This is a genomic window from Heyndrickxia vini (assembly GCF_016772275.1).
Classification (GTDB): domain Bacteria; phylum Bacillota; class Bacilli; order Bacillales; family Bacillaceae_C; genus Heyndrickxia; species Heyndrickxia vini.
Window position 1 is genome coordinate 748977 of the sequence record NZ_CP065425.1, and the last position, 57671, is coordinate 806647.

Annotated in this window: 56 protein-coding genes, 1 pseudogene and 1 riboswitch (2 of these 58 cut by a window edge); of the genes and pseudogenes, 41 read left to right on the forward strand and 16 right to left on the reverse strand. The window is 37.8% G+C overall.

Annotated features, from left to right (window positions below; genetic code table 11):
- Window positions 1–1443, reverse strand: the 5' portion of a protein-coding gene (locus tag I5776_RS03840; protein ID WP_202779046.1) for an NEW3 domain-containing protein. 1068 nt of this gene lie to the left of the window's left edge; only the first 1443 of its 2511 coding nucleotides appear in the window; its start codon is at window positions 1441–1443; its stop codon lies off the left edge, out of view.
- Window positions 1444–1754: 311 nt separating this feature from the next.
- Here I5776_RS03840 and I5776_RS03845 point away from each other — a divergent pair, with 311 nt between their 5' ends.
- The 5 genes from I5776_RS03845 (at window position 1755) to argH (ending at window position 8452) form a co-directional block, all read left to right on the forward strand.
- Complete coding sequence (locus I5776_RS03845; RefSeq protein ID WP_246483911.1) at window positions 1755–2966, forward strand: ROK family transcriptional regulator; 1212 nt, start codon at window positions 1755–1757, stop codon at window positions 2964–2966.
- 14 nt (window positions 2967–2980) lie between these two features.
- On the forward strand, window positions 2981–4063 hold the full coding sequence (locus tag I5776_RS03850; protein ID WP_202779047.1) for an extracellular solute-binding protein: 1083 nt from the start codon (window positions 2981–2983) through the stop codon (window positions 4061–4063).
- Between the two features lie 14 nt (window positions 4064–4077).
- Entirely contained in the window at window positions 4078–5181 is a 1104-nt protein-coding gene (locus I5776_RS03855; protein WP_202779048.1) for an ABC transporter ATP-binding protein, read from the forward strand.
- Window positions 5178–6866 carry an ABC transporter permease gene (locus I5776_RS03860; RefSeq protein ID WP_202779049.1) on the forward strand — a complete coding sequence of 563 codons (1689 nt, stop codon included), beginning with the start codon at window positions 5178–5180 and terminating at the stop codon, window positions 6864–6866. Before I5776_RS03855 ends, I5776_RS03860 begins: the two co-directional genes overlap by 4 nt.
- Window positions 6867–6961: 95 nt before the next feature.
- Window positions 6962–8452, forward strand: coding sequence for an argininosuccinate lyase (gene argH / locus I5776_RS03865; protein ID WP_202779050.1), 1491 nt, complete (start codon window positions 6962–6964; stop codon window positions 8450–8452).
- 153 nt (window positions 8453–8605) lie between these two features.
- Here argH and I5776_RS03870 read toward each other — a convergent pair whose 3' ends face one another.
- Window positions 8606–9253, reverse strand: coding sequence for an HAD family hydrolase (locus tag I5776_RS03870; RefSeq protein WP_202780673.1), 648 nt, complete (start codon window positions 9251–9253; stop codon window positions 8606–8608).
- A 426-nt stretch (window positions 9254–9679) separates the two neighbouring features.
- Here I5776_RS03870 and I5776_RS03875 point away from each other — a divergent pair, with 426 nt between their 5' ends.
- The 3 genes from I5776_RS03875 to I5776_RS21780 all read left to right on the forward strand — a co-directional run bounded on the left by I5776_RS03875 (window position 9680) and on the right by I5776_RS21780 (window position 12955).
- On the forward strand, window positions 9680–11620 hold the full coding sequence (locus I5776_RS03875; protein ID WP_202779051.1) for a glycoside hydrolase family 84 protein: 1941 nt from the start codon (window positions 9680–9682) through the stop codon (window positions 11618–11620).
- 643 nt (window positions 11621–12263) lie between these two features.
- Window positions 12264–12626, forward strand: coding sequence for a hypothetical protein (locus tag I5776_RS03880; RefSeq protein WP_202779052.1), 363 nt, complete (start codon window positions 12264–12266; stop codon window positions 12624–12626).
- A gap of 182 nt (window positions 12627–12808) precedes the next feature.
- Window positions 12809–12955: a PRD domain-containing protein gene (locus tag I5776_RS21780; RefSeq protein ID WP_202779053.1), complete on the forward strand. Its 147-nt coding sequence runs from the start codon at window positions 12809–12811 to the stop codon at window positions 12953–12955.
- 198 nt (window positions 12956–13153) lie between these two features.
- On the opposite strand, the gene I5776_RS03890 is transcribed toward I5776_RS21780, so the two are convergent.
- The gene (locus I5776_RS03890) at window positions 13154–13357 is read right to left on the reverse strand and encodes a hypothetical protein (RefSeq protein ID WP_202779054.1); all 204 of its coding nucleotides are present in this window, start codon (window positions 13355–13357) and stop codon (window positions 13154–13156) included.
- A gap of 566 nt (window positions 13358–13923) precedes the next feature.
- Between I5776_RS03890 and I5776_RS03895 the strand changes: the two genes are divergently transcribed.
- Window positions 13924–15306: a VWA domain-containing protein gene (locus tag I5776_RS03895; protein WP_202779055.1), complete on the forward strand. Its 1383-nt coding sequence runs from the start codon at window positions 13924–13926 to the stop codon at window positions 15304–15306.
- A gap of 200 nt (window positions 15307–15506) precedes the next feature.
- On the opposite strand, the gene I5776_RS03900 is transcribed toward I5776_RS03895, so the two are convergent.
- Window positions 15507–16667, reverse strand: a complete 1161-nt coding sequence (locus tag I5776_RS03900) for a M20 metallopeptidase family protein (RefSeq protein ID WP_202779056.1) — start codon at window positions 16665–16667, stop codon at window positions 15507–15509.
- Between the two features lie 92 nt (window positions 16668–16759).
- Window positions 16760–18187, reverse strand: a complete 1428-nt coding sequence (locus I5776_RS03905) for a YfcC family protein (protein WP_202779057.1) — start codon at window positions 18185–18187, stop codon at window positions 16760–16762.
- A gap of 195 nt (window positions 18188–18382) precedes the next feature.
- Window positions 18383–18486: riboswitch (SAM riboswitch) on the forward strand.
- Between the two features lie 180 nt (window positions 18487–18666).
- On the opposite strand from I5776_RS03905, the gene I5776_RS03910 reads away from it, so the two are divergent.
- From I5776_RS03910 to I5776_RS03985, 16 genes are all read left to right on the forward strand, one after another.
- Complete coding sequence (locus I5776_RS03910; RefSeq protein ID WP_202779058.1) at window positions 18667–19701, forward strand: methionine ABC transporter ATP-binding protein; 1035 nt, start codon at window positions 18667–18669, stop codon at window positions 19699–19701.
- On the forward strand, window positions 19691–20353 hold the full coding sequence (locus tag I5776_RS03915) for a methionine ABC transporter permease (protein WP_202779059.1): 663 nt from the start codon (window positions 19691–19693) through the stop codon (window positions 20351–20353). Before I5776_RS03910 ends, I5776_RS03915 begins: the two co-directional genes overlap by 11 nt.
- Before the next feature lie 90 nt (window positions 20354–20443).
- Window positions 20444–21286, forward strand: a complete 843-nt coding sequence (locus tag I5776_RS03920; RefSeq protein ID WP_202779060.1) for a MetQ/NlpA family ABC transporter substrate-binding protein — start codon at window positions 20444–20446, stop codon at window positions 21284–21286.
- Between the two features lie 66 nt (window positions 21287–21352).
- Window positions 21353–22492 (forward strand): N-methyl-L-tryptophan oxidase, encoded by a 1140-nt coding sequence (solA, locus tag I5776_RS03925; protein WP_202779061.1) that lies wholly within the window; start codon window positions 21353–21355, stop codon window positions 22490–22492.
- 380 nt (window positions 22493–22872) lie between these two features.
- A complete protein-coding gene (locus I5776_RS03930; RefSeq protein ID WP_202779062.1) occupies window positions 22873–24174 on the forward strand; it encodes a PTS sugar transporter subunit IIC in 1302 nt (433 codons plus the stop codon).
- A gap of 28 nt (window positions 24175–24202) precedes the next feature.
- On the forward strand, window positions 24203–24472 hold the full coding sequence (locus I5776_RS03935) for a hypothetical protein (protein ID WP_202779063.1): 270 nt from the start codon (window positions 24203–24205) through the stop codon (window positions 24470–24472).
- A 47-nt stretch (window positions 24473–24519) separates the two neighbouring features.
- Window positions 24520–25617, forward strand: a complete 1098-nt coding sequence (locus I5776_RS03940; protein WP_202779064.1) for an amidohydrolase/deacetylase family metallohydrolase — start codon at window positions 24520–24522, stop codon at window positions 25615–25617.
- 37 nt (window positions 25618–25654) lie between these two features.
- Window positions 25655–26707 carry a DgaE family pyridoxal phosphate-dependent ammonia lyase gene (locus I5776_RS03945; RefSeq protein ID WP_246483984.1) on the forward strand — a complete coding sequence of 351 codons (1053 nt, stop codon included), beginning with the start codon at window positions 25655–25657 and terminating at the stop codon, window positions 26705–26707.
- Window positions 26704–27456: a 2-dehydro-3-deoxy-phosphogluconate aldolase gene (gene dagF, locus I5776_RS03950; RefSeq protein WP_202779066.1), complete on the forward strand. Its 753-nt coding sequence runs from the start codon at window positions 26704–26706 to the stop codon at window positions 27454–27456. The genes I5776_RS03945 and dagF overlap by 4 nt, the downstream gene beginning before the upstream one ends.
- Window positions 27446–28456: a sugar kinase gene (locus I5776_RS03955; protein WP_202779067.1), complete on the forward strand. Its 1011-nt coding sequence runs from the start codon at window positions 27446–27448 to the stop codon at window positions 28454–28456. The genes dagF and I5776_RS03955 overlap by 11 nt, the downstream gene beginning before the upstream one ends.
- A gap of 7 nt (window positions 28457–28463) precedes the next feature.
- Window positions 28464–29174: a GntR family transcriptional regulator gene (locus I5776_RS03960; protein ID WP_202779068.1), complete on the forward strand. Its 711-nt coding sequence runs from the start codon at window positions 28464–28466 to the stop codon at window positions 29172–29174.
- Between the two features lie 28 nt (window positions 29175–29202).
- Window positions 29203–29505, forward strand: a complete 303-nt coding sequence (locus I5776_RS03965; RefSeq protein ID WP_202779069.1) for a PTS sugar transporter subunit IIB — start codon at window positions 29203–29205, stop codon at window positions 29503–29505.
- A 34-nt stretch (window positions 29506–29539) separates the two neighbouring features.
- A complete protein-coding gene (locus I5776_RS03970) occupies window positions 29540–29854 on the forward strand; it encodes a PTS lactose/cellobiose transporter subunit IIA (protein ID WP_202779070.1) in 315 nt (104 codons plus the stop codon).
- Window positions 29855–29883: 29 nt separating this feature from the next.
- Entirely contained in the window at window positions 29884–31200 is a 1317-nt protein-coding gene (locus I5776_RS03975) for a 6-phospho-beta-glucosidase (RefSeq protein WP_202779071.1), read from the forward strand.
- 249 nt (window positions 31201–31449) lie between these two features.
- On the forward strand, window positions 31450–32367 hold the full coding sequence (locus I5776_RS03980; protein WP_202779072.1) for a nuclease-related domain-containing protein: 918 nt from the start codon (window positions 31450–31452) through the stop codon (window positions 32365–32367).
- A 146-nt stretch (window positions 32368–32513) separates the two neighbouring features.
- A complete protein-coding gene (locus I5776_RS03985) occupies window positions 32514–32840 on the forward strand; it encodes a hypothetical protein (RefSeq protein WP_202779073.1) in 327 nt (108 codons plus the stop codon).
- Here the strand turns inward: I5776_RS03985 and I5776_RS03990 are convergent.
- From I5776_RS03990 to I5776_RS04005, 4 genes are all read right to left on the reverse strand, one after another.
- On the reverse strand, window positions 32823–33836 hold the full coding sequence (locus I5776_RS03990; RefSeq protein ID WP_202779074.1) for a FecCD family ABC transporter permease: 1014 nt from the start codon (window positions 33834–33836) through the stop codon (window positions 32823–32825). The two genes, I5776_RS03985 and I5776_RS03990, sit on opposite strands and share 18 nt — an antisense overlap.
- A complete protein-coding gene (locus I5776_RS03995; protein WP_202779075.1) occupies window positions 33833–34843 on the reverse strand; it encodes a FecCD family ABC transporter permease in 1011 nt (336 codons plus the stop codon). The genes I5776_RS03990 and I5776_RS03995 overlap by 4 nt, the downstream gene beginning before the upstream one ends.
- A gap of 78 nt (window positions 34844–34921) precedes the next feature.
- Window positions 34922–35845, reverse strand: coding sequence for an iron-hydroxamate ABC transporter substrate-binding protein (locus I5776_RS04000; RefSeq protein ID WP_202779076.1), 924 nt, complete (start codon window positions 35843–35845; stop codon window positions 34922–34924).
- Window positions 35796–36641, reverse strand: coding sequence for an ABC transporter ATP-binding protein (locus I5776_RS04005; RefSeq protein ID WP_202779077.1), 846 nt, complete (start codon window positions 36639–36641; stop codon window positions 35796–35798). Before I5776_RS04005 ends, I5776_RS04000 begins: the two co-directional genes overlap by 50 nt.
- A 211-nt stretch (window positions 36642–36852) precedes the next feature.
- Here I5776_RS04005 and I5776_RS04010 point away from each other — a divergent pair, with 211 nt between their 5' ends.
- A complete protein-coding gene (locus tag I5776_RS04010) occupies window positions 36853–37902 on the forward strand; it encodes an NAD(P)/FAD-dependent oxidoreductase (RefSeq protein ID WP_202779078.1) in 1050 nt (349 codons plus the stop codon).
- 40 nt (window positions 37903–37942) lie between these two features.
- Here I5776_RS04010 and nhaC read toward each other — a convergent pair whose 3' ends face one another.
- On the reverse strand, window positions 37943–39361 hold the full coding sequence (gene nhaC, locus I5776_RS04015) for a Na+/H+ antiporter NhaC (RefSeq protein WP_202779079.1): 1419 nt from the start codon (window positions 39359–39361) through the stop codon (window positions 37943–37945).
- A gap of 45 nt (window positions 39362–39406) precedes the next feature.
- Window positions 39407–40591, reverse strand: coding sequence for a hypothetical protein (locus I5776_RS04020; protein ID WP_202779080.1), 1185 nt, complete (start codon window positions 40589–40591; stop codon window positions 39407–39409).
- Between the two features lie 459 nt (window positions 40592–41050).
- On the opposite strand from I5776_RS04020, the gene I5776_RS04025 reads away from it, so the two are divergent.
- Together I5776_RS04025 and I5776_RS04030 are read left to right on the forward strand one after the other, a co-directional pair.
- Window positions 41051–42334 (forward strand): GGDEF domain-containing protein, encoded by a 1284-nt coding sequence (locus tag I5776_RS04025; protein ID WP_202779081.1) that lies wholly within the window; start codon window positions 41051–41053, stop codon window positions 42332–42334.
- An 87-nt stretch (window positions 42335–42421) separates the two neighbouring features.
- Window positions 42422–43285: a proline iminopeptidase-family hydrolase gene (locus I5776_RS04030; protein ID WP_202779082.1), complete on the forward strand. Its 864-nt coding sequence runs from the start codon at window positions 42422–42424 to the stop codon at window positions 43283–43285.
- Window positions 43286–43322: 37 nt separating this feature from the next.
- On the opposite strand, the gene I5776_RS04035 is transcribed toward I5776_RS04030, so the two are convergent.
- The 3 genes from I5776_RS04035 to I5776_RS04045 all read right to left on the reverse strand — a co-directional run bounded on the left by I5776_RS04035 (window position 43323) and on the right by I5776_RS04045 (window position 44988).
- A complete protein-coding gene (locus tag I5776_RS04035; RefSeq protein WP_202779083.1) occupies window positions 43323–43625 on the reverse strand; it encodes an iron-sulfur cluster assembly accessory protein in 303 nt (100 codons plus the stop codon).
- 104 nt (window positions 43626–43729) lie between these two features.
- Window positions 43730–44719 carry a beta-N-acetylhexosaminidase gene (gene nagZ / locus I5776_RS04040; RefSeq protein WP_202779084.1) on the reverse strand — a complete coding sequence of 330 codons (990 nt, stop codon included), beginning with the start codon at window positions 44717–44719 and terminating at the stop codon, window positions 43730–43732.
- Between the two features lie 29 nt (window positions 44720–44748).
- Window positions 44749–44988, reverse strand: a complete 240-nt coding sequence (locus tag I5776_RS04045) for a hypothetical protein (RefSeq protein WP_202779085.1) — start codon at window positions 44986–44988, stop codon at window positions 44749–44751.
- A 40-nt stretch (window positions 44989–45028) separates the two neighbouring features.
- Here I5776_RS04045 and I5776_RS21350 point away from each other — a divergent pair.
- A pseudogene (locus I5776_RS21350) lies at window positions 45029–45242 on the forward strand (HAD hydrolase-like protein); the annotation flags it as partial.
- A 110-nt stretch (window positions 45243–45352) separates the two neighbouring features.
- Here the strand turns inward: I5776_RS21350 and guaC are convergent.
- Complete coding sequence (gene guaC / locus I5776_RS04050; protein ID WP_202779086.1) at window positions 45353–46336, reverse strand: GMP reductase; 984 nt, start codon at window positions 46334–46336, stop codon at window positions 45353–45355.
- A 369-nt stretch (window positions 46337–46705) separates the two neighbouring features.
- Here guaC and I5776_RS04055 point away from each other — a divergent pair, with 369 nt between their 5' ends.
- Window positions 46706–46858, forward strand: coding sequence for a YwzD family small protein (locus I5776_RS04055; protein WP_202779087.1), 153 nt, complete (start codon window positions 46706–46708; stop codon window positions 46856–46858).
- Between the two features lie 17 nt (window positions 46859–46875).
- Here the strand turns inward: I5776_RS04055 and I5776_RS04060 are convergent, their stop codons facing one another.
- A complete protein-coding gene (locus I5776_RS04060) occupies window positions 46876–47856 on the reverse strand; it encodes a bile acid:sodium symporter family protein (RefSeq protein WP_202779088.1) in 981 nt (326 codons plus the stop codon).
- Window positions 47857–48047: 191 nt separating this feature from the next.
- Here I5776_RS04060 and I5776_RS04065 point away from each other — a divergent pair, with 191 nt between their 5' ends.
- From I5776_RS04065 to I5776_RS04115, 11 genes are all read left to right on the forward strand, one after another.
- On the forward strand, window positions 48048–48821 hold the full coding sequence (locus I5776_RS04065) for an IclR family transcriptional regulator (protein ID WP_202779089.1): 774 nt from the start codon (window positions 48048–48050) through the stop codon (window positions 48819–48821).
- Window positions 48822–49835, forward strand: coding sequence for a DctP family TRAP transporter solute-binding subunit (locus I5776_RS04070; protein WP_202779090.1), 1014 nt, complete (start codon window positions 48822–48824; stop codon window positions 49833–49835).
- 14 nt (window positions 49836–49849) lie between these two features.
- The gene (locus tag I5776_RS04075; protein WP_202779091.1) at window positions 49850–50338 is read left to right on the forward strand and encodes a TRAP transporter small permease; all 489 of its coding nucleotides are present in this window, start codon (window positions 49850–49852) and stop codon (window positions 50336–50338) included.
- Entirely contained in the window at window positions 50335–51672 is a 1338-nt protein-coding gene (locus I5776_RS04080) for a TRAP transporter large permease (protein WP_202779092.1), read from the forward strand. Before I5776_RS04075 ends, I5776_RS04080 begins: the two co-directional genes overlap by 4 nt.
- 57 nt (window positions 51673–51729) lie before the next feature.
- Window positions 51730–52500: an SDR family NAD(P)-dependent oxidoreductase gene (locus I5776_RS04085; protein ID WP_202779093.1), complete on the forward strand. Its 771-nt coding sequence runs from the start codon at window positions 51730–51732 to the stop codon at window positions 52498–52500.
- Between the two features lie 35 nt (window positions 52501–52535).
- Window positions 52536–53009 carry a PPC domain-containing DNA-binding protein gene (locus tag I5776_RS04090; protein WP_202779094.1) on the forward strand — a complete coding sequence of 158 codons (474 nt, stop codon included), beginning with the start codon at window positions 52536–52538 and terminating at the stop codon, window positions 53007–53009.
- Window positions 53010–54491 carry a class I adenylate-forming enzyme family protein gene (locus I5776_RS04095; protein ID WP_202779095.1) on the forward strand — a complete coding sequence of 494 codons (1482 nt, stop codon included), beginning with the start codon at window positions 53010–53012 and terminating at the stop codon, window positions 54489–54491.
- Window positions 54488–55624: a thiolase C-terminal domain-containing protein gene (locus I5776_RS04100; protein WP_202779096.1), complete on the forward strand. Its 1137-nt coding sequence runs from the start codon at window positions 54488–54490 to the stop codon at window positions 55622–55624. The genes I5776_RS04095 and I5776_RS04100 overlap by 4 nt, the downstream gene beginning before the upstream one ends.
- A 5-nt stretch (window positions 55625–55629) precedes the next feature.
- Complete coding sequence (locus I5776_RS04105) at window positions 55630–55938, forward strand: Zn-ribbon domain-containing OB-fold protein (protein WP_202779097.1); 309 nt, start codon at window positions 55630–55632, stop codon at window positions 55936–55938.
- 384 nt (window positions 55939–56322) lie between these two features.
- Window positions 56323–56733 (forward strand): hypothetical protein, encoded by a 411-nt coding sequence (locus I5776_RS04110; protein WP_202779098.1) that lies wholly within the window; start codon window positions 56323–56325, stop codon window positions 56731–56733.
- A 273-nt stretch (window positions 56734–57006) separates the two neighbouring features.
- Window positions 57007–57671 carry the 5' portion of an MFS transporter gene (locus I5776_RS04115; protein WP_202779099.1) on the forward strand. 616 nt of this gene lie beyond the right edge of the window, so the window shows 665 of its 1281 coding nt (coding positions 1–665); the start codon lies at window positions 57007–57009; its stop codon lies beyond the right edge, outside the window.

Sequence of the window (57671 nt, forward strand, 5' to 3'; positions counted from 1 at the left end):
ATGCACCGTTTTTGTTCCTGATGATTCATATTGAATACTGGCTTGGATTGCAGGTTGTTTGTATGCATGATAGTACTCAGCGTCCTTTGGAACCTTCACATCAAATGAAAGATTTAATTTTTTTCCTGGTTTTAAATCCTTGCTACCGTCCTTACTTGTTACTTTCCAACCTTTTGGTACGTTTAATGAAACATTTACCTTTTTAAGTTTTTCTTTTCCATTGTTATTTAAGCTCACTTGAACTGTTGTTTGTTGCCCTTTCGTAAGTATGTTTGATTGCGCTTTTGCAGTTACTTTTAAATTTGAAGAGATGATGCTTGCAGTTTGGAGTTGTTCTTCTTTGAGTGAAAGCTTATGAAGCAAATCGGCTTTCATTTCTTTATTTAACTTTGCTTTCTTCGTTTTCTTTTCAAGATTTCTTACATCTTTCAGTGCTTTTTGCGTTTGTTTAAAGATACGGTCTCGTTTTGGATAGGAATGAATGATTTGGTTAAGTTCTTGTTGGAGTTTTGTGAATTGCTTTTTTAAACCGTCTTCTTTTGCTGGAAGGGTTTTTGCCCATTCAGAAAAATTATATGGAATACCAGCAAAAAGTTTATTGCTGTTTTTGGATTGAACAGCGGAGTACAGTAACTCTAATTTAAATTGTCTTGGTTCTGAGGGAATATCAGAGCCCATTCCTTGGCTTTTATGCATATAACGCGATTGTTCACCAAGCTGTGGATAAGTCATTCCATAAATAGGATCGTACATCCCAATTTCTAAAGTCGTTGTGACAGGATCGTTGGAACCAGATGGTAAATACAGTTTTTTAATTTGCCAAGTAGATAAACCTTCTTTTAATTGATCTGGAAACACAGTTGGATCAGCAGCATCCTTAAATGCGCGTTCACTGAGAATTTCCATTGTTCTGTGATGCCCATGTTGGGTATCATCATTACGGAAAGAAGGCATGACGATATCTGGCTGGTAAGTACGTATGAATCTAATTAAACGTTCGTAAGTTAAATTTTCTCCCCATTTGCTTAACGTTTCTTCCGGAGTTTTTGAGAACCCAAAGTCATAAATAGAATCAGAGGTAGTCTCGCTTAAATGATAGGCTTTTACACCGGTGATTTTAGCCGCTTCAATCATTTCGCGTGATCTAATAATGCCGAGTGCATTACCTAGTTCATCACCAATTTCATTTTGTCCCCCTTCTCCACGATTGGCAATAAGACTTGATGTTTTCACACCTAATCCGCGGGATAAATAAGCTAGAAAGTCGCTTCGCTCATCATCGGGATGGGCACCCGTATTTAAAAAGGTAACCGTTGTTTCAAGTGGCTTTACAGCATTCCATAAATCTACATCCACTTTTTGTGCTTCTTTTGCGTTCCCATTTAGAGGAATAATAGTAACCGCCAATAAAATGGATAGCAATGCATATACTAGTTTCTTCACTTGTGTAACCCCTTTCATTTTTAGTTAAGGTTTTAAATAGTAGCCACCCCTTTTGTCCTAGGTATTTAGTAGGTTAGTTAATATTCCTAACTAACAGGACCAAAAAAACCTTAAATAATAAATAACATATCGATTGAATAATGTAAATACTCTTTATTTTTAAAAAGTAATCAAAACCTAACTAACTAATCTGAATTGGAGTGTAAATGAAAATATTCAAAAAATATATTGTAAACGTTTTCGAAATAAGTTATATTATCTTTAGTTAATTAGTAAACTTTACTAACCAAAAAGATTAGGGCAGTGATGTTATGAGCTTAAAAGGAACACCTATGGAAATGAAATCCATCAATAAAAAAAGAGTGCTTCAATGTATTCAAGACTACGCTCCCATATCGAGAGCGGAGATTTCAGCAAAAATTAAAATTAGTAAACCGACCGTATCGATATTGGTGGATGAACTTATACAAGATAACTGGGTAATTGAAAAAGGAATTGGTGAAGCCTCCTCCCAAGGAGGAAGAAGGCCGATACAATTATTTTTTAATGATCAGGCGGCTTATGTTATCGGGATCGATATTGGTGGAACAAAAGTAAAAATAATCATCAGTGATTTAAGTGGCAATATTGTAGCTGAAAATAGTTTTAAAACAAATGAATATTTGGAAACGGGGTTGTTAAGTCAAATTTCCAATGAGGTGGAGTGGTTAATCAATAAGGAAAAGATTGCACAAGACACAATCCTAGGGATGGGAGTTGGGATACCGGGAATCACGGATACTGTAAGTGGCTTAGTAGTGGAGGCACCTAGTTTAAATTGGTTCAATTATTCTTTTATTAACGAAGCGAAAAAATATTTCTCATTTCCCATTTATGCTGACAATGATGTGAATGTTGCTGCCCTTGGTGAACAATGGCTTGGCAAGGCCAAAAATAAGAATAATGTTCTCTTTATTGCTATTGGGACAGGGATAGGATGCGGCATTATTATTAATAATCAACTGTATCGCGGTTCCTCCAGTGCCGCGGGAGAAATGGGTTATATGGTAACTGATAAAAAAGATGTGAAAAGCAATTTTAAACCTGTTTTTTATCGATATGGCTATTTAGAAAGTGTAGCCGGAGGAAAATCAATTGGGGAAAAACTAACTGAGAAGATTCGAAACCAAGGTGAGCATCCATTATTTGAAACAGTAAAAAACACTGAATTAAGTGCGGAAACTGCTTTTAAATTAGCACAAGCCGGTGACAAAATAGCCCAGCAAATTATAGATGACGCAACTGATCATTTAAGCTATGGAATTGTCAATGCTGCCAGTTTGTTAAATCCGGAGGTCATTATTTTAGGAGGTGGTGTTTCGAAATCAGCTGAACAAATTTTACCTAATGTACGTGAAATTGTGAATCAATATCTTCCGAGTTCAGTAGAAATCTACACATCACAGTTAGGAGACAACGCAGGGGTTTTAGGAGCTGTTTCACTATTTTTACGAGAACATGAAAGTATCATTAAACATTCATAAACGGGGGGAGAATTATGAAAAAGAAAAAATTAGTTTCTTTATTAGCTACATTATCATTATCTGCAACACTTATTCTTTCAGCATGTAGCTCTGGGGAAAAAAGCTCTGGAACGAATAAGGGAAAAGCAAAAGATTTAGAAGACAAAATTGTTGTTTATTCACCACATGGAAAAGATATTTTAGGTCAATTTGAGAAGCTGTTCGAGGATAAATATGGAATTGATGTAGAATGGCTCGACATGGGCTCCCAAGAAGTATTAGACCGGGTTCGATCGGAGAAAAACAATCCACAGGCAGATATTTGGTGGGGGGCTCCTTCGACAAGCTTTGACCAAGCAAAGGGAGAAAAGCTGTTAGAGCCTTACGAGCCATCCTATGCGAAAACACTTGAAGATGGATTCCATGATCCCGACTGGTATTGGACTGGTACTAGTCAAACACCTGAAGTCATTATGTATAACTCCAAGCTTGTGAAAAAAGAAGATGCACCGAAAGATTGGGATGAACTTCTTGATCCAAAATGGAAGGATAAAGTCATTATTCGCTATCCTCTTGCTTCCGGGACAATGAGAACCATTTTTTCAGCGATGATTTATCGTGATTTTAAAGATTCTCAAGATCCTGCTAAAGGCTACGAATGGTTGAAAAAACTGGATGCCAATACTAAAGAATACTCGGCTAATCCAGAAATGATGTACAACAAAGTGGCAAAAGGAGAAGGGACTGTCACTGTTTGGGATATGCCTGATGTTGTTATGTTAAAAGAACAAAAGAAATACCCATTTGAGTTTATTATTCCTGAAAGTGGTACACCTGTTCTAACAGAAGGAATTGCTATGGTAAAGGATGCTCCACATCCAAAGGCAGCTAAAGCGTTCTATGAATTTGTTAATACACCTGAGGCAGCAAAAATTTTAGCGGAAGAACATTATCGTATTCCAACGAGAAATGATGTAACCGATTTACCGGACTGGATTAAAAATACAGAAATAAAAGAGATGGATATTGATTGGAATGTATTCCAAAGTAAATCGGATGAATGGATGAAATATTGGGATGAAAACATTAAAAATGGCGATAAACAGATAAAAGAATAGGAAGTGAACTAGAAATGGCGTCTATTAATCTCGAAAACGTGCAAAAAGCCTTTGGAAAAGTCGTTGCTGTAGATCAGCTAAATTTAGAAATAAAAGAAGGGGAGTTTTTTACCTTTTTAGGACCAAGTGGCTGTGGGAAAACGACAACTCTACGAATGATTGCCGGTTTTTATTATCCGTCTAAAGGTGTTGTTCGTTTTGGAGAAAAGGACATGACGCGTGTTCCTCCCGAAAAAAGAAATACAGGCATGGTTTTTCAAAACTATGCCTTGTTTCCTCATATGACGGTTTTCGAAAATGTAGCATTCGGATTAAAAGTAAGAAAAGTCGCATCAAGTGAAATAAAAAAGAGAGTTAAAGATGTACTAGGGAAAGTTCGTTTAGAAAAATATAGTGATCGTCAAGTGAGTCAATTAAGTGGAGGACAGCAGCAACGTGTCGCACTGGCAAGGGCATTAGTAATTGAACCCGAAATTCTCCTATTGGATGAACCATTAAGTAATTTGGATGCAAAATTACGGGATGAAATGAGAACAGAAATTTTACGCTTACAAAGTGATTATCATATTACGACCATTTATGTTACACATGATCAGGCAGAAGCTTTATCCATGAGTGATCGAATAGCCGTCTTTAATTTTGGTGTTTGTCATCAAGTAGGGACTCCTTTAGAAATATATAACGAACCAGCTAATGATTTTGTTGCTAGCTTCATAGGGGAAATCAACTTTATCCCAATGAAAATAGAAAATACGGGTGAGAAAACGATTGAAATCAGCATCCTTGATGGGACAAAAAAATTACATGTTAATCATACTTCATTTAATTATCGAAAACCAAACGACAACGAGGATGTCATTCTTTCAATTAGACCCGAGTCTATTAAACTATCATCACAGCGTATGGAGGGTATGAATACACTAGAAGGAAAGATTGAACTGATTCAATTTTTCGGTTCGATGATAGAGGTTCTAGTTAATGTAAATGGTTTGATGCTGCGAGTAAATATGTTAAATTCAAATAATTTTTCGAATCTCCAAAATAGAACAAATGTTTGGCTCAATCTTCCGGAGGATCGTATCCGTATTATTCCAAAGATAAGCGGTGAAATGAAATGATAAAAAATAGGAATAATCGTCTAACGATTTTATTATTAATTCCAATCTTGCTGATTTTAATTGCTTATGTGTTATATCCGTCGATTAAGACTTTAATAGAAAGTTTGTATCAAGAGGGAACCTTTACATTTGCGAATTACTCTGACTTTTTTGTTCAAGAATCAAAAACGAATTTAGAAGCACTGTGGAATTCCCTTTATATTTCCTTATTAAGTGTTTTTGTTAGTGCGTTAATAGGGATTCCGTTAGCAATCATTTTTAATCGATATGACTTTCCGGGCAGGGGGTTCTTTTCGACTGCAGCCATCATGCCAATGGTATTACCTTCATTGGTAGGTGTCATGGCGTTTATGTTTTTGTATGGTGAAACAGGTTTAATTCCCAATGGTATTAAGGACTTGTTTGGCCTAGAGAAAGTTCCTTTTAAACTTGGCGGAGTATCGGGGATTTTGATTGTACATGCATATACGATGTACGTGTATTTTTATATGACCGTATCATCCGCTATTAATAAGATTGATCCAAGTTTAGAGGAGGCCGCTTATAACTTAGGAGCGAGTAAATTTAAAGTCTTTTGGAAAGTTACTTTTCCATTATTAACACCAGCCATCGTCGCCGCTTCACTTCTTGTATTTATGATATCAATGGCCTCATTTAGTGCCCCGTTTTTGCTTGCTGGAGGCTATCGCGTGTTGAGCTTACAAATCTATTTTTCCAAAATTAATGGAGATATGGAAATTGCAGCTACTCAATCGGTCATATTATCAGTTGTATCAATTAGTTTCTTAATCTTTATGAGATGGTACCAGAATCGTAAAGATTATCGGATGGCGACAAAGGGGATAGGTGCGCACCGAAGTGAAGTGAAAAATCCATTTGTTAAATGGACCCTTGTTGTATGTGGAGTCATTGCAGTTATTATATTATTGCTTCCACATTTGACTATTTTATTACTTTCCCTTGTTCCAGATGGTACATGGACATGGCAAACATATCCATCTGTATTTAACATTGAAAATTATCGTCTCTTGTTAGACGATCCAAATATATGGAAGCCAATCAAAAATAGTTTACTGCTTGCTATTCTTGCAACTGCCGGAAATTTAGTGTTTGGGGTTTTAGCTTCTTATCTATTAGTCAAACGAAAATTTGTAGGGAAGAGCCTTGTAGATATTCTAGTTATGATTCCATGGGCACTGCCAGCCACCGTTATTGGGATGAATTTAATCTTTGCTTTTAACGAACCAAATGTTTTTTCTTTCGGAAATATTTTAGTTGGGACCTTTTGGATTCTTCCATTAGCTTATTTTGTACGGCATATTCCATTGGTCGTCCGTTCCACAAACGCAGTATTAGAGCAGCTCGATGATTCATTAGAGGAAGCGTCCCGAAATTTAGGAGCTAAATGGTTTTATACGTTTAGAAAGGTCATTTTGCCGATTATTATGCCCGGAGTATTGTCTGGGACATTACTCGCATTCGTAGAATCGGTAGGGGAATTCCCAACATCGGTACTCTTGTACACACTATCGAATCGACCAATTTCAATTGAGATCATGAATCAATTGCGAATGTTTAACATGGGGCAAGCAGCGGCATATGGAATGTTTCAAATCATCCTTATCGCACTTGTACTCTTTATCTCCAATAAGTTTTTCGGAGTGAAAGCTGAGCAATCGTTGTAAAATAAGTGAACTGCTTTGACTGACGTCATGTTGATTGAAACGAAAAATCAACATGACAGAAATAACAACAACGTCTACTAAATTGGAGTGTTAATATGAATAATTTAGAAGAATTTATTAAAGAGGAAGGTACAGTTTTTCCTGGGAAAACCTATGTTGAAGAACTATTAAAGCCTGTTTTTAATGATCAAAAGGATTACTTATTTCATGTAATGTTTGATATTCATCGTGCTCACGTAATTATGTTGGCTGAAAAAAGCATTATTAGTGAAGAAGAAGCGAAAGTGATGCTAGAGGGAATCAATAAAGTGGCAGAAACGGATATTGATTCTTTACGTTATCAACCACAATTCGAAGATTTATTTTTTATGATGGAGGCTAAAATCGGGGATGAGATTGGCGATGAATTAGCAGGGAAGATTCATATTGCCCGCAGTCGGAATGACATGGGTGTTGCCATGTATCGCCTAGTATTGCGAGAGCATCTTCTCACGACGCTTAGAAATGCCTATCAATTAAGTGAAGCGATACTCGATCAATCGAAAAAGCATAAAGAGACCTATATGACTGGCTATACACATACACAACCGGCCCAACCTACTACACTCGGTCATTATTTATTGGCGATCTATGATGTGTTACAAAGAGATATTAAACGCTTATGGTCAGCTTATGAAACGGTGAATCAATCGCCGCTTGGTGCAGCTGCCTTAACTACTACGGGATTCCCAATTTGCCGTGATCGTACATGCGATTTATTAGGGTTTGATCGGGTGATCGAAAACTCTTACGATTCAATCGGTGGTGCCGATTATTTATTGGAAACCTCCACTGCTGTGATGACATTAATGGTCAATACTGGAAGATGGATTCAAGACTTTTTGCAGCATGTTACAAGAGAATTTAGCTCGTTTCTTGTCGCCGATCCATATGTACAAATAAGCAGTATTATGCCTCAGAAGAGAAATCCGGTTTCCATCGAGCATTCACGTTCAATCGCAAGTAGTGCCTATGGGGATGCACTCGCTGCCATGAATATGATTCATAATACACCTTTTGGTGATATTGTTGATACAGAGGATGATCTGCAACCCCATTTATATCGTGCCTTCAATAATGCAAACCGTGTATTGAAACTTATGTATGCGGTTATTAGCACAATGAAGGTAAATAAAGAACATATGACAAAGATGGCCAGAAAATCTAGTATTACCATTACGGAATTAGCAGATACATTAGCACGTGATTTCGATATACCATTCAGAAAAGCCCATTCCATCGCCAGTCATATTTCGAAAATCACAGTTAAAGAGAAAAAGGAACTCTACAATTGGGATAGTAAAGAAATTAATCAAATTATCAAGGAATATATCGATGTAGTTTTAACTGAAGAAGAATGGAAGAAAATCATTTCACCGGAATATTTTGTGGAAATAAGAAAAATCCAGGGTGGCCCTAGCCCGGATGAGGTTACAAGAATGATTTCTGACAGAGAAGAATTACTTTTAAACAAAGTAAAAGAATATGAGAAAATTAGTATTCGACTGAATGAAAAGCATAAGGAACTTGTTGAATATAGGTTATAAATCGAAGGTTACATTTCTGATTGTGGAAATCTATATTAATAGTTAAGGAAATACAAGAAGACCCACAGGAACGTTACAAACGAAGAGTGGGTCTTTTTTATATATTTGGAAAAGAAGGTTATTATACAAACGGTCAATGAAACCTAAGATATGCTACTCTATCTCTCTAATAACCTCAGACAAGCGCATATCTGCCATTGACTGAAGACGTAAATGATGATTTTCAAAGACTAGATGTTCCGTCACGGGATTTGGTACGATGACACATTTTAAGCCTGCAGCTAGTGCTGCCTGCAGTCCATTGAGTGAATCCTCAAAGGCAATGGCTTCAGTAGGCTTTATATTTAAGGAATGTACTGCTTTTAAGTAAAGATCCGGTGCCGGCTTTACTTTATCGACATCATCCTTTGTAATTAGGAGGTCAAAATAGTGCAGTAGGTTTAATTGGGATAAATAATTCGTCACCCACTTTTTGGATGAACTAGTTGCTAATGAAATTTTATATCCCGATTTCTTCGCATCTTCTAAATATTCCTTTACACCTGCGCGTGCCACGGGTGCCGTCATTTTTTTCTCATAATAGGTTTTGGCTGCATCTTCAATTTCTTGAACATTGCAATCATCTCCAAGTTGCGCCCTGAAATAGGCGTATAATGCTGTATCATCTGAACCGATACATTGAGAAAACTGTTCTAACGGTAAGTCACATTTATACGATTTCATTGTTTCCTTATAAGACTCATACCAAATGGTCTCGGTGTCTAAAATCAATCCATCAAAATCGAAAATTATTGCTTTTATCAATTTTTCCCCTCCCTTACTAGTTCATTCTAACATATTCCTATTCATACATAGTCTAAGAAAATATCTGATTGTTGCCATGAGTCTTTTTTTTAAATCTATTCGTTAATGTTAACTAAAGTATAGAAGGGACAATGGTCCGCTTTTCTTGTCTTTAACTATTTCCAACTACCCATTAAATGAAATAAAAGCAAGGAAATCGTCCCTTTCCCTCTTAGTCACTTATTACCAATTTCATCAAATTGTATTGACCTTCGTAATGGAAGCGCTTTAGAATGTGGGTATATAATTGGTTTCATGTTACTGGGCGGGACTAGGCATGGAAAACAAACTTGGGGGAATCCCAATTGTTTTCCATGCCTTTTAATTTGCTTTACAACAAACCAATTATGGAAAATAAAATTGCGAAGAAGGAAGGGAAGATTTTTGAAATTAAGACATTGGATCAAGCTCACTATTATTTTCACTTTGATTTTTAGCACTGTGATTAGTTTTAAAACACCAACGACCTCCGCAAAAGAAAAGTATCCATTAGAGTATGAAATATACCCAGTACCGCACAAAGTTTCCTATCACAAAGGAGAGACGAAATTAAACAAACCGATCCGCGTGATATACGATGATACGATTGATTCTGTAACAAGAAAAAAGGTAAAAACTATATTAAAACAAAATGGCTATCCAACCCCGACAGTAGGGAAGAAACCAGCTGCCGATAAAATCAATCTATTGATTGGGACGAAGGGTTCAAACGGTCCCGTTGATCAATATGCCTCCAAGCATCTGAAAGGAAAGGGAGTTGATTTTTCTAAAATTGATGCGTACCAACTAGAAATTCAAAATAATGCGATTACAATTTTAGGAAAAGACACAGATGCAAGCTTTTATGGTGTTGTAACCCTGGATGCTATCTTAAGCCAATTAAAAAACAAAAAAGTACGAAACTTATCGATTCAGGATTTTGCAAATACAAAAATTAGAGGTTTCATTGAAGGATATTACGGAATCCCTTGGAGAAACGAGGACCGAATGTCATTAATGAGATTTGGCGGCAAATATAAAATGACTTCCTATATTTTTGCTCCAAAAGATGATCCCTACCATAGAGAAAAATGGGATGAATTATATCCAAAGGAAAAATTAGATGAAATTAAAGAAATGGCACAAGTCGGAAATGAAAGTAAGACACGTTTCGTGTGGACGATTTCCCCATTAGGTGAAGTTGCTAAAATTGCCCAATCCGGTGGAGACCCGATGTTGAAACTAGAAGAAAATACGAAAAAAATGCTGGAAAAGTTCGATCAATTATATGATGTAGGGGTTCGGCAATTCGGTGTTTTAGGCGATGATGTCGGAAGTCTGCCAACAGATTATGTTGTCTCCCTAATGAATTCCGTACATGATTGGGCAAAAGCAAAAGGGGATGTCTATGATATCTTGTATTGTCCGGCTAGCTATAATTCCAGCTGGGCATGGAATCCTTCTGAGTTGAATGCCTATGAAAAAGGATTTCCTAAAGATATTCAAATCTTCTGGACTGGGTCAACGACATGTGCACCAATCGAGCAATCTACCATCGATACGTTTAAAAATAAAAGCAATAATGGTGTCGAAAGAAGAGACCCCTTATTCTGGCTAAATTGGCCGGTCAATGATGTAGATATGTCGCGCGTATTTTTAGGAAAAGGGGAAATGCTTCAACCGGGAATTAAAAATCTTGCTGGTGCTGTAACAAACCCAATGCAAGAAGCGGAAGCATCGAAAATCGCTCTTTTTGCGATTGCAGATTATTCTTGGAATACGAAAGACTTTAACGCTCAAAAAAGTTGGGATGACAGCTTTAACTATATTGAGCCAGATGCGACAAAACAGCTTCATACGTTAGCAAAACATATGTCGGACGCTAATCCTAATGGTCTTACCCTCTCGGAAAGTGAAGATATAAAGGGATTACTTGAGACCATCACATCCAAATTGAATAATGGGAAATCATTGAAAAAAGTTGCGCCAGAAACGATAAATGAACTCAAAAAAATCGCCGATGCTGCGGATGGATTTTTAGCAAAAACTAAAAATAAAAAGCTGAAAACAGAGTTAGCACCTTTTGTGAAAGCATTAAGAGATATGGTATTAGCGGACATTGAATTTATCAGAACTGAGCTCGCGATAGAAGCGGGAAATAAATCGAAAACCTATCAACACTTTTCAAAAGCAGCGATTTTACGCAAACAAAGCTTAAATTATGATCGCCCCACTTTAGAAGGTACATTGAAAACAAAACCGGCTAAGAAAAGACTGCAGCCATTTACTGATCAATTGGAGAATAAAATTTCATCAAAAGTGGCAAAGATGCTCGATATCCACTAAGTAACATCGGGACAGCGGACAACATGTCCACTGTCCCATTTTCTAGGATCGGGGACGTGCTTATGCAGTACCTTCAAATGAAGTATGTGTCACAAAATCAAAAGTATGGTGCGTAAACCGAAAGCTATGAGTTACAAATAGAAATCTATGATCCACAAATGGAAAAAAGGTAGATTTTCAAATGAGGGATGCGTCACAAAATCTAAAGTATGATGCACAAACGAGAATCTATGAGTTACAAATAGAAATCTATGATCCACAAATGGAAAAAAGGTAGATTTTCAAATGGGGGATGCGCCACAAAATCTAAAGTATGATGCACAAACGGGAATCAATGAGTAACAAATAGAAATCTATGATCCACAAAAAGAAAAAAGGCAGAATTACAAAAGGGTGATGCGTCACAAAATCCAAAGTATGATGCACAAACGAGAATCTATGAGTCGCAAACCGAAATCTATGATCCACAAACAGAAAAAGGTAGATTTTCAAACGAAGTATGCATATATCATATAATGGGGATATTTTACACCTTAATAAGATCGCAAAATCGCATGATGAATAGCTAAAGTTAAATATGAATAAAAGAAATTTCTAAAATGATCTCTTTGTTATATAATAGTAGATAGGAGGTGATTGGAAAATGAATGTTGATAAAGTGGAAAACATGTTATCACAATTAATTAGAATGGTAGGAACCCTTCAAACAGATGTAAAAACTCTTCAAACAGATGTAAAAACTCTTCAAACAGATGTAAAAACCCTTCAAACCGATGTTAAATCTATTCGGTCGGAGCAACAAGAAATGAAACGAGAACAACAGGGAATGAAGCAAGAGCAACAAGAAATAAAGCTAGTTCAACAAGAGATGCAAACAAAAGAAGAGGAACACCATAAAGAATTACTAAAACAATTAAAAGTTCTTGAAATTGATCAGGACTTTATTTGGGAGAAAACAGTACGGAACGAAAGAGAGATCAACCACATTAAAAGCAAATTAGGTTAACCACCATACCCTTCGACTATAATGCTACAGAAAGATCTCCTTAGGAATATGCGGAGGCATCTCATATTTTACTTTTCTAATTTACAGGAAATCACAGAACAAACTAAAGGCTATGTTAACATATAACATCTCAAAAGCTGATAATCTCCAATACTTTTTATTTATATTCGATAATTGAATCCATGCGAAAATTATTAAATACAAAGGATTATCCGCGGGAATATAAATGCGCCGAATCCATACACAGCTATGTTGCTGACATCGCAGAAGTTACTATTACCGAGGAGGAAGTCCTCTATTTAATGATTCATCTGGTACGTTTAGGATAGGAACAGTTCTCATGCTAATTCAGCATGAGAACTGTCCCTAATTTCATTGTTTCATATTCAATGGAGTCAGGCAGACTTAGCTATCGCTTATTTTTTCTTTTAATTCAGATTTGGCTTTGTCAACAACCTATTGGCTCGAGAAGAAAAAAGAGTAGGGGGACAGTTTTTAAATTGAACCATCCCCTTTTCTTCATATCCTCATTCGTTTTGTTCTTCAGAAACGTTTTCAGTAGTTCCTTCCACGTTCTCTTGAGCTCTTGGTTGTCCTCTGAAAAAGAAGTCCCATGGATTTCTTCTTTCTGGTTCAGTTTGATGAGGACGCTCCTGAATAACCTCAACATTTTTTGCATGGATGACAAGATTATCAACATGAATGACTTTTTCGCGTTTTTGATTAGACATAATTCCCCTCCTTTACTGCTTCCTATTTATTAATGGTATTCAATAAATAATAAATGGTATGGGCGCCGACAGTGATTCTGGTCTATTTTATCGATTAATAAAAAACCCCTGAATTATTTAACAATGGTATTAAAAAGGATGATTGCGAGGTTAAAACCATCAATTCTAAAAAACGATGGAGGGATTGAAGTGGGAAAGATTTTGGGATGGTTTACATTGGGAGGAAGAGGAACTGATTTGAGGAATAGTGGACTGCTTCACTGTCCAGCTCTTTTCATTTTTAGGACTTTTACACGATTGAATTCAATTTTTTTCATTCGTAAAATAAAATGGGATGGAAAATTCATGCAAAAGCAAGGGAGGATTTTCATACTGCCGTCTGAATCTTCCTAGCTTATTTAATATCAGGTAACCCAATATATATTGATTTTTTGCTTGCTTCAGTAAGGAAGTGTATATACATATGCACTAGTACGATTGAAATAGGGATTTTGAACTCTCCTAAAAATGTATGGATTTAGGTATAATGGAAATATATATCTATTATTTAGAAGGGGACAATAACTGTGAAAAAGCTTTTATATGTATTCTTATTTTTGTCACTGATTTTGGCGGCGTGCTCGAAAGATATTTCACAGCAAGCAAATGCAGATAAAGACAAAAAACAGCCCACTGAAGTGAAAAAAGAAGAGGAAAAGTCAGAAAGCGAGTACACGGCAAAGGAAGTAAAGTATTTTGACATTGAGATGCCGAAACGTGATTTATCGGATATTGAAAAAGAATTACTACGTTATCCCGGGAAATACAGTGGTGATCAATATGACGAAGAAAAAGTAAAAGAAGCGCTGGATCAGTTGCCCGATGACTTAACGAAAGAACAGTATTTGGAAGAGTTAAAGTTTTTATTGAGCGAGGATTATCATAAAGAAATGGAAACATTATTAAACTTTGATTCTACTGTTAATATTTCTGTTGATCGACCTGATGAGTCAGTTGAGATACCAGGCATGAAAACTGCACATTACGCCATTTTGATCGACGCTAGTGGTAGTATGAAAGCTTCTGTTGGTGGGAAATCAAGAATGGAAGCAGCAAAGGAAGCAGTTTTCGAATTTGCTGAGCAAATTCCGGAAAATGCGACTATTTCGATGCGTGTTTATGGTCATAAAGGCACTGGAAGTGATTCTGATAAAAAGATGTCTTGCAGCAGTTCAGAAAACTTTTATAATGATCGCTTTGACAGGTCAAAATTTAAGCAATCATTAAATAAGGTAAAACCGGCTGGCTGGACGCCCATTGGTCTTGCGTTAAATAAAGTAAAAGAAGATATTCCAAAAAATACAGATGAGGTTGTCGTATATGTAGTAAGCGATGGCATTGAAACATGTGGTGGAAACCCAGTAAAGGCCGCAAAAGCGTTAGTTTCCGCAGATATTGAAACGGTTGTAAACATAATCGGGTTTGACGTAGATAATAAGGGGCAGAAATTGCTGAAAAATGTGGCTACCGCTGGTAACGGGGAATTTACGTATGTTAATACGGAACGTGATTTGAAAAAGTATTTACAAGCACAATATGAAGAAATTCAAAAAGCATGGATCGAATGGAAGGAAGAAGGAAAAGGAAAAGCAATTGACTTAAAAGAAGAAAAGAAAACATTAGCGATAAATACGAAGGAAAGTATGAAAGAAAAAAGCATTCGTGAAAAAGAACGAATGAAACAAGCAGGGGAATATTTAAAAACGCGATTTGAGGATTACGGCCATCCTGCTAGACAATTATTCTCTAAGATTGTTGGTTACGGGGATAGTAAATGGAAGTATGCAGTCGATACAGGTAACCTTATGTGGAGAGAAGTTGTTGATAACGGCAATGATGAGTGGAGGAAATTTGTAGACGAGGGAAACAAAAAAATTAAAGAAACGATTGATAAGAAAAATGGTAACTAAAGTAAGGGGGACAATTTCCTTGCTTTTTTCTTCGCTCTTTTATTCAATTGCATAAGACTATTCTGAAAATGCAATACATCTAATTGCTTCTTATTCAATTTTACAAAATCGTATAGATGTCCAAAATCCACCATTTTTTACGTGGTCCCTAAAGCACCAAAAAAGCACACTCGATCGGATGAGTGTGCTTCAATATGAATCTATTCCACATTCAGTGCCAATTGAATCATCAGCTCAATGGCAGTGGGAATAGCATCTTCATCAATATCAAATAGCGGATGGTGATGCGGGTATTTGCTTTTTTCACTTTGCATACCAACATTAATGAAGGCACCCGTTTTTTCTTTTAAATAATACGAATAATCCTCTGCTCCCAAAGATGGATCCATTGGCTCAAACGCCTCTTCACCGAATGTATCCTGGATCACCTTTAATGCATATTCACATGCTTCTGGGTGATTATACAATGGTGGTGTACCTTCAATAAATTTATAGTGTCCTTTTGCCCCAAAGCTAGCACAAATAGATTCTGTTAATTGAGCTGTTTTTTTGTTCATTAGTTCAGCCGCTTCGAATGTCATTGCACGAATCGTCCCTTGTAGCTTCACCTCAGAAGGAATAACGTTGTAGGAATTTCCCGCCTGCATTCCACCAAAAGAGATTACACCAGCATGTAATGGATGTAAATTTCTGCTGACAATGGATTGAAAGGCTTGGATGAGATGTGTTGCGATATAGATTGGGTCTACCGCGTCTTGTGGTTGGCCCCCGTGTCCACCAACACCTTCAATCGTAATATCGAAATCATCGCTGGAAGCCATAGCAAAACCGGTTGCAAAGCCAATTTTGCCTAGCGGAAGTCTAGACATTAAATGAATGCCGTAAATCACATCTACTCCCTCTAATACCCCCTCTTTCACAAGCTGTTGTGCCCCACTTGGTGAAGCTTCTTCTGAACTTTGAAAAATAAACACAATGTTGTTTTTCACTAGATTCGGATGGCTGCTCATCCATTTAGCAACAGCGAGTAATATTGCTGTATGACCATCGTGGCCGCAACCATGCATAACACCGGGAACGGTTGAAATGTATGATTTGTCACCCTCTTCGTAAAGAGGAAGAGCATCCATATCTGCTCTAAGCGCAACCGTCTTCTTTCCTTCGGTGCCTTTAAAATAGGCAATTACATTAGGTTCCGAGAAACGTGAATCGACGGGGATGCCAAATTCAGCTAATTTCTCTTTTACATAAGCGGCAGTTTCAAACTCCTGTCCTGACAGTTCTGGATGCATGTGAAAATGCCTGCGTTGTTCAATTGTCCAAGCTTTTAAAGCTGAATCTACTAGTTTTGTCTGTAACATGGTGAACCCTCCGATATTCTTTGTTTTTTCTTGTAAGTAATTTGACATAGGCGGTAATTTATCCTGTTTCTGATATATCAATCATGCTGTTATTAAAATGGTCCATAATGTATTGCTTGGGCGATGAGTAGGAAGATGATGCTAATTCCGATTTCGATAAAGATAAACGGCAGCACCCACTTGAACCATTTTGTAAATGGAATGCCCGCAATAGCAAGACCGGCAATTAATACCCCAGCCGTAGGAAAAATAGAGTTTGTGATGCCATCTCCGAGCTGAAATGCCAATACGGCTGTCTGTCTAGTAACACCAACTAGGTCGGATAGTGGAGCCATAATGGGCATTGTAAGGGCGGCTTGTCCACTTCCAGATGGTACAAGAAAGTTTAAGAAAAGCTGTACAAAAAACATTCCTACTGCGTTTAATGCCGGCGATAAATGATTTAAAAGGGAAGAAGCATAATACAAAACGGAATCCATTAATTTCCCGTCTTGGAACACAACGAGAATGGCTTGTGCAAAACCGATAATTAACGCTCCACCGATGACCTCTTTTGCTCCATCCATAAAGCTATCGGCCATTTTGTTTGGATTTAATTTTCCAATAATCCCGATGAGGACTCCGAATAATAGGAATAAACCTGCGATTTCTGTAATGTACCATCCGAATTTTAAAACCCCTGTAATTAATACAACAAAGTTGAGTAAGAAAACACTAAGTACCCACTTATGGCGAGTTTCTAACTTTACATCAGATGCAATGGCGTTTTCTTTTTGAAAGTTTCCTAGGAAACGTAGTTCGGGCTGTGCCTTAACTTTTTTGGCATATCGGTAAACGAATAGGATTCCTGCGATATAAAAAGTAGCTAGAAGTGCTAGTCGGAGACCGATACCTGAGAATGTTGGCAATTCTGCGATACTTTGTGCGACCCCTACATTAAATGGGTTCATTATGGCACTCATAAATCCGATATTTGCTCCGAGGGAAACAATTGCAAATCCGACCATAGCATCGAATCCTAAGGCAATTGCAAGTGGGGTGACTATGGCGATATAGATAATCGTTTCCTCCGCCATGCCCATTAACGTTCCGCCTGCCGCAAAGAATAGCATAAGAACAGGAATGAGCAGCAGTTCACGATTGGCGAGCTTTTTTGAAATCGTCAGTATTAATGCATCAAGAGCACCTGTCGCCTTTAGAATTCCGAAAGAACCCCCGACCATTAATACGAAAAAGATAATTCCGGCGCCTTGAATCATCCCCGTATGAATACTAGTGAATATTTTAAAAAAGCTGACTGGAGATGAATCTGTCAAATGAAACGAATTAGGAACCACAATGGTTCGTCCATCTTTATCTACTCGATCATATTCACCCGCAGGGACAATATACGTTAATAAAGCGGCAATAATGATCACGAAGAAAATAAGGACAAATGCATTAATATTTCTCCCGCTTTTCTTCTGATCTTGGGGAAGGGACTGATTTTTAGGTTTAAATTGAAGAAGAGTGTTGGGCATGTTGTAAACTCCTTTTTAAATAGGTGAAATGTATTTTTATGCAACTAATTGTAATATATATTCATAATCTATGCAAGAATAGTTTAATATTTTTGTATTATTAAAGAAAAGGACAAGAAACCTATCCACCTTTTCAAAAAAAATATTGACAACGGAATATTAATTTTATACTATTAAGTAAATTTTAAATTGAATAACTTATCAAGAGAGACTGAGGGACAGGCCCGATGACGTCCAGCAACCTTCTATTATGAAAGGTGCTAATTCCTGCAGAATGTTATCATTCTGAAAGATAAGGTTTAGATAGACACCTAACCACTTTCGAATGATTGTGGTTTTTTTATTGTCCAGCTATAACGCCTATTGACTAGAAAACTTCAGGACTTTTCCTTGCGATAAGTCAAAGTCCTGTAAATCTTTTATGTCGATGAGCAAGGCGCCCTGCACTTTTCTTATTTGTTTGAAAGGGGAAAAACAACATGCTTGTACTGGAAGATGTACATAAATCTTATGGAAAAGAGAAAAAGGTCCATGCATTAAAGGGAATAAATCTACGAGTAAATAAAGGAGAAATCTTTGGAGTTGTAGGGTTTAGCGGCGCCGGAAAAAGTACACTCATCCGTTGTGTGAATTTGTTGGAACGGCCAACTGCCGGAAAAGTGTTAATCAATGATGTGGATCTCTTGTCCCTTCAACCGAGTGAATTGCGAAAGCAGCGAAAGAAAATCGGGATGATATTTCAGCAATATAACTTATTGCATTCGAAAACCATTTTTCGAAATGTGGCAATGCCACTTATTTTAGAAGGGAAGCCGAAGGATGAAATTCAGAGGAAAGTGACTCAATTGTTAACCTTTGTCGGTTTAGAGGATCACATGGATAAATACCCTGAACAATTGTCCGGTGGCCAGAAGCAGAGGGTTGGAATTGCACGTGCCTTAGCAACTGATCCTGATATTCTCCTTTGTGATGAAGCCACATCGGCCCTTGATCCGAATACGACAGAGGCTGTACTGGAATTACTACGCAAGGTACGCGATGAATTAGGTATTACCATTTTGATGATCACCCATGAAATGAATGTAATACGCGATGTTTGCGATAAGGTAGCTGTCATTGAGAGAGGAATCATTGTTGAACAAGGGTCTGTAATCGACGTGTTTACTGAACCGAAAACAGCTATTGCGAGAAGCTTTGTGCGAACCGTTTTGAACGATACCATTCCTAAATCAGTACAAAAGCTGATTGAAGAAAGCAGCCGGGAGAATCCGCATGGAATTTATCGGATTATCTTTAAAGGTGCATCAACGAATACACCATTGTTATCGAATACAGCCAAGATGTTTTCAATCGATTTGAATGTTCTACATGGAATGATAACAGAGCTTCAAGGGATTCCTTTTGGAAATTTAATTGTAGAACTAAAAGGGGATGCGGAAGAAATCCAACGCGCAGTCAAATACATCCAGGATCACGAAGCAGTAATTAAGGAGGTGACAGAAGATGGCCTTTGATTGGAGCTGGTTCTGGCCGGAATTTTTAACAGCCATAAATCAAACTTTTTATATGGTAATTGTCGGTTTAATTATTTCGATTATCATTGGTTTGCCCATCGGGGTTGTGTTAGTCATTACAAGAGAAAATGGGATTCTGGAGAACAAGATTATTTTCAATATTCTTAATGTCATCATAAATATTTTTCGTTCGGTACCATTCATTATCTTAGTCGTGGCAATTATTCCTTTTACCCGATTAGTGGTAGGATCATCGATTGGGACAACGGCAGCCATTGTCCCACTTGTCCTCTATACAGCCTTTTATATCGGTCGTTTAGTCGAAAACTCTCTACTGGAAGTGGATCACGGTACCATCGAATTAGCTCAAGCGATGGGGGCAACACCATGGCAAATTATCTGGAGATTTCTTCTTCCTGAGGCCCGAAGCTCGTTAGTTCTAGCTTTGACGATTGCTACCATTGGATTAATTGGTGCTTCCGCTATGGCAGGAGCCGTTGGTGGCGGAGGAATCGGTGATTTAGCGATTACGTACGGGTATAACCAGTTTAAAACCGAAGTAATGATTATTACCGTCGTTACACTAATTATTTTGGTTCAACTCGTACAATCACTTGGGAACATCATTGCGAAAAAGTTAAGACGAAAATAACCGCATTAACGATTGTAAAAGGTCATTCTTTTTATAATAAATATAGGATAGTAATCTAGCAAATAAAAACTATATGGAGGAATCAGGATTATGAAAAAATTAGCAATTATTTTACTCGGCTTACTAATTATTCTCGCTGGGTGTGGATCAAACAGTAGTTCAGGTAAAAGCGGGGACAGCAAAACAGTGAAAGTAGGTACATCCTCGGCAGAAGTTCCAACATGGAACCTCGTTAAAAAGCTTGCAAAAGATAAAGGAATCAATATAGAAATTGTCAAATTTGATGATTATGTCCAGCCAAATCTTGCATTAGACAGCGGAGAAATTGATATAAATGCATTTCAAACCGTCGTTTATTTTGATAGCTTCAAAAAGGACCGTAAATTGGATTTATCCGCAATTGGGACGACTAGCATTTGGCCAATGGGAATGTACTCCAAAAAAATTAAAGACATTAAAGAAATCAAAAACGGGGACCAAATTATTATCCCGAAAGACCCAACAAATCTAGGAAGAGCCCTCTTGCTTATGCAAAAAGCAGGTCTAATAAAATTAAAAGATGGCTTTACAGGTGCCGGCGGTGTAGAAAATGTTGTTGACAATCCCAAAAATCTTAAAATTACACCAGTGGATGCAGGACAAACAGCCCGTGGCCTAGACGATGCAACTGCGTCTATTATTAACTGTGATATGGCTATTAATGCTGGATTGAATCCTTCCGAGGACCCGATTTTTGGTGAAGATGCCAGCAATAAAGCCTATGTAAATATTATTGCTGCCCAAACGAAACGCAAAAATGATAAGACTTTACAACAAATCGTTGATATTTATCACGAAGATGAGGTGACAAACTTCATCAAAGATCATTTCAAAGGTGCAGCCGTTCCAGTTGTAAAACCAGTCTCTTATTTAGATGATTATAAACAAAACTAAAATGACACTTTGGGCTGTTTATTTATATAAACAGCCCCTATGTATTGAAAGATAGGAGATTACGAAATGAAACAGGAATCCATTTTTGATGTTGCAGTCATTGGTGCCGGAACAATGGGAATGGCTGCAGGTGCCTTTTTGGCTAAACAACAGGTAAAAACTTTACTGATTGATGCCTATGATCCACCGCATAACCATGGTAGTCACCATGGAGGGACACGGATGATCCGTCATGCATACGGCGAAGGGCGGCAGTATGTGTCTTTGGTTCAACGAGCTCAGCAACTATGGACCGAACTAGAAGAGGATAGCGGATATAAAATATTTGAAAAAACGGGTGTGCTTGGACTAGGACCGGAAGATTCGGTATTCCTTCATGAAACGATCGAAGCGGCAAAGAAGTATAATCTGCCACTGAAAGTCCTATCCGCAAACGAAATTACGGAAAAGTGGCCTGAGATTCAACTTCCAGAACATTATATTGGTTGTCTTGAAACAGAATCGGGACTTGTCTATAGTGAAAAGGCTATTCAAGCTTATAAAGAAATAGCCCTGAAAAACGGGGCAAAACTCGTCACGAATTCGCCCGTCCTGCAAATTGAAATGAATGATGAAAACGAAATTAAAATAATAACAGCCAATGAAGAATTCCTTGCAAAAAAAATTATCGTTACAGTAGGTGCATGGGCATCAAAGCTTTTGCCAAATCTAAAGCTTCCGATTCAACCCGTACGGAAAGTTGTAAGTTGGTTCGAAGCACCAAAAGATAAATTTGATATCGGTCATTTTCCATCCTTTTACGTGGATGATGTCAATAAAATGTTCTATGGTTTTCCAAATATCGATGGTGCGGGAATCAAGCTGGGGAGAACAGACGGTGGGCAACCGATTGACCCTGACAAACATTCTCAAAACTATGGAGCCTATGAATCGGATGAAGGGGAGCTTCGTGATTTTCTGCAAACGTATCTTCCTGAAGCAAATGGAAAACTAGTCGAAGGAAGGACATGTTTAATGACCCAATCAAGTGATCATCATTTTATTATCGACTTTCACCCTGAAAATGATCAAGTCATCCTAGCATGCGGATTTTCCGGACATGGGTTTAAATTCGCGAGTGTCATGGGCGAAGTGCTCAGTCAACTAGCCGTGGATGGGAAAACGGAACATGACATTTCATTGTTTGCTTTGAATCGTTCATTTTGAGAGGAATAAGTAAACAGATAGAGAACACTGAAAATGTCACCCTTTTTTCTTAGAAAAAAATGTTGTAGTATAGTTAAATTAGTTTTCAAGAGGATGGTATACTTGCTGTCCTCTTTAAATTTGTCTTTTTAGACATTCTTTTCTTACATCCATCGTAATCGTGCAGATAAATCGAATTTTTATACATTTTCCCTCTCACATCAGTCTCATAATGTACGAAAATCACTCAATTTGTGCATTGCCACTCACACCTGCAGTACGGTTATCTACATTTAATTATAATTTAATAACGTTATAATGTTATATTGACTTCTTAAAACTCTCAATTTATAATCTAGTAAGCGGTATCATAAAAAACAACATGAAAAAGGGGATGTAGAATGGATCGAATTATGAGATTTCTAGAAAAATATTTACTGCCGTTTGCTAATAAGCTAGGTTCGCAGAGGCATTTGTTAGCGGTTAGAAATGGTTTAATATCAACGCTTCCGCTAACAATTGTCGGTTCATTTTTTGTAATTTTTCTTAATCTGCCATTTGAAGGGTATGAGCAATGGATTGAACCTTATCGAGCGACACTTGATATTCCGTTTCGATTTACTGTAGGTATTATGGCTTTATATGCAGCATTTGGGGTAGGGTCATTTTTGGCACAATCGTATAAAGTAGATCAACTAAGTGCTGGAATGCTATCCGTATTGGCGTTTATTATCTCAACGGTTGTTCCCGTTCAAGTAAAGGAACCGGTAGAAGGGGTCATTGATGCCGGTCGTTGGATTTCAATTGGTAGCTTAAGTTCCACTTCGTTGTTTGGTGCAATTGTCACAGCGCTTATTGCGGTAGAAATTTATCGCTTCATGATTCAAAAGAATATAACGATTAAATTGCCAGATAGTGTTCCGCCGGCAGTTGCTAAGTCTTTTTCAGCTTTGTTGCCAACGCTAGTGATTATGTTATTATGCTGGGGAGTTCGATATGGACTTCATTTTGATATTAATTCCGTCATTACATATATTGTTTCACCATTAAAATCATTGTTAGTTGGTAATAGTTTAATTGGCGGATTATTAACGATCTTTATGATTCAATTATTTTGGTCATTTGGTATTCACGGCGAGGCGATTTTAGGGCCGATTATTCGTCCAATGTGGGATTCTGCAATATTAGAAAATATGGAAGCTTTCTCGTCAAACGGAAATGCGCATGACTTACCAAATATTTTTACCGAACAGTTCTTTCAATGGTTCGTTCAAATTGGGGGTTCAGGTTCGACACTAGCACTTGCTTTATTGTTTCTCATCTCTCGGGCGAAATTCCTGAAGCAACTAGGAAAACTGACAATTGTTCCAGGCATATTTAATATAAACGAACCAATTGTATTCGGAGCACCTATTGTCATGAATCCGTTTTTGATTATTCCGTTTATCCTTTGTCCGATGATATTATCCGTTATTACGTATTTTGCAACGATTTCCGGGTTAGTACCGATGATGATGGCGAAACTTCCATTTACGGTTTTGGGACCAATTGGTTCCTTGATTAGTACGAATTGGAGTATTGCAGCATGTATCCTTACCATTGTTAACTTTGTGATTTCTTTATTAATCTACTATCCTTTCTTTAAAATGTTTGAAAAACAGCAATTGCAAGTAGAAGCTCAAAATGAACAAAGAGCAGGGTGAAATTCAATAAGGAAAAGGAGGAAAAGAGATGGGAGAACTACTTATAGTGATCATTACTTTTCTAGCTGCACAACTATTCTTTAATCGATCCGAATGGATAAAAAAACTCCCAATTTGGAAAAGTTTCATCTATTCAATCGCGGCTATTATTCTATCAATCCTTATTGTTCTATTTTTTGGAAAGGTGTTCGTCCCTATCATCATGGTCGTTACAGTCATATGTGGGACACTTATCACGATGAAATTCCGATTGTATTTGTTTAGGAAAACAACAATTCTACATGAAGGCAACAAATAAAATTACTCGTTCAGGCTAGCACGATAAGTCATTTAGGAGGAACCGTAATGAAATTAGTTTTAAAAAATGCTCGCCTAACAGACGAACAATTATTCGATATTATTATTGAAGGAAATAGGATTTCTAAGATTACAAAAGATTACCAAGGGGAAGGGAAAGTGATCAATCTTGCCGGACGCTATTACGTATCTTGCGGTTGGATTGATTTACACACCCATGCCTTCCCTAAATATAAACCATACTGTGCGAATCCGGATGAAATAGGATACCAAACAGGTGTAACTACCGTTGTTGATGCTGGTAGTTCAGGGTATGAGGATATAAACGAATTCTACGAATTAACGAGGACGTGCAAAACCCGCGTCCTAAGTTTTCTAAATGTATCCAGAATTGGCTTGAAGAAAATCGATGAACTTGCTGATTTAGCGAATCTTCAATTCGAACCGATCAAAAAGGCGTATCAAAACTATCCAAACTTTATCGTTGGTTTAAAAGCACGAATGAGTGCCAGTGTTGTAAAAGGTAATGGAATTAAACCTTTACAAATTGCTAAGAAATTCGCAAATAAATTGGATCTTCCACTAATGGTCCATATTGGGAGTGAACCTCCCGGAATCGAAGAAATACTTGATGAATTGGAACAAGGCGATATTGTTACCCATTGCTTTAATGGAAAAGATAATAATATTTTTCGAAATCAAGATCAAGCAGTCCCTCAATTACAATTAGCGCTTGATCGTGGTGTGCTGCTCGATATCGGACATGGAACAGAAAGCTTTTCTTTCCAAACAGCGAGGAAAGCAAGGAGAAATCAGATTCGCTTCGATACAATAAGTACCGATATTTATGATAAAAATAAAATGGAAGGTCCAGTTTATGATATGGCAACCACGTTAACGAAACTCCTTTATCTCGATTATTGTCTCGAAGATATTATTAAGGCGGTAACAGAAATGCCGGCTAAAATATTGAAACAAGAAGGATTAGGAAAAATTGAAGAAGGGGCAATCGCTGACTTAACGATTTTCGAAGTTCAGAAAAAAAACATCACGCTCATTGACTCATACGGTGAAACCGTCGATTTCGATAAAAAAATTGTTCCTAAATCAGTGGTGCTTGGAGGCGAGTATATTGAACTTAAGTAAATTACAGGTGAAGCAGGTTATTAATGCAAGCGGAAAAATGAGTATTTTAGGTGTTTCTACGGTGCAGGACAATGTCATTGAAGCGATGAAATACGGGGGGCAAAGCTTTTTTGAAATGGCTGATCTTGTAAAAAAATCTGGAGAAATTGTAGCAGAATACTTTGCCACTGAAAGTGCGATTATCGTAAATTCGGCATCTAGCGGCATTGCCTTAAGCATTGCCGGATTAATAGCAAAGGATGACCGCTATGCATCAGAAAAGCTCTATCAAATTGCACCCGACAGACCAAATGAAGTGTTGATTTTAAAAGGGCAAAATGTTGATTATGGTGCTCCTGTTGAAACAATGATTAACCTTGGTGGCGGGAAGTTGATAGAAGTCGGCTATTCAAATGGATGCAAAATCGATCAAATCGAAGGAGCGATTACAGCAAACACGATTGCCTTTTTCTATGTGAAATCCCATCATGCGGTGCAAAAAAATATGCCTTCCCTTCAGGAAATTAAAGAATTATGTAATCGGCATTCACTTCCTCTAATAATCGATGCAGCTGCAGAAGGAGACCTAAAGCAGTTTTCCGAGATTGCCGATCTAGTTATTTATAGTGGATCAAAGGCGATTGATGGTCCAACCTCGGGGATTGTCGCAGGGAAAAAGAAACTCATTCAGTACATTGAATTACAATCAAAAATCATCGGTCGAGTCATGAAAGTTGGAAAAGAAACGATATTTGGCATTTTGCAGGCATTAGAAAACTATCAAACTAAAGAAGATGACGTGGAGGGGCAATTGGAAACTCTAGAAACCCTTAAGCCGTTAAACAATCTCCCAGGGGTCCAAGTAATGACACAACAAGATGAGTCAGGAAGAGCGATTTATCGCGGACGGATTATGATTGATGAACAGATTACTGGAATTTCCGCTCTTCAGGTAATTGAAAAGCTGAAATCGGGTACAATCGCGATTTATACGCGTGATTATTATGCGAATGAAGGTCATTTCGATATCGATCCGCGCCCGCTTAAAGATGGTGATATTGATATCATTACAAACAGGATTAAAGAGATAATAGGAGGGGTACATTCATGAGCTTACAGGCGAATTTTTATAAAAATCGAGTTTGTTTAAATGTGTTGGCAAACACGATTGAAAATGCCGTAGAAGTTTATGAAGCTGCAGAAGGTCATGTACTTGTCGGTGTTTTATCCATCAATTATGACACGGTCAAAGATGCGGTTTCAGATATGAAAGACTATGCTAAGGCGATTAACAATGCAGTCTCAGTTGGACTAGGTGCAGGGAATCCAAACCAATGGAAAATGGTCGCAGATATTTGCAAAGACTATCGACCACAGCATGTGAACCAAGTGTTTACTGGGGTTGGCTATACACGTGCATGTGTGGATAATGATGAAACGCTCATTAACTGTTTAGTTTCCCCTTCAGGAAAAAAAGGGTATGTAAAAATCTCAACAGGACCATTGAGTGAAAAAGAAGAACCAGCAATCGTACCTGTAAAAACAGCCATTGCCATGATTAAGGATATGGGTGGCAGCTCGATTAAATATTTCCCGATGAAAGGGCTTGAAACGGTTGAGGAATATCGCGAAGTAGCTGCGGCATGTGCAGAGGAGGATCTATTTTTGGAGCCAACAGGCGGCATAGATGTAAACAATTTCAGCGAGATTGTTGAAATTGCCTTAAAAGCGGGAGTCAAAAAGGTGATTCCACATGTATATTCTTCGATTATTGATAAAGAAACGGGAAATACGAAGGTAGAGGATGTCAAAACATTACTAAGTATCACGAAGAAGCTGGTAGACACATATGGGAAATGAGATTCTTGCCTTCGGTGAAGTAATGATGAGACTTGAAGTACCAAACTTTAAGAAACTAGAGCAAAGCCGAACGCTTGATTATTTATTTTCTGGTACAAGTGTAAATGTGTTAAGTGCACTTGGCAAATATGGTCATCACACGAGACTAATCACGAAATTACCAAGTAATAGTTTAGGAGATGCAGCGGCATCGTACTTACAATCATTAGGAATCAATACATCCTCTATTATTAGAGGTGGCGAATTTTTAGGAATGTACTTTTTAGAACAAGGCTTTGGTCTTCGTCCAAGTAAAGTCACATACTCAAATCGGAGGGAGAGCGCATTTTGTCAATCAACAATTGGCGAATATCCTTACGACCAATTATTTCAAGATGCATCACTTATCCATTTTTGTGGAATCAGCCTAGCCGTTACGGAAAATGTACGCCATACTGTCATAGAAATGGCAACTGAAGCAAAAAGACGAGGGATAACCGTTTCATTTGATTGTAATTACCGTCCGAAACTATGGGAAAGTTATGAAATCGCAAAGCCTTTATATGAAAAAATGTTAGCTCTAGCGGATATATGTTTTATGACAGAAAAGGATGCAAAATATATTTTAGGAATGAATTCACGAGAAACTACAAGGAAAGATCAATTGGAAACTCTTTTGCCAAAAGTAATGGAGACTTATAAGATTCATACCATTGCTGGTACAATACGAGATATTATTTCAATTGGTAAACATGAGTTGACAGGATATATAATAAAGAATGGAACGATTCATTATTCAAAAACGCATCGGTTTCAAGTATTGGATCGCGTAGGATGTGGAGATGCATTTGCTAGTGGGATTCTTCATGGATTCATCGAAAATATGGAAGAGAAACAGACGGTAGAATTAGCAGCGGCAGCAAGTGCATTGGCCCATACAACGTACGGTGATTCTCCAATCTCAACAATAGAGGAGATTCAACAAGCGTTGGAAACGAATCAGATAGAATTAGAAAGGTAGGTTTCTCGTGAATCTTTCGAAGAAGAAGGGCCCGATATATTTACAAGTAAAAAATATTTTAAAAGAACGTATTTTGAGTGGAGAATATCGAATCGGTACGTATATTCCATCTCAAGAACAATTGGAACACGAATTTAATGTTAGTAAAATTACGATCCGTAATGCAGTAGAAGAACTAGTTGGTGAAGGCTACTTAGAAAAACGTAGTGGCAAAGGAACCAAAGTCATAAATAATAAATTAATTTCCAAATTATCCAAGGCAAAAAACTTCACAGAGATATTAGTAGATAAGGGGTACAAAATTCAGAAAAAACAAGCAAACATATCTGTCATTCACAATGAGCCGGATACTTTTTTATATGAACAATTTGGCGAAACTTGCTATTGTGTGACTCGATTATACTATTTAGATGATCAACCATATATTTACTTTTCGCATTATTTGCCAATATGGTTATCTCTTTCGTTAGATACGGAAGTGTACATGATGTCTTTATATGACCTTTTAAATGAAAAGGGAATTTCTTTCTCGCGATTTACGGATGAGTTTGAAGTCGAAAGTCCAAGTAAAGAAATTGCGGAAAAGCTTCAAATACCTATTCAGCCGTTATTTAAGCGAATGAGGTATGCCTATAATGAAGGCGATGAATTAGTTGAGTATTCCATTGCCTTCTATAACACAAACATTCATAAATATATGGTCAATTTTGAAGTGTAAAGAAAACAACTCTAGGAGGATGTAATCAATGAATATTTTATTAGTTTGTTCTGCAGGAATGTCTACAAGTTTATTAGTTACAAAAATGCAAAAGGCAGCTGAGAAAAAAGGAATTGATGCGACAATTTGGGCAGTTTCAAATGACCAAGCGGGTGAAAATTTAGATAAAGCGGACGTACTGTTACTTGGACCACAAGTACGCTATTTATTAAGCGATATGAAGAAATTGGTCGGATCAAAACCGATTCAAGTGGATGTAATTAATCAAATGCATTACGGCTTAATGGATGGGGAGGCTGTATTGGAAGCAGCTATTAATCTAGCAAAATAAAAATAACGGAAAAACTTCAGGGAGAAGGAAAAATATGACCCAATCAATTGAACAAACATCTTTTCAAATCATATTGCACAGTGGAAATGCTCGCAGCTCTCTTATCGAAGCGATTCGGTTGGCCAGAGAAGATCATTTTCAGGAAGCAGAAGAAAAAGTACTAGAGGCGAAGAAGGAATTAAATGAAGCACATCAAGTTCAAACAGGGCTTATTCAAGGGGAAGCGCAAGGGGAAAAATCGGAATTCTCCATTTTATTAGTTCATGCACAGGACCATTTAATGAATTCAATCACAGTGAAAGAACTGGCAGAAGAAATTATATTCTTGCATAAAAAAATTCAAAAATAAATGAAAGTTTCATTGCGGGGGTGATATACATGCAAAAAAAATTGAAAGTTGTGACGATAGGTGGGGGTTCCAGTTATACTCCCGAACTCATAGAAGGGTTTATTAAACGATATGATGAATTGCCGATAACTGAGATTTGGCTGGTGGATATCGAAGAAGGGAAAGAAAAGCTCGAAATCGTTGGGAATTTAGCGAAACGAATGGTTGCTAAGGCAAATCTTCCTATTACGATTCATTTATCTTTAAATCGGCGTGAAGCATTAAAAGAAGCAGATTTTGTTACGACACAAATCCGAGTAGGATTACTTGATGCGCGTGCAAAAGATGAACGGATTCCCCTTAAGTACCATGTGATTGGACAAGAAACGAATGGTCCGGGTGGCTTATTTAAGGCACTTCGAACAATTCCTGTCATTCTAGATATAGTGAGAGATATCGAAGAATTATGCCCGAATGCCTGGTTAGTCAATTTTACTAATCCGACAGGTATCTTAACTGAAGCAATCTTGCGCCATACTTCCTTTAGAAGAGTCGTTGGACTTTGCAATGTACCGATCCATATGAATATGGATATTGCCGAAATGCTTGGGGCAGATATTTCCCGTGTTCATGTGGACTTTATGGGCCTAAACCATATGGTATATGGTTCGAAAGTATTGTTGGATGGGGAAGATGTGACTGATCGAGTCATTGAAATGATGGCGAATGCATCTGACGACATGACGATGAATAATATTGCTGCATTCAAATGGAATCCATACTTTATTAAAGCACTGCGCCTTATCCCGTGTCCATATCATCGCTATTACTATAAAACGCAAGAAATGCTGGAACAAGAATTAAAGGATGCAGAAAATGAAGGAACTCGGGCAGAAGTGGTGAAAAAGCTGGAGGACGATCTCTTTGAACTGTATAAAGATCCAAACTTAAACATTAAGCCTCCACAATTGGAAAAGCGGGGAGGGGCATACTACAGTGATTCCGCTTGTCGTCTCATTTCTTCACTCTATAACAATAAAGGTGATATTCAACCAGTAAATACAATCAATAATGGTGCCATCGCCTCTATACCGAATGATTCTGCCGTTGAAGTAAGCGCTATTATCACAAAGGACGGTCCAAAACCGATAACGATGGGTGACTTACCAGTCGCTGTTCGTGGTTTAGTCCAACAAATTAAGTCATTTGAACGAATTGCTGCTGATGCAGGGGCAACTGGTGATTACCACACAGCACTACTTGCGATGACTATCAATCCACTCGTCCCATCCGATGTAGTGGCTAAACAAATACTAGATGAAATGCTAGAAGCACATAAAGAATACCTCCCATTATTCTCTAAATAAAGGGAGGTATGACAAGGAAGGAACGGGATCTTGGGTCCCGTTTTATTTTTTTATCACTTCAAATGATACATTATACGTGCCAGGTTTCGTTGGAAGCGTAATACTAGCTCCGCTAAAATATGAAATAGACTTATTTTGGTAGACTTTTCAATGAGGGAAAAGGATTGTTTTTAAGAAGTCGTTCATGTAATCTTGTTCATAAGATCACTTAAAGATTATAAGTGAAAGGTAATGAAAAGGAAGTGGGATATGTTTGCGAAATCTCGTTGCGAATCAGAAGAATTAATGTTTTTTAAATATTTATACTTTCGGATGACTTTATCAGATAAGGAATTATCATATTATTTGACTCTTAAAAAAGGATATGAAGGTGAAAAAAGGTTTGATCAGTGGTTAGAAAAACTTTCGTCAGACTGCCTCATATTAAATGATTTACTGTTTGAATATAACAATAATGTATTTCAAATTGATTCCTTAGTACTTACCTCTAACATTATCCATTTTTTCGAAGTGAAAAATTTTGAAGGCGACTACTATATTGAAAATGAAAAATGGTATTCATTAAATGGCAAGGAAATAAAGAACCCTATGCTTCAGTTAAATAGGAATACATCTTTGTTCCGACGAATACTTCAAGATCTTGGAATTTCTATTCCAATCAAGCCCCATTTGATCTTTGTTAACCCAAACTTTTATCTCTATCATGCTCCGGTTGATTTACCCATTACATTTCCTCCACAGATTGACCGTTTAATCACTTCGATAAACATGACACCATCAAACGTAAATAGCAAACATATGAAACTAGTAAATCAATTATTATCAATGCATATGAAGAAATCTCCCTTTATGCGAATACCCAACTATACTTTCGAACAATTAAGAAAAGGAATCACTTGTGCACATTGTCACTCATTCATACAAGGGTACAAAAAAGCACTGATTATCTGCACGAAATGTGGATTTAGAGAAAAGATTGCTTCGGCCATTGTACGATGTGTTGAGGAGTATAGTTTTTTATTTCCGGAAAGAAAAATTACTTCAAAGTCAATCCACGAATGGTGCGAAATTCCCTCTTCTAAAACAGTCCAAGCGGTTCTTTCAACGAACTTTAAACAAATAGGGAACCGACGATCTTCCTATTATGTTAGTAAAAATAATCAGTGATTCATATTCACGCCAGTTTTATACCAATTCAAATGTCGTTGTTTTTGTCACGGGAGATTAGATAATCATCGTGACAATCTCCCAAAAAACTTGGTTAGACCTATTATGGTAGAAAAGCGGGTGACATAACACCCAAAACGATAGGATTGAGGGAAAATGGTAGAAAAACGAGAGGGATAACGCCCATAATAACGGGAGCGAGGAGAAATGGTAGAAAAGCGAAGGGGAAAACTCCCAAAATGATAGGATTGAGGAAAAATGGTAGAAAAGAGAGGGGGATAACGCCCATAATAACGGGATCAAGGGAAAATGGTAGAAAAGCGAGGGATATAACGCCCAAAATGATAGGGTTGAGAGAAAATGGTAGAAAAATGAGGGGGATAACGCCCAAAATGACGGGTTCAAGAAAAAATAGTAGAAAAGAGGGGGAAGCGGGTTCAGAGTCCCGACGCCCCTTAATTCTGCTTCTTTAATAGTAAATACATAAAGTACGGTGCCCCAATTAATGCAACCATAATTCCCGCTGGAATTCCACTTGGTTCAATCAGATTTCTACCAATGGTGTCTGAGAATAGTAACAGCCAACCGCCAATAAGGATCGAAACAGGTAAAAATAATTGATTGCGCGGCCCTACTAATGCTTTTGCAATATGGGGTGCCATTAGTCCGATGAATGAAATACCACCAGTAACCGATACGGCGGACGCTGCAAGAGCAACAGCAGTTAATAGTAAGACGATCCGTTCTTTTTCAAGTGATACCCCAACCCCGATCGCCACTGGTTCGCTCAGCCCAAGAAGGTTTAAGCGATTAGCTTTGTAAAGAGTGAATGGGATCAGGATGAGCAACCATGGAAGGAGCGCCCAAATAAATGGCCAGTCATCACCCCAAACATTTCCTGCCAACCATTTCGCGATAAAGTCCACTTTTTCTCGTTCAGCGGATGAAATAAGTAGAATCATCACACCTGAAAGCGCCATCGAAAATCCAATTCCGACTAATACTAATCTTACTGGCTGTAATCCGCTATTCTTTTGATAGGAAAAGATATAGATAAGGATAGACGTAAGGAATGCACCGCCAAAGGCAAGAAGCGGCAACATATATACAAATGAACCGACCTCAATTGGAAAAAATAAAAAGAAAATAGCAATTGCTACACCAGCGCCAGCGTTTATCCCAATGATCCCCGGATCAGCCAAATCATTACGGGTAATTCCTTGCAAAATAGCTCCCGACAAAGCAAGTGCAATACCAGCCAATAAAGTAATGATGATTCGTGGGAGGCGAATCGAAAACAAAACAAATTCCTCTGAAAATGTCCCTTTACCGAATAAAGTTGGAAGCAATCGATTGTAGGAAAGACTAGCGTCCCCAATTCCCATCCCAACAACAATTGTGGCCAAAATAAGTATTAAAAGAATAAATAAAATGATTCGTTGTTTCTTGATTAATGCCGGATGAATCATGAGAACATCTTACCTCCTTTTCGAATAATTATCAGGAAGAAAGGTAAGCCCAACGCTGCAACAATGGCGGCCACCGGTGTTTCATATGGAGCATTGAGTGTTCGACCAAGTGTGTCAGCAAAAAGCATGAAGGTTGCCCCAATAATTGCGCTAGTAGGAAGGATAAAACGGTAATCAGTCCCAACAAAGGCACGAACGATATGAGGAATCATCAGCCCGATAAAAGCCATATTGCCAATAAGTGCAACAGATGTTCCAGCAAGTAATATGATCACAATAAAAAGAATCATCTTTATTTGGGTTGTTTTTTGCCCTAAACCAACTGCCACCTCTTCATTCAAACTTAAAATGGTTAGTTGTCTTGAAAGGAACATCGAAACGAGTATTCCGATTAAGACAAACGGAATAATGATTTTTAGTTGGCCCCATGTCGTTCCAATCATTCCGCCGGATGTCCACATCGACACGTCTTTAGAAAGTTTAAAAATCAGCCCGATACCTTCAGCAATGGCATAAAGAAAAGTTGAAACGGCTGCACCCGCCAATACAATTCGAAGCGGAGAAAAGCCGCCTTTTTGGAGTGCACCTATGCCAAACACCATAGCAGTTCCCACAGCTGCACCGACAAAGCAGGCAATCGTTATCCAAAAATAATTAGCTGATGGGATAAATGCTAGGGTGAGAGCCAGTGCGGCATTTGCTCCAGCTGATAATCCGAGTAAGCCGGGATCGGCAAGTGGGTTCCTCGTTAAGCCTTGCATGATGGCGCCTGAAACAGCAAGTGCAGCTCCTACGACAATCGCTGCTACTTCCCGGGGAAAACGGATTTCACGTAGCATCAAAACGGTATCAGTCTTTAAATTAGATGTAAGTGCCAGCCACACATCTTTAACGGTTGTCTCTGCCGCTCCAAATGCCATAGAAATGACAAACATTCCAACTAATGCGAGGATTCCTGCTAACAGCTTATACACAAATAGGATGGAGCTATTCGTATTCTTATTCATCGATTTTCCATCTTTCATATGTAGGATAGGGAAGAAGGAGCTGCCCATTCCTATTTGCGGACAACCCCTTTCTAAGCTTTATTTACCTAAAAAGGACTTTTCAAAAAATTTAAGTTGTTTCTCTAGTGTAATCGGATCGTTAAAAGAAGCTCCGTTTCCTTCCATTTCAAATACATGGTGGTTTTTGACGGCAGGAATGTTTTTGTATGATTCTGTTTTTTGGAATGATGTATCAGCATCGGAATATTTACTTAAAATAATATAGTCGCCAGCAAATTCAGGAAGTACTTCTGAAGATAAAGTATAATAACCTGCTTTTAATGCTTTCTCTTTTACTTTTTCGGGCATTTTTAGTTTCATAGATTGATATAATATTTCTGTTCCACGAGCCCAGTTATCCCCGTAAACATAAAGGTCTTTGCCATAGCTCTCTATAACGGATACAGTTGTATTTTCACCGATCTTTGCGCGAATTTCATCACCGTCTTCTTGAGCACGTTTTTTGAAATCATCAACCCACTCTTTTGCTTCTTTTTCTTTGTTTAAAAGTTTTCCGATTTCAACATGTTGAGTCAAATAATCGACCTTTCCCCATGTATATGTGACAGTAGGTGCGATCTTTTTAAACTTATCTAGATTTTTTGTCGTAGATAAGCCGATAATTAAATCTGGTTTTAGTGAAATGATTTTTTCGACATTGTCTTCTGAAACTTCTTGAGCATCTTTCAATTTTTCTTTAAATGTTGGATTGTTTTTTGACCATGTGTCGGCACCGACGACGTTGACACCTAATGATAATACATTACCTGTATAACCGGATAATAAGACCACACGTTTTGGGTGGGCAGGTACTTTTATAGGTCCGTTTTCCGATTGATATGTAATCGTTTTTTGTGTTTCCTCTTTTGCAGCAGTACCCTTTTCTTTGTCTTTTGTTCCATTGCTGCAGGCACTAATAATTAGCACTAAGAGCAAAATGATCGGGAATACGATTTTCTTCATGTTTGTTTTCTCCTTTTACTAGGTTATAAGTGATACACATTGGTTTGTTGGTACGCGGGTCCCTGCCGATTTCTGCGTCAATATTAAACACTTTTTGCAGAACATGGCGATTGATTACTTCTTCACAGTTACCCGCTTTTACGACTTCACCATCCTTCATGGCAATAAGGTGGTCGGCAAAGCGGGCGGCTTGGTTTAATTCATGGAGGACCATAATGATGGTTCGTTCTTGTTCCTTATTTAGTTTTTGTAAAAGCTCTAGAACTTCCAGCTGGTGCGCCATATCTAAATAGGTGGTCGGTTCATCCAAAAAGATAATGTCTGTTTCTTGAGCGAGAGCCATGGCAATCCACACACGTTGTCGTTGTCCCCCAGACAGTGCGTCGACAGAACGAAACTTATATTCAATCGTTCCTGTCACTTCCAGTGCCCAGTCAATGACTTCGATATCTTTTTTCGTTAAGCGGCCAAATCCTTTTTGATAGGGGAAACGACCATAAGATACAAGTTCACCAACTGTAAGTCCGTTTGCACTTTCCGGTGATTGTGGAAGAATCGCCATTTTTTTAGCTAAGTTTTTTGTGTTTTCCTTCAAAATATCTTTTCCATCAAGCACCACAGATCCCGATTGATGAGAAATAATCCTTGTGATTGCTTTTAACAAGGTTGATTTTCCACAGCCATTTGAACCGATAATTGTAGTGATTTTTTTATCAGGTATTTCAACACTGAGATTTTTCACAATGACATGGTCTCCATAACCAATGTTTATATTACTCGTATATAGGCGTCCCATCGTAACCTCCAAATGTGATTTTGTTGATAATGATTCTCATTTTCACCAATAACTATATGGTGGATTGTTTTTATTGTCAACCATTTTTTTTAAGTTGAAAAAAATGATTGAAATTGATAATCGTTATCAGTTAAAATGATTTTAAGAAAAAATACACGAAGATAGTAGGCATATATTTACATAAAATAAATATTGAGGAGGGTTCGCAAAAATGGAGCAGCAGGAGTTATTTGATGTGACAATCATTGGTGGAGGGCCAGCAGGGTTGTACTCGGCGTTCTATAGTGGATTAAGAGAAATGAAGACGAAGATTATTGAATTTCAGCCATATTTAGGCGGAAAACTTCATGTGTATCCTGAAAAAATGATATGGGATGTGGGTGGGCAGACACCGATACCTGGAGCGAAATTAATTGAGCAATTGGTCGTTCAAGGATTAACCTTTCAGCCAACGGTTGTGTTGAATGAAAAAGTTGAATCGATTTCACGTAATATCGATGGCCAATTTGTCCTCCAAGGTTCATCGGGTCAAAAGCATTTTTCGAAAACGGTTATTGTTGCAATCGGTAGTGGAATATTGAATCCTCAAAAGCTGGAAATTGAAGGGGCGGAGCGGTTTGAAGTGTCTAATTTACATTACACAGTAAAATCGCTAAAGCAGTTTAAAGATAAAAATGTGCTAATTTCAGGCGGAGGGAATTCTGCAATCGATTGGGCAAATGAGTTAGAGTCTATTGCCAAAAATGTGTATGTAACGTATCGGAAGGATACATTAGCAGGTCATGAAGCTCAAGCTACACAATTAATGAATAGTTGTGCAGTTTGTTACTTGAATACGACGATTAAAAAACTTATTGCTAGTCGTACTCATGAGGAGATTGAAGGGGTAGAACTGGAAAATCATGAAACTGGAGAGATACAGCAGTTGTCAGTAGACGAAGTGATCATTAATCATGGGTTTCAACAAGATGCAACCTTATTGAAAGATAGTGACTTGGAGATTGAATTAGTTGATCACTACTATATTGCTGGAAACGCGACGAGTGAAACATCTGTAGACGGACTTTACGCAGCGGGCGATATTTTAATGCATGATGGAAAAGTGAATTTAATCGCGGGTGCTTTTCAGGATGCCGCGAACGCCGTCAATAAGGCAAAAAAATTTGTTCAACCTAATGCTAACAAAATCGGAATGGTTTCTTCCCATAATGAGCTTTTTAAAAAACGTAATAAAGAGTTAGTTAAGGAATTGATGAAGTAATCTAATGTGGAAATCGCCGAAAAAAGGATGTAATTCTTGATTACATCCCCTTGGTTTTCAACTCGGAATCATACCTTTTTGAACCTTTGTTTTTTGATTTTGCGATGCCTACTCCAGTAAAGATATAGATCAGTGCAAAAATGATACCTAGATAAGTCATTGGTGCGAATAGGATATAATCCCCTGTCGGCACCTTCAATGTATCGGCGATAAAGGCACCTGTTACACTCCAAGGAATAATTGGAGCAAGGGCAGTCCCCGTGTCTTCCATCGTTCTTGACCAATTTTTTCGATGGAGTTGGTATTTATCATATAATGGACTGATCATAGGACCAACAACCGCGAAGGTCACATAATAGCTTCCAGTAATAGAAAATAGTAAGGCATGTAGAGTTAAACTCGATGCCATCATCGTTTTCGCACTTTTTGCGAGTTCGGAAATTTTCTGTAGGATGATTTGAATAACACCTGCTGTTTGTAATGGTGATCCAAAAACAGCCGCACCTATTAACAAGGCAACTGTACCAAGCATGCTTGCTAATCCACCGCGTTGGATAATTTCATCGACAATCGCAACACTTGTAGAATCTTGATACCCTTTATTCAAAACATTTGCCACTTCAAGTACATCTCTTCCTTGAAAGAGAATAGCTAACAAGCAACCTGTTAAAATTCCAATCATAAAAACAGGAAGCGTTGGTTTTTTAAAATAAATTAAGAGTAATACAATAATAGGTGGAAGAAGCAAAAGTGGGTTGAGGTTAAAATGCTCATGCAAGGTTTTCAGAATGACTTCGACTTTCTCGTTCTTTTCGATTTGACCTCCAAATTGAAAACCAAGAATCAAATATAAAACGAGTGAAATACAATAGCCGGGAATCGTTGTCCAAAGTAAATGTTTAATATGATCGACAAGACTCACCTTTGCCATGGCCGCGCTCATGATTGTTGTATCAGATAGTGGAGAAAGTTTATCACCGAATATGGCACCGACAACAATTGCTCCAGCTGTATAATGTGCTGGAATACCAAGGCCGATAGAAACGCCCATTAGTGCAACGCCAACTGTTCCGATCGTTCCCCAAGATGTTCCTGCCATTATTGACATAAATGAACAAATAACTGCTGTGAGAATGAGGAAATACATAGGGTTAATACTTAATAGACCGTAATATACAATCAAAGGAATTGTTCCGGATAACATCCACGCTCCTATCAACATTCCTACTGCTAATAAGATGAGAATCGGTTGAAGCATCGCTTTTAAATTGTTTAATAAATCATCTTCAATCTTTTGCCATCGTACTCCCCATATAACGGATAAAATAATCACCGATACTCCGGCAAAAATTAAAACAATCGTTGAAGGTGCCTCTAGATAAAGAATCCCAACAAAAATAACTGCAAACGAAACAAGCAACAAAGTAATTGACTTCCATGTAGATAAAATTGGTTCCATTTTATTTCCCCCCTAAATAAGAAAGAGGGACGATGCCCTCTATCTTTATAATGTTTTTACAAGAATGCTGGCGATAATAACAGATGCGACAGTGACAGTTGTAAAGCCTGCAATTAGCATAGGTGGTGATAGTTCATTAAGCAGGATTTGTTGTTCTTCATCAGTTCGTCCAACACTGCGGCTAACTTCCTGACAAAGAATATAGTCTGCTGGGAAACCAAACATGGCTGTTAATGCTAGGGACATTCCTTTGTACGGATGCCATTTTGTTAGTTTTGAAAATAGATATCCGCCTAAGATGATGCCAATTTGTCCTAACACAATAATGGCTAAAATTTGCGGGATGAAATGTAAAAATTGTTTTAGACTAACAGTACTCATAGAAGCGATAACGATAAAAATCGTACCTAAGATAGCAATGCTTGAAGCTTTTGCCTTATCCATAATATTTTCATCATAAAATTTCACTCTTGCTCCTAACACACCGATGACTAAGCACCAGATTGTTGAGCTCACACCTGTTACGGATCCAATGACGGTGGCAATGGAAGCTCCTAGAAAAAGTTTAAATAGCAGTACATTGGCTGTATTGAATTCGTATTTCTTTTTTTTCATAGTTATAGTTGTTGAATGTTTCAGCGTTGTCTCTATTGTGGCCGCAGTTTGTTTGTGACGCTCAAGAAGATCCGTTTCATCACGTAAAAATAGAGCATATTTTCGAAGGAAAATAGAAGCAACCGGCATACCAAATAGTTTATGTATCGCCAAAACTAAGGCGGGAATCGCCACTAAACTTTCGAAACCAAGTTCTTTTAATTCTGCAGAAGTAACAAGAAAGGCAACAATTCCTCCTACAATCGGGCCCATTCCGGCAACTGCAGTTTCATAGCCGAATAGTAAAGTGATGATAGGAAGGACAAGAACGAGGGCGATTAACGCTCCACCCAGGGAGATAATGACAGCTTTATATTGTTTAGACATCATTGAAAATGGGATGAGCGTTCCTAAGTGGACAACTAATGGTCCTGTTAATAACACCCCTATACCATTGAAGGATGAAGTTTCAACAATATTTTTTGGGAAAATTCCCGTCCAAACTAGTATGAGAAATCCAAGAATAGCTACGAGCAGCATTGGTACTCTAGCACGAGTTAAAACAGAAATAATTTCCCCTACAGCTACTAACGCGAGAATTAACATCGCAGCAAATACAGGTTCATTGATCGTCATGTAATCTCCTCCTTTGATGAATAGTTAGAAATATTAGGATAATGGTTTCCAGACAGAATCAGTGAAAGGAAAGCAATATCCGATTATTTTCTTACAAAACGAAATGAGTAAATGAATATTATTTTTCAAATGTTAATTTATAAATCATATATTTTTAACATTTGATTTATGATATAAAAATGATTATAAAATATATAGGTAGAATATTCTACATATTTCTGAAAATTTTATTTTTTATTCAACTATGACGGGTAGCCAGATTTTCTTGTCTTGAAAAAATTTGAAGTTCTTCTCTAGTTGTTGAAGTTACTTGCTATTTTGATTCAATCAACTTTGTGTCTGAACTTAAACTTTATTCTTAAAGTAAAGTAATGAAAAATAATTGATTCAAAAGTTCTACTAATTTCTGAATGACTTTTATATAATTTAATAGAAAATATTAACAAGATGAGGGCGGAAATGAAAATTATCCATACATTTGTCACTCCAAAAGTTTCGAATGAAAAACAGAAATTGTTAGATGATCATTTATTTCATGAAAACATACAGCGATGTAAGCTATTTGCTAAGATTGTAATCATATTTGAAGCCCTACTGATATTGAAGAATTTATCTTCAAGGCATGTCCCGGACCATGGACAATTGGAGTTTTCTCTGAATACCTATATCGTGCTATATCTTCTTTTGCTGGGAATAAGTGCAGGGATGCTTCTTTTGATTCATCGTTATGAAACAAGTGATTTCCATACGGATCGGCAATTAAAGCTGCTTCAATTTGGTTTATATAGTTTTTTTACCTTTTTTATGGTCTGGGGAGCGGTTGTTACCTTAGTTGATCAGAAAGAATATGGACATGTCATGGCTTTTGTGATTAATTTCATGTGTATATCGATTCTTTTTTACGCATCAAACAAGTCGATACTGAAAATGTATATCCTACCTATTGCTGTACTCGTCATCGGTTTGCCTTTCTATCAACCTTCCAAATCAATTTTGATGGGGCATTATATTAATCTTTTGGTCTTTTTCTTTTTTTGTTGGGTGGCATCCCGGATGTTATATTCAAGTAATGCAACAAATTTTTTAAATAAATTGCTTTTAAAAGAAACGAATCATCGGTTGGCTGCCAAAATTACTGAAAATGAAAAAATCAATTTGGAAATGGCCATGGTGAATGAACAGCTTAAAAAAATTGCAATCATGGATGAATTAACAAAAATCCCGAATCGGAGAGGGTTTCAACAATATATTCAGGAAATGTTGATTTACAATAATCAGAAGAGAAATGTTTCAATAATGATGCTCGATATTGATGCGTTTAAATTATTTAATGACCATTATGGACATCTTGAGGGGGATAAGGTGTTAACGGCAGTCGCTCAAACAATCCAAATATGTATTCAGTCAACGTCAAGCTTCATTGCCCGTTTTGGTGGAGAAGAATTTGTTATCGCCTTATTTGACTTTGATTCATCTGAAACCGAACGATTGGCGAAAACTATTCAAGAAGCGATTATGGAATTGAACATTCCTCACGAATATTCACCTGTTTCTCATCATCTGACCATTAGCATCGGACTGGTAACTGGGCAGGTCACGAATGAAAAGGAAATCGAGCAACTGATGGAAAAAGCAGATAACGCACTATATCAAGCCAAATCAAAAGGACGTAATCGGGTGGAATATGATGGGATGTTGGGGAACCGTGTTCTTACAAGGAAGGCTTTTATAAAGCATAAATAGCGGGTTTATGTAAATACGTTTATTTTTAATTATGTAAAAGTGTATTAAAATGGATAAAAGTCGATATGGGGAAAGGATGCGAGAATCATGAAGGAAGGCTATGTTTCAGTTACAGGAGGAAAGGTTTACTATAAGAAAGTGGGGGATGGGGGAAAGACTCCGATTATTTTGCTGCATGGAGGTCCAGGTGGTACACATGTTTCCTTAACAAATCTACAATCATTAGCAGATGAACGCACGGTTATTTTCTATGATCAGCTTGGATCCGGACGATCTGATCATCCAACTGATAAGTCCCTTTGGCAAGTTGATCGTTTTGTGGAAGAATTAGGGCAAATTCGTGAAGCACTCGAGCTTGATCAATTACATATATTAGGACATTCTTGGGGGACGATGCTTGCAGCTAGTTATTTGCTGACACAACCGCAAGGAATACAAAGTGTAATTTTCTCCAGCCCGTGTTTAAGTGCACCGCAATGGGCACGAGATCAGGACGAGCATCGAAAGGAACTCCCACAGGAAATTCAAGACGTTCTTGCCAAATGTGAAAAAGAAGGAACGACGAATTCGGAAGAGTATAAAGAGGCGATGAAAGTATTTTATAAGCGATTTGTCTATCGACTTGACTCAAAACCTGAAGAATTAAAATCCGAGTATGCGAAGAGCAATGAAGTTGTATATGAAACAATGTGGGGACCATCGGAATTTTATACGACCGGTAATTTAAATACATTTGATGTGACTGACCGATTACATGAAATCAAGCTGCCAGCATTATTTACTTGCGGTAGATATGATGAGGCATCACCTCAAACGGTTGAAGCACAAAGCCGGCAAATACAAGGTGCAGATTTTCACGTATTTGAAAATAGTGCACATCAAGGATTCCTTGAAGAACCTGAGGAATACGTGCGTGTGGTAAGAGAGTTTTTGAATAGAGTAGAGAAGTAAGTTAAAAAAAGGGAAAGTGGACTTGGTCTACTTTCCCTTAATGTATGTGATGCCCCTTTTTTGGATTAGTGATAACAAACTCTTCCTCAGGTACATAGAAAAATTGAATCCACACCCCGTCCAAATAGTCTTCATCGCGTTTGTCTAACAGAATATCGATTCCTTTATCAGTTTTGACAATTTCATCATGCTCTGTTGGATGATCAAATTGCAGCGCATAATGGGCATGATCACCATGTACTTCTGTGATGATTACCCGTAGCATCTTTCCTTCTGATTCTTCATCTTTCAACATTTTATCCATCACTTTAGCTGCATTGCGATTGACTTTTACCTTCATCAAAATGACCTCAATTCTATTTCAAACATGTGATTGATATATTTGTTCTTCCAAACATCATTTTATCACAAGGAATTGGATTCTATTCTATCTTTCGTTTTTTTCTACTTGATCATTGAAAGTTTGAAAGTAAGGATTCGTTTGACGGATTGGTTGATTCGGTCTTCAGTGAGTTTTCCGCTTTGGACTGCATCGATGATTCCATTGATGACTTGTTTTTGGCTTTCTAAAGTGTGACACACGAGTAATAAGTCTGCTCCGGCATCAACTGCCCGGTATCCCAAGTCTGGGTAGCTATAGTATTTACTCACCGCTCCCATTTCCAGATCATCTGTTATGACGATTCCTTTATAGCCGAGCTTTTGTCGCAGCAATTTTTGAATAATGATCGGTGAGATGCTTGCTGGATTTTCTTTGTCATATGCAGGATATTTAATATGTGTAACCATCATAAAAAATTGTTGATGATTGACTTCCTTGATGATTTTTCGAAATGGATAAATATCTTTGTTCTCTAAATCCAACTGATTTGCTTGAACAGACGATGTTTCAAGATGTGGATCGATGTTGCTTCGACCATTTCCAGGAAAATGCTTTAATGTTGCGGTTATTCCTGCCTTTTGAAACCCGGCAATCGCTTGCTCACCAAATGCTTTTGCCTGTTTTGGATCTTCCCCGAATGATCGACTATCCGTACTCGATAAATCCATAACAGGTGCGTAGTTGACGTTTATTCCCATCGCTTTTAGTTCTTTAGCATTTCGATAGGCAGTGTCAAAAACGTTTTTTGCACTTCCCTGCTTAGCAAGCTCTTGCTGGGAAGGAATTGGTGATACGTGATCTCTCATTCTGACAATTTGTCCGCCTTCTTGATCAATACTTACAATCAGCGGGATGTGATGTTCACTTTTCTTTGCTAGATGTTGTAAATCATTCGTCAATTTCGTCACTTGCTGCGGAGTATCCATATTTCGATCATATAAAATGATTCCACCTACTTTATAATCATTAATCATCGTTTGAATATGGGAATCTACTGCATCACTTTGAAAGCCGACAACGACTAATTGTCCAATCTTTTCTTTAAGGGACATCTTCTTGACTAATTGATTGACCTTTTGTTCTAGAGTGATTTCTTTTTGAACAGGCGACTTTTCTTTGCTTTCCGTACTCGTACCTTTTTCCTTTTCATGCGATTGATTAGATGAAGAAGAGGTGGATAGTTTGATATCCTCCTTTTCCCCGCTTTAAATTCTGCTATTTGTTGATAGGCACAGTACCCGCCTATAATAGCAATCAAAACAATAAAAAGGATAAGAAACTTAGATTTTCGACGTCTTTTAGATGCTCTTTGCATTCTCATTCTTTCACCCCTTAATTTATATGATATACGGCGGCAGCTTGTATTTGCACGAATTCCTCACTTTTTTAAAAAAAACCTTAATTATCGGGGATTCTTTAAGTGCAGATTTCCTCGGTGGGCAAGCAGCCGGAATAGATATATGCTGGTTCAATCCTATCATGAAACTCAACAATACAGACATCGTTCCAACCTATCAAATTCAGAAACTCGATGAGCTGTATCAAATTTTAAAACTAGAACTGAAGGTCGTGTGAGGCAGCTGGACCACCATCGACAATACTTACATCCAAATACAAATGGGCACTACTTTTCCAAATAAAAAGTAATGCCCATTTGTATAATATTGGTACAAATATAATTGGATTTAGTACACTCGGTCCCCATTAAAAATTGAATTTTTTACAACGACGTAATCTACATTGCGGATAGCATCTAGCTTATTGCCACCAGCATATGAAATAGAGGACTGAAGATCCTGTTCCATTTCAATTAGTGTATCTTGTAATTTACCTTTATGCTCTACATGCATTTTCTTGCCTTCTACGTTTTTCTTTTCGCCTTTTTGAAATTCAGAGGCGGAGCCAAAATATTCTTTGTAAAGTTTTCCGTCCTTTTCAAACGTTTCACCCGGAGACTCTTCGTGTCCAGCAAATAATGACCCGATCATAACCATCGATGCACCGAAGCGAATTGATTTCGCGATGTCTCCATGTGTACGAATACCGCCGTCTGCAATAATTGGTTTGCTTGCTGCTTTTGCACACCAACGTAACGCAGCTAATTGCCAACCACCTGTTCCAAAACCTGTTTTGATTTTTGTTATACAAACTTTTCCCGGACCTATTCCAACTTTTGTAGCATCTGCTCCCGCATTTTCCAGCTCTCTAACAGCCTCAGGAGTTCCAACATTTCCAGCAATAACAAAGCTTTCTGGTAAGTGTTTCTTAATATGCTGAATCATATTGATTACTGCATTGGAATGTCCATGTGCAATATCAATCGTAATATATTCAGGTACTAGGTTTTCATCGGCAAGCTGTTGAATGAAGTGATATTCTTCCTCTTTCACGCCAACACTAATCGACGCATACAGCCCGCGAGATTTCATGTCCTTAATAAACGCTGATCGTTTCTCCGGTTGGAAACGATGCATAATATAAAAATAATCGTTTTCTGCTAAGAAAAGTGCTACCTTTTCGTCGATAATTGTCTGCATATTGGCAGGAACAACAGGTAACCTAAATATGCGTCCGCCTAATTTAACAGAAGTATCACACTCAGAACGGCTGTTTACCACACACTTTGCAGGAATTAATTGAATATCTTCGTAGTCAAATACATTTTCCATGAATAACACTCCTAAACACGAATATTGAAATCATTTTCATTGAAAATCATTCGTATATTTCTAATTTAAAGCATTATCATCATTATGTCAAAGTTTTTTAATTTTTATGTAAAAAATGGCATGTCATCTGATTCTACAAGAAAGTTAAAAAGAAGGAGGAAAAAGCTGAAATTTTGACGAATAATGTAAAAATATAATAATTGTGGTACAATTACTGAAGTTTTATGTAACGCACAGAAACGATTATTAAATGATGATCGATAACATGTATAATCTCTGATACACCATTCTTAACGGTAGCACATACAATAACTATGATTTGAAAAATTCGTAGACGAATAGTACATTACACTATTGGGGGACCATCTCATGGAAGAAAAGGATATAGAATTGCAATTTAAGAGAATTCTAGACTTTGGATACCAAAAGGGAAACGAAGCAGGCATATCAGCCAATCAACTGATTGAAGAACTATCGGAGAAATTGAAAACACTTCTTCATTCCGAAAAAAAGGAGAACTAGTGGGAAAGTAAACGGGTCTATTTTCCCACAAAGGTCCGAGTCTCTACCCCCAGGACTGCTGCTTTGTTCCTGTAGGCAAACATGTTTGCAACAAATGCGCCGATAGTTAGGTTGACGACCATATTGGCAACAGCTGGCACGGCGGCAACGGAACTAATGTGTTGCATAGCAAGGGTTGAAGATAGAGCGGTATTACAGATGCCAACATGAAATAGAATGGATCTGCTGCTTGGTTCTGCCATATTAAAGTGCCGCGCAATCCAATAGCCGGCTATCATGGGAATCGATACTTGAAAAAAGACGGCGATAAAGATTAGCGGGAGCAACTCAATATGTTGGTGCAATGATGGTTGCGCTCCAGAAATAACGGATAACACGACAATAAATAACGCAATAGTAGAAAGAAATGACGTATAAGGTTGGACATGCTTCACCTTAGAGGACCACTTCCATTGCAAGAACAACCCAACAAAAAGAGGGATGAACACGATATAAATAATATTTAAAAATAATGGCAAAAAGGCAATATCTATAAATTTTCCGGCAGAAACTTGGACAAGTGCTGGCGTCAAAAGTGGTGAGATGATTGTATCCATCGTTGCCATCGTGATGCTTAATGCAACTTCGCCTCCAGCAATAAATGTATATAAATTAGCAGATGTTCCACTAGGAACGGTTCCGGCTAAAATAACTCCTGTTGCAATTTCTGGTTCAGCTCGAAAGAATAGAAAGGCAATCACGATTGTTACACTCACCGTAATGATCCATTTTAATGCGACCCCGATTAATGCATTTTTCGGCTTTTTCAATACAGACATCATACGATCAGTTGAAAGTGACATCCCCATTAAAAGAAAAATAGTCCCTAATCCAATTCCCGTAAAGCTTCTAATCGAACGAAATGTATGTGGGAACATATATGCAATTATTGACAATAAAACAATCCAAATAGGCAAAAACTTCGAAATCATCCTCATACATAATTGAAAAATCTTCATAGAATTACCCCCTTGCTGTTTCCTACCAACACACTAAATACTAAAAATTCTACTATTTATCTAACTGGTAAACAATATATTTATCCGAAAAATATAAAAATTAATAACATATTGACAATTTCGAAATGTCTAATCTATAATAATCCCGTAAAATGTAACTATGGTTCCGAATAGTGGAACCGGGTACGGGGGTGATTCCATTCGCGGAAGTTCTTAAAACAGTTGAGAAGGCATTCAAATTAGTAGAAATGCTTGCAGAAAAGCCAATGACATTTACGGAAATGGTAAGCAAAGCAAAGAGCAACAAAGCAACGATTCATCGTTTTCTTTCCACCTTTGACCAGTTAGGTTACATCACAAAAGACCATCAAGAGAAATATTACCTATCACAACAATGGTTCCAAATTGCCCAAAAGGCATCGGACAACTTAGACCTCAACAGTATTGCACGACCATATCTTCAATCCATCGCAGAAAAAGTAAATGAAAGCACATTTTTGGCACAGTTTGTAGGGGACCAAGTTCTTTATGTGGAAAAAATGGAAAGTCAATCAGCTGCCCGCATTGTATTGGGAGTTGGAAAACATGCTCCATTATACTGTGTCGCATCTGGAAAACTTTACCTGGCGCACCTAACCGAAAAACGACTAGATTTGTATTTTTCAAGAAACAAATTGGAAGCGCATACAGAAAATACATTAACAAACAAAGATCAACTAATGCTTGAATTAAAAAAGGTTCGGGCTAATGGCTATTCTGTTGACCGTGAAGAATGGGAGAAAGGATTAAAGGGGATCGCGTTTCCTATTTATAATGCCCGTAACGAATTGGCAGGTGCACTCTGTGTAGCTGGATTATCTTATCGATTTGATGATGAGGTAATGGAAAAAGCGATTATTCTTGGACAGCACGCAACAAAGGATCTTTCATTAAGACTCGGATTTATAAACAAGGGGGAATTGTAAATGAAATGGAGAAAACTAGCACTAATCGTCGTGAGCGCTATTTTATTAGTTGCTTTGGCGGGATGCGGCAGCTCAAAAAGTGCCTCTGGCGGGAAAAAAAGCTATAACTTAAAAATGTCAGTCACAGTCTCTGAATCTTCTACATGGTATAAGGCAGCTGAGAAATTCGCGAAGGAAGTGGAGGAGAAAACAGATGGAAGAATCAAAACAAAGGTTTATCCAAATGAACAATTATCCGGTGGCGATTCTGCCAAAGGTGTAGAAATGCTTGTAAAAGGATCAACCGATTTCAGCTATCATTCACCAATTATTTATTCTGTTCTCGACGCTCGTCTTGGCGTTGTCAGTGCCCCATTTCTATTTAAAGATTTAAATGAAGTTGATCAAAAAATGAATGGAAAAGGTGGAGAAGAGTTAAAGAAAATCCTCTCAGAAAAAGGCATCGAAACATTAGGCTTTGGCGAAAACGGCTTTCGACAAGTAACTAACAGTGTTCATCCAATTAAAACTCCGACAGATTTGAAAGGATTAAAAATCCGTATTCCAGGAATCAAAATGTATACCGATTTATGGAGAGGCTATGGAGCGGATCCAACGGCAATGACATTTTCTGAAGTATTTACCGCATTACAACAAAATACAATCGATGGTCAAGAAAACCCAATTGATGTTATTTACTCTTCAAAACTAAATGAAGTCCAAAAATACATTTCAATGTGGAATTATTCCTATGACCCGTTAATTTTCGGTATGAACAAGAAGAAATTCGACAGTATGAGTCCTGACGATCAAAAGATTATTAAAGAAGCTGCTAAAAATGCGAATGAATATCAAATTAAATTAGCACGTGAACAAGAAGAAAAGCAGATTCAAGAACTAAAAGATTCTGGAATGGAATTCTATTATCCGACAGATGCAGAAATTGAACAATTTAAAAAGGCATCAGAAAATATTTATAAAACGTACGAAAAAGATTGGGGAGCTGACTTGTTGAAAGCCTTTCAAGAGAGCTAAGAGGGGGAACGTTCATGTCTAAGATGATTGCCTATATAGAAAATACTGTCTTAGCAGTTTCATTAGGAGTAATGAGTCTAGTTGCATTTGCCAATATCGTTTCACGCTATTTATTCCATTACTCTATTTCATTTACAGAAGAGGTGACGATTAACCTTTTTGTCCTTGTCACTTTTTTAGGTGCTGCGGCAGGAATCAGAAACAATGCGCATCTCGGTTTCTCGATGTTGTTTGATAAGTTAACCGGTGTACCAAAAAAAGTGCTGATTGTTTTTAGCAGTACACTTATTTCCGTCATCTTTCTCATATTTGTGTACTTTGGTTACGACATGGTCAGCTTTCAAGTAGAATCCAACCAAATGACACCCGCACTTGGCTGGCATCAATGGATTTTCACCCTGGGATTCCCAATTGGTTGCCTATTTGGATTATATCGAGCGATTGAAGCGGGCTTCATTGAATGGAAAGAAGCAAAAGCGAGCGAAAGTGGGGTTAAGGCATGACAACACTTTTACTGTTTGGGATCTTTGCAATACTCGTTATCATTCGAATTCCAATCGCCATCTCCTTGGCGGTCTCCTCCATTGTTGTCCTTTTAATGAGTGGGGGAATTGATAATCTTGCACTTGTACCGGATGTGTTATATTCAAGTGTCGCGAAATTCACACTCCTGGCGATTCCATTCTTTGTCCTGGCTGGGGTCATCATGGATTACGCCGGTATTTCGAAGCGTTTGATTCATTTTGCTGATGTATGTGTGGGTCATCTTAAAGGCGGTATGATTTTTGTAACCGTTATTACAGCCATCTTCTTTGCTGCAATATCAGGGTCTGGACCAGCTACAGTTGCAGCAATCGGAAGTATTCTTATTCCGGCACTTGTGAAAAACGGAATGAAAAGAGAATCAGCAAGTGCGTTGTTAGCAAGTTCGGGTTCAATTGGGATTGTTATTCCACCAAGTATTGCTTTCATCGTTTTCGCTGTTGTTGCGGGTGATCAGATCAGTATTTCAATTGGACGGTTATTTGTAGCTGGAATAATTCCGGGATTATTAATGGGAATCGGTTTTATTATTTCGGCGCTTTATGTGAAAAATAGGGGATTGGCTAAGCAGTCGATTGGCAATGAAGAGATTGCGGCTACTTTAGAAAAAAGAGAAAGAGCATCCGGAAAGGAAGTTTTTAAAGCTTTTCGCAGTGCGATTTGGGGACTCTTAATACCTGTCATTATTCTTGGCGGTATTTACGGAGGAATATTTACGCCAACAGAAGCAGCTGTTGTAGCAGTCTTTTACGGGTTTATCGTCGGAATCTTTATCTATCGTGAATTGAGAATAAAAGATATTTTTAAGATTCTGTACGATGCATCAATCCAAACAGCGGTTATCACATTTATTGTCAGTGCTGCATCTTTATTCGCGTATATCATTACAACTGAGCAGATCGCCCAAACCATGTCGGATTCGTTATTAGGTCTTTCATCTAGTCCAATTGTCTCGTTATTAATTATCAATATTATTTTGTTAATTGCGGGAGCATTCATCGATGCGATTTCTGCATTCTATATTTTTGTCCCGATTTTAATTCCAGTAATTATTCACTTTAATATTGATCCAACTGTGTTTGGTGTTTTCATGACGGTAAACCTGGCAATTGGATTATTTACTCCGCCAGTCGGGTTGAATTTATACGTTGCTAGCGGAATTGGAAATGTAAAGATTCATAAAATCTCAAAGGCGATCGTTCCGTTTTTAATATCGGCAGTCATTGTATTGTTATTAATCACATATATTCCAGCACTATCAACATTTTTGCCTAATTTAATGGGGATCAAATAATTATCGGCCCCTTTTCAAAGTGAAAAGGGCCAACTAAATTTAAAGGAGTTGTTTTTAATGGGAAAACTTGAAGGTCATGTTGCGATAATTACAGGAGCATCAGGAGGTATTGGCGGTGGATGTGCGTATAGACTTGCCCAAGAAGGAGCCAATATTGTGATCGTAGATTTAATCGATGCAAGTGAAATGGTAGCTAAAATTGTAAGCGATTTCCCGGAAAGCAAAGTTCGAACCCATCAAATTGACATCCGTAATAATGACGAAATTCAATCAGTTGTTGATCAAACGGTTGAGGAGTTTGGAAAAATCGATATTTTAATTAATAATGCAGGAACATGCGGACGTGTTGATATTGAAGAAATGACAGAAGAAATTTGGGATCGCGATCTAAACACGAATTTAAAAGCTACTTTTTTCTTTACGCAAAAGGTCCTTTATCCACATATGGTTTCTCGAGGGTATGGACGAATTGTCAATATTAGCTCGATTTCAGGATTGAATGGCGGGCATATATCAGGATTTGATGCAAATAGTTGGAAGGGGAGATCCGGCCCTGCCTATGCCGCAAGTAAAGGCGGGGTAATCGCTTTAACAAAATGGGTAGCGAAGGAACTAGGTTCTAAAGGTATTACTTGTAATAGTGTGGCACCTGGTGCGGTTGAATCAAGAATTACAAGTGGGATGGCCTATAATCTGGATAATCAAGTCGTGAAGCGAATGGGGCAGCCGGAAGATATTGCAGAAGCAGTTTGCTATTTTAGTACTCCGGAATCTAGCTATACGACTGGGCAAATACTTCGCGTATGTGGCGGTGCAGTATTGGCATAAGTGGACGAATGTGTAAACAAAAGGGGGAAGAGAGCATGAGGCAATCACATTCTCAATATAATGAAGCAAAAGGTATTTTACTAGGAAGTCTTGCGAAGGACGATGATTTGCTATTAGGTATTTTAAGGCAATGCGAAAAAAACAATATCCGTGCGGGAGCCTTTCAGTGTATCGGCTCCTTGAAATCAGTGAATTATTGTATATTAGAAAAAGTGAACGGGGAATACACCTATACAACACCGATTAAGGAAAGTAAAACGGTAGAGCTTCTTAGTGGAAATGGCTTTATCGGTGTGAAAGAGGATGGCAGTCCAGACATACATTTTCATGGAATCTTTATCGATGAGCAGGGTAAAATTGCCGGTGGTCACTTTCTTGAAGGCGGGAACTCGGTTGCTGTTACTGTTGAGTTTTCTGTTACTGCCTCTTCTGATGCAGTAGCAATTCGAGAGCCGATTCCAGGTACAGAATTTCGGGTTTTTAATTTTTATAAAGAGGGGGAAAAGTAGATGGAAACAATCGCATCTTATGCAAAGAAAGCTTTTCTTACTTTTAAAAATAAACCGGCTGTTAAATATAAAGATATTATCCATACGTATGGAGAATTAGAAAGCAGGACATATAAAATTGTCTCATTTCTCCAAGGAAAAGGGGTTAAAAAAGGTGATCGGATAGCGATTTTAATGTCTAACCGATCTGAACATATTGAACTTGATTTGGCCTGTGCCTTTGGAGGATTTATCAAAGTTCCATTAAATTATAGACTACACCCTTCAGAACATGAATATATGATTGAGCAATCAGGTGCGATGATTCTTATCGGAGAAGAGGAATTACTCAATTGTATTTCGTTACATATCCCGAAAATAACGGTTGGCGACATGTATGAAACACTGATAAAAGAGTCGGTTCAGTCCTATCAAGAGGTAGATATTCAAGAAGATGATTATTTTGCCATTATGTACACATCCGGTACAACAGGCAAACCTAAAGGCGTCACATTATCACACCGCAATATCGTCTCAGGTGCATTGTCATTATCGTTAGCTTGTGAGATTAGCTGGAATGATGTAATTGGTCATGTTGCACCATTAACACATGGAAGTAATTTTCTCTCCCATGCTGCCTGGTTATTTGGGTTAACCCAAGTCATTTTCGATAAATTCGATCCGGAAGACTTTTTAGATGATATTTATAAGGAAAAAGTGAGCGTAATCTTTCTCGTACCAACAATTGTAAATTTACTCGTTCAAGGAAAAAACTTTGATCCGAAAAAGCTAGAGCATGTAAAAAGCATTAATATGGCCGGTTCTCCAATTGCCGCAAGTAAATTAAGCCTCGCATTGGATCAAGTTGGGGAGAAATTTGTCGAAACGTATGGTCAGGTGGAAGCTCCGATGGCGATTACAATTATGCCGCGGAAGGAACTAGGGACTCATCTTGAATCATGTGGAATGACCGGGCCGTTTGTTGAAATGAAAGTAGTGGATGAGAATGGCAATGAAGTGAAGCAAGGTGCTGTAGGAGAAGTCATTTGCAAAGGTCCATTAGTCATGCAAGGTTATTGGAATAATCCCGAAGCAACGAAGGAAACACTTCAAGATGGCTGGCTTTACACAGGTGATTTAGGATGGATAGACGACCGTGGATTCTTGCATCTTGTTGATCGGAAAAAGGAAGTAATTATTTCCGGTGGATTAAATATATATCCGAGGGAAATTGAAGAGGTGCTAAATAAACATACCTCTGTTAAGGAAACCTGTGTAATTGGACTTCCCGATGAAAAATGGGGTGAGATGGTTTCGGCATTTATTGTATTAAGGGAAGGACATACAGCGACAGAAGAGGAAATGCTGGAGCTGTGTAAACAACATTTGGGCAGCTTTAAGAAGCCGAAGCTCATTCAATTCATTGATGAATTACCAAAAAGCTCCTATGGGAAAATTTTAAAAAAGGAAATGAAAAAAATATATGGAGGTGTTCATAGTTGAAACAGGTCACTGTTATCGGAACAGGAATGACGAAATTTGGAACACTAGCCGATAAATCTCTTAAACAATTACTGCTGGAAGCTAGTTTTCAAGCATTAAAAGAAGCGAGTTTTCCAAAAATAGATGCCGTTTTTATCGGGAATTTTATGTCTGGGGCCCTTGCTAATCAAGAGATATTAGGTTCATTAATTGCTCATGACTTAGGTCTTGGACCGATTCCCACGGTAAAAATGGAAGGTGCTTGTGCAAGCGGCGGGATTGCTTTTCGACATGCCTGTGAAATGATTGAAGCGGGTATTTATGATACGGTCCTAGTAGCAGGCGGAGAAAAAATGAAACATGCCCAATCCGATGTCGTTATGCAAGCCATTAATGCAGCAATGGATACGGATAGCAATGAGAAAAAAGCAGGATTATCGTTCCCTGGATTTTTTGGTATCCTTGCTAACCGTTATTTTTATGAAACAGATGCTTCGAAAAAGCATCTGGCAATGGTTGCACTGAAAAATCGCGAATATGCTAGAAATAATCCAAATGCACAATACCGTGATCCTGCTACTTTAGAAGAAATTATGAATGCACGGATGATTACAGAACCGTTAGGATTATTTGATTGCTCACCGATAACAGATGGAGCAGCTGCTATTGTAGTTACCCGAGGGGACAAGGGGATTAGGGTTATCGCTTCTTCTCAAGCATCTGGCCCAACACAAGCCCAAGAGGTGGAGGATTTATTAACGATTAGTGCGATCAAACAATCCGGTTCGATGGCTTATGAACAAGCAGGTTTCGGACCGGAGGATATTGATGTCATCGAACTTCACGATTGTTTTTCAATGACGGAAATATTGGCGATTGAAGCATTAGGGTTAGCTGAACGTGGGGAAGGATGGAAACTGATTGAAGAAGGACAAACGAAACATGGCGGAAAGGTCCCTGTTAACACAAGTGGCGGATTGCTTTCACGAGGCCATCCAATCGGTGCAACAGGCTTAGCACAAATCTATCAAGTTGTTCAACAATTAAGAGGGACCGCTTGTAACCAAGTGGATGGAGCGAGAATCGCCCTTGCCCAAAATTTAGGTGGAACAGGATCGTACTCTACTGTCCACATTTTTACAAATGGGAGGTAAGAGAAATGAAACTATCAATCTATGTTTGTGAATCATGTGGAAAAACGAGTGTACCTGAACGATTGATCTGCCCTGCCTGCAAATCAACTGCATTTACAACAAAGGAACTCGATGGCGAGGGAAAAGTATATTCCTTCACAAAAATCAATGTCTCTTCCGTTGAATTTAAACACTTAACCCCTTATTACGTCGTCTTAGTCGATCTCCCAACCGGGGAACGGATTACCGGACGAACATCGGATGACATTCAAATCGACGATACGCTCCAATTAGTTGACGTAGACAATGGCGCGTATATTTGGGCGAAAGGGTAGGTTAGATATAGTGAAGATAAGTCGGTGTATATCTACGAAAATGATCGGGTAGCGGAATTATGGGGGAAATTTAGGGTGTTAATCTCCCAAAATGTAATGAATAAGTAATTATGGGAGAAAAGTAAGGGTTAAATCTACAAAAATATCAGATTTAAGTAAAAATGGGAGATATATAAGGTGTTAATCTCCCAAAATGTAATTGTTGAGTAAAAATGGGAGATAAGCAAAGCTTAAATCTCCCATTTTTTTGTTTTATTAAGATAAAAACCGATTGATGTATAACATTTGACACATAGCCATTAAACAGGCCATTTTTGCAAGAATAATTGAAATAGAAATTGGAAATGAATGAGGGATAGGGGTTTTTTTAGGGAGGGAAAAGAAATGTTTTCATTACGTGGAGATGCACATAAGGTTTATCTTCAATTAAAACGGAAAGGTTTAGAGCGTGCCCATTTTCTTACTGAAATTAAAGAAATTAAAGACTTCTATAATTCGATTGATACCGAAACATTAACGTTAATTTATTATCGAATGATTAAAGAGAGAAATGCCTCAGGTATCATTCCACTATTTGTCTCCTCCATTCCATGGCTTTTGTTTCTCTTCTCAACCCAATTACAGAAGTTTCTTTTCAAAGAAGGAAGTGGGTTATGGGCAATTTTTGGGGCAGTATATCTCCTCATTCTAGTCGTTTGTGTCCTTCTCCATTATCGTGAAAAGGCGTGGGCTGCCTTTCATATTGCTGTGATTGAAGGTATATTAAAGATGAGGAATGAAGAAAAAATGGAATAAATTTTTGAAATTACAGTAAAGGCTGTCTTCTAAAAGGCAGCCATTTTTTTATTGGGATTTTATTAAATATTAAAATTATACGGATAATTATAAAAATATTGAAAACTATCGATGCATAAATTATAATCACTTTGAAATATGTAACTAGAGTTTTACATAGTGAAACTAGAGGACGGGAGGTGGCTTACAGGTCGTTTAGAAAAGGATTGATAAATGTATTTATTTCCACTTTTTTTAACATTTTACGACAGTGGGTAAGGGGGAGAATGTTAGATGAAAAAAAGTCGGGTACTACTCGCAAGCTTAGTTGGTTCAGTAATTGAATGGTATGATTTTTATTTATACGGAACAGCAACCGGATTAGTTTTTACAAGTTTGTTTTTTCCGAATCATGATCCCGCTATTTCGCTACTTCTCGCATTTGTTACATTCGGTGCAGGTTACGCAGCACGACCAATTGGCAGCATATTGTTCGGTCATTTAGGCGATCGCATCGGAAGAAAGGCTGCGCTTATTTTTACCCTTGTTGGTATGGGCGGGAGTTCAATGCTTATCGGCGTTCTTCCAACTTACGAACAAGTCGGATTAATAGGTCCGATTTTACTAGTTACGTTGAGGCTAATCCAAGGAATTGCCTTAGGTGGTGAATGGGGAGGCGCTATTCTATTAGCAACAGAATATGCTCATAAAGGTGTACGTGGACTGTATGGATCAATCCCTCAATTAGGGGTTCCGATCGGATTAGTTGCAGGTTCATTTAGTCTTACCATTATAAACTACCTGACTACCGATAGTCAGTTCATTGCATGGGGATGGAGAATCCCATTTTTATTAAGTGGAGTGTTAATCGTCATTGCAATTTGGATTAGAAAAGGAATTGAAGAAACTCCAGACTTTCAACAACAAAAAGATAGCGGCGATATTGCAAGGGTGCCGAT

Excerpts from the sequence above, each read along its gene's own strand:
- I5776_RS03855 (WP_202779048.1), top strand. The coding sequence starts at position 4,078 with ATGGCGTCTATTAATCTCGAAAACGTGCAAAAAGCCTTTGGAAAAGTC.
- I5776_RS04020 (WP_202779080.1), bottom strand. The coding sequence starts at position 40,591 with ATGACGATCAATGAACCTGTATTTGCTGCGATGTTAATTCTCGCGTTA.
- I5776_RS03845 (WP_246483911.1), top strand. The coding sequence starts at position 1,755 with ATGAGCTTAAAAGGAACACCTATGGAAATGAAATCCATCAATAAAAAA.
- solA (WP_202779061.1), top strand. The coding sequence starts at position 21,353 with ATGAAACAGGAATCCATTTTTGATGTTGCAGTCATTGGTGCCGGAACA.
- I5776_RS04055 (WP_202779087.1), top strand. The coding sequence starts at position 46,706 with ATGGAAGAAAAGGATATAGAATTGCAATTTAAGAGAATTCTAGACTTT.
- I5776_RS03940 (WP_202779064.1), top strand. The coding sequence starts at position 24,520 with ATGAAATTAGTTTTAAAAAATGCTCGCCTAACAGACGAACAATTATTC.
- I5776_RS04025 (WP_202779081.1), top strand. The coding sequence starts at position 41,051 with ATGAAAATTATCCATACATTTGTCACTCCAAAAGTTTCGAATGAAAAA.
- I5776_RS03890 (WP_202779054.1), bottom strand. The coding sequence starts at position 13,357 with ATGTCTAATCAAAAACGCGAAAAAGTCATTCATGTTGATAATCTTGTC.
- I5776_RS03915 (WP_202779059.1), top strand. The coding sequence starts at position 19,691 with ATGGCCTTTGATTGGAGCTGGTTCTGGCCGGAATTTTTAACAGCCATA.
- I5776_RS04110 (WP_202779098.1), top strand. The coding sequence starts at position 56,323 with ATGTTTTCATTACGTGGAGATGCACATAAGGTTTATCTTCAATTAAAA.
- I5776_RS04080 (WP_202779092.1), top strand. The coding sequence starts at position 50,335 with ATGACAACACTTTTACTGTTTGGGATCTTTGCAATACTCGTTATCATT.
- I5776_RS04000 (WP_202779076.1), bottom strand. The coding sequence starts at position 35,845 with ATGAAGAAAATCGTATTCCCGATCATTTTGCTCTTAGTGCTAATTATT.
- I5776_RS03970 (WP_202779070.1), top strand. The coding sequence starts at position 29,540 with ATGACCCAATCAATTGAACAAACATCTTTTCAAATCATATTGCACAGT.
- I5776_RS04075 (WP_202779091.1), top strand. The coding sequence starts at position 49,850 with ATGTCTAAGATGATTGCCTATATAGAAAATACTGTCTTAGCAGTTTCA.
- I5776_RS04090 (WP_202779094.1), top strand. The coding sequence starts at position 52,536 with ATGAGGCAATCACATTCTCAATATAATGAAGCAAAAGGTATTTTACTA.
- I5776_RS03965 (WP_202779069.1), top strand. The coding sequence starts at position 29,203 with ATGAATATTTTATTAGTTTGTTCTGCAGGAATGTCTACAAGTTTATTA.
- I5776_RS03980 (WP_202779072.1), top strand. The coding sequence starts at position 31,450 with ATGTTTGCGAAATCTCGTTGCGAATCAGAAGAATTAATGTTTTTTAAA.
- I5776_RS04070 (WP_202779090.1), top strand. The coding sequence starts at position 48,822 with ATGAAATGGAGAAAACTAGCACTAATCGTCGTGAGCGCTATTTTATTA.
- I5776_RS04010 (WP_202779078.1), top strand. The coding sequence starts at position 36,853 with ATGGAGCAGCAGGAGTTATTTGATGTGACAATCATTGGTGGAGGGCCA.
- I5776_RS04035 (WP_202779083.1), bottom strand. The coding sequence starts at position 43,625 with ATGAAGGTAAAAGTCAATCGCAATGCAGCTAAAGTGATGGATAAAATG.
- I5776_RS03955 (WP_202779067.1), top strand. The coding sequence starts at position 27,446 with ATGGGAAATGAGATTCTTGCCTTCGGTGAAGTAATGATGAGACTTGAA.
- I5776_RS04045 (WP_202779085.1), bottom strand. The coding sequence starts at position 44,988 with ATGAGAATGCAAAGAGCATCTAAAAGACGTCGAAAATCTAAGTTTCTT.
- argH (WP_202779050.1), top strand. The coding sequence starts at position 6,962 with ATGAATAATTTAGAAGAATTTATTAAAGAGGAAGGTACAGTTTTTCCT.
- I5776_RS21780 (WP_202779053.1), top strand. The coding sequence starts at position 12,809 with ATGCGAAAATTATTAAATACAAAGGATTATCCGCGGGAATATAAATGC.
- I5776_RS03990 (WP_202779074.1), bottom strand. The coding sequence starts at position 33,836 with ATGATTCATCCGGCATTAATCAAGAAACAACGAATCATTTTATTTATT.
- nagZ (WP_202779084.1), bottom strand. The coding sequence starts at position 44,719 with ATGTCCCTTAAAGAAAAGATTGGACAATTAGTCGTTGTCGGCTTTCAA.
- I5776_RS03910 (WP_202779058.1), top strand. The coding sequence starts at position 18,667 with ATGCTTGTACTGGAAGATGTACATAAATCTTATGGAAAAGAGAAAAAG.
- I5776_RS04085 (WP_202779093.1), top strand. The coding sequence starts at position 51,730 with ATGGGAAAACTTGAAGGTCATGTTGCGATAATTACAGGAGCATCAGGA.
- I5776_RS03900 (WP_202779056.1), bottom strand. The coding sequence starts at position 16,667 with ATGTTACAGACAAAACTAGTAGATTCAGCTTTAAAAGCTTGGACAATT.
- I5776_RS03995 (WP_202779075.1), bottom strand. The coding sequence starts at position 34,843 with ATGAATAAGAATACGAATAGCTCCATCCTATTTGTGTATAAGCTGTTA.
- I5776_RS03945 (WP_246483984.1), top strand. The coding sequence starts at position 25,655 with ATGAGTATTTTAGGTGTTTCTACGGTGCAGGACAATGTCATTGAAGCG.
- I5776_RS03880 (WP_202779052.1), top strand. The coding sequence starts at position 12,264 with ATGAATGTTGATAAAGTGGAAAACATGTTATCACAATTAATTAGAATG.
- I5776_RS04005 (WP_202779077.1), bottom strand. The coding sequence starts at position 36,641 with ATGGGACGCCTATATACGAGTAATATAAACATTGGTTATGGAGACCAT.
- I5776_RS03930 (WP_202779062.1), top strand. The coding sequence starts at position 22,873 with ATGGATCGAATTATGAGATTTCTAGAAAAATATTTACTGCCGTTTGCT.
- guaC (WP_202779086.1), bottom strand. The coding sequence starts at position 46,336 with ATGGAAAATGTATTTGACTACGAAGATATTCAATTAATTCCTGCAAAG.
- I5776_RS03920 (WP_202779060.1), top strand. The coding sequence starts at position 20,444 with ATGAAAAAATTAGCAATTATTTTACTCGGCTTACTAATTATTCTCGCT.
- I5776_RS04095 (WP_202779095.1), top strand. The coding sequence starts at position 53,010 with ATGGAAACAATCGCATCTTATGCAAAGAAAGCTTTTCTTACTTTTAAA.
- I5776_RS04030 (WP_202779082.1), top strand. The coding sequence starts at position 42,422 with ATGAAGGAAGGCTATGTTTCAGTTACAGGAGGAAAGGTTTACTATAAG.
- I5776_RS03975 (WP_202779071.1), top strand. The coding sequence starts at position 29,884 with ATGCAAAAAAAATTGAAAGTTGTGACGATAGGTGGGGGTTCCAGTTAT.
- nhaC (WP_202779079.1), bottom strand. The coding sequence starts at position 39,361 with ATGGAACCAATTTTATCTACATGGAAGTCAATTACTTTGTTGCTTGTT.
- I5776_RS04105 (WP_202779097.1), top strand. The coding sequence starts at position 55,630 with ATGAAACTATCAATCTATGTTTGTGAATCATGTGGAAAAACGAGTGTA.
- I5776_RS03860 (WP_202779049.1), top strand. The coding sequence starts at position 5,178 with ATGATAAAAAATAGGAATAATCGTCTAACGATTTTATTATTAATTCCA.
- I5776_RS03850 (WP_202779047.1), top strand. The coding sequence starts at position 2,981 with ATGAAAAAGAAAAAATTAGTTTCTTTATTAGCTACATTATCATTATCT.
- dagF (WP_202779066.1), top strand. The coding sequence starts at position 26,704 with ATGAGCTTACAGGCGAATTTTTATAAAAATCGAGTTTGTTTAAATGTG.
- I5776_RS03905 (WP_202779057.1), bottom strand. The coding sequence starts at position 18,187 with ATGCCCAACACTCTTCTTCAATTTAAACCTAAAAATCAGTCCCTTCCC.
- I5776_RS03935 (WP_202779063.1), top strand. The coding sequence starts at position 24,203 with ATGGGAGAACTACTTATAGTGATCATTACTTTTCTAGCTGCACAACTA.
- I5776_RS04060 (WP_202779088.1), bottom strand. The coding sequence starts at position 47,856 with ATGAAGATTTTTCAATTATGTATGAGGATGATTTCGAAGTTTTTGCCT.